Here is a 55677-nt window from a genome sequence, read left to right on the forward strand (position 1 = left end):
AACATCTTTGGGTTTTTAAGAAACCCTAAACTTGGCTCAGCAATCGTTGGTTACATCTTTGATTTCTCGCGGAGTAACTTGTGATGCTGATAATCTTGTTGACTATCAGTCTGACTCCACAAGCACCCACACGAATTGCTTGATTCAGTTGTTAAAGAGCGGTTGGTTAAGAGCTTTCGTCTCAACCGAGGCGCGCATTCTACAGCAGCCTCATTTGCTGTCAAGTGATTATTTTCAGAAGCTTTCGAAGATTTCTTCAACAACTTCAACCACTTGCGCTTGCGATCTCTCGTCAGCGGGAGGCGAATAATACAGCATTGAATTACATGGTCAACCCCCGCCCTGAAAAATCTTTTCCTTAGCAAGGAGCCCACACCGCGACGCAACGACGCCCTCCTTTAAAAGAAGCGCGTCGTTGCGTCTATATAGATAGAAGGTGTACTTGGCCAATAGGGGATGCGACTGCCAAGGATGACTCCGGTGTCCCCGTGAAGTCAGGCGACTCTTTAATACCGCAGGAGAGCCCGGTACGCATCGGGTCTTTGTTTTCACGCCCAGAACAGGGATCATCGCCCTCCCCCAACCCCAGAGGAACCGACACCATGGAATTGACGCTGGAAGCTGTTGCGCTCTTTGCACTCAAGCTCGTGCATGAGGAGGACGGCGGCAGCCCGGTGTTGAGGGACGACCTGGTGATGGATCGGTATGAGCGGGAGGTGTTCGGATTGCTGGTGCGACAGGGGGATCTGCCTGGAGTTCTGCTGAAGATAGACGAGTGTATGGCGCAGGCGCTGGTCGCTTTGGGTGGGGCCGATACGGTATTGGGACGTGAGCTGCAGCGGTTGTCTACCGACGTACAGCAAGCCTCCACGCTGGAGGAACTCAAGCCACTGCTCGCGACACTGAAGGACTACCTTAAAGCCATTCAATAACGGACTCACCACAAGGACCTTCACATGATCGACTTCAATAACAAAGGCTTCTTCAAACTCAAGCAAAACAACGAATACGCCGAACGCGTCGCGGCCCTGCTGCTGGACGGCGAAGAAGTCATCGACGCCTACAAAGCCATGCGCGACGGCGTGGTCTTCACCACCAAACGCATCATCGCAGTGAACGTACAAGGCATAACAGGCAGCAAGAAGGACTTCACCTCGCTGCCGTACAAAAACATCGTCGCGTACTCGGTGGAAACGTCCGGGACGTTTGACCTGGATTCGGAACTGGAGATTTACTTTTCGTCGTTGGGGAAAGTGAAATTTGAATTCACCGGCAAGACCTCGATTGTTGAAATCTCGCGCTTGATCTCCAAGCACTTGCTGAGCTGATCAGCAGGCATGCTTCAGAACATCACCGATGACGCCTATTGATCGTCACCCACGCTGTTGAACCGAGCCCGATCACCTAAAAGTAAACCGAGGCTGACGACACGCAACCTCATCAAATAAGTGGAGCCCCCAGTCAACAGCTGACGCTACCCACATTCACCAAGCCAGAACTCAGAAGCATGAGGCTACCGCCCCCCAATCTGCATTTCCTACACCGTCGCCCCTTATTTCACTAGCCCACGTTCACAAACCCTGTCGTTATTCCGTCCTGCTTGCTCCGGCCAGTGCCCCACACGCTTTGCAAAAAAAGCCTGTCGGGCCTGGCGCCGCAGTTGATCAGGGAATGATTATGGCGAGTGACAGGGATGCGAAGCCGCACGGTGTCGAGCACGGCTGTGCGCCGAATGAAATTTGGCTGTTCTTGATCCATCACGACGCAATCATTCGTCAGCGCTGTCGACGGTTGCTGCGCCGCCCCCAGGATGCAGAGGACGCCTTGAGCGAGGTGCGCCTGCATTTGTTCAACCTGTTGAGCAAGGCCCCCGAACGCTTGAATAGCGTGGAGAATGTGCCCGCCTGGCTCAAGCGGGTGGCGCACAACTTTTGTATCGACCGCCTGCGCAAAACGCCGGTCACCTGCAGCCTTGAATGGCTTGATCACGATCTGTATGAAAGCGTCACCTGGCAACCTCCGCATGATGACCCGGAACGCAATGCGTGCGGACAAGAAGCCTTGCAGGCCCTTAACCTGGCCATCGGCCGGTTGCCGGCGACACTTTCGCAGGCGTTGGCGCTGCGTTGCATCGATGGCCTGGAATACGAAGGTATGGCAGGCACGTTGCTGATCAGTGAGTCCAACGCCCGAAAGCGTGTGCAACTGGCACGGCAGCAATTACGGGGTTTACTCGGTCCGATTTGCGGCACTTGATTCATTGGCAAGCCCCGCAAGAACAAGCCTGCCCCAAATCATTGGGGCAGGCTTTTCCATACTCAGAAAGCCGCGATCGGGAAGGCTGAACTCACCCACCAAACCAAGGCAGCACCAGGCGCAGGGGGAATACCGTTGAGATAGCCGCCAACCGTAAATGCCAGCCCTTGCTCATCAACACAATAAGGATTGGGAACGACGGCGATCACCGTCGGCGCGGAAGGCCCGAAGAAAATCTGGCTGTTTCCCCCACCCATCACCAGGCCAGAGCTCAAGTGCATGAAGGCATAGCGAATCGACGCGACAACCTGCTGTTGCGTGCAACTGTCGGGGAAGAACGTGGAAGGCCCTGCCTTGGCCACCCACGTCCCCGTCGCCACGTTAAACACTTCTACGTTGGCGTTTGCATAGCGGTAATCGTTAGGTTGATTAAGCCCGTAAGGCACCATGTATGTACGAGGACCGATGGTACGCGCGGCAACCGGGTCAAGCGCCAGCGGCCCCACCAGCGGATCATGGTTACCGGGCCGAGAGTGAAACCCCACCGCATTGCCAGCGGCGTTGATCTCGCCACAGAAGATATGCCGTTGGTTTATCTGCGGGTTGCTCCGGCTGTTAGGGATAGCCACGTTGCTGACCTGCACCGGTAGCGGGATCACCGCGGCTGAAGCCGCAGCGCAGTCCATCTGCGCAGCAGCCGACAGGCTCAGTAGTGCGCTGGCCACACCCATGGCAACGACGGTAAGTGCGTGCATGACAAGACTCCTTTCTGACAATCGGGACGGAATGCCCCTTCGTCAGGACGCAACGCGACTACCAGTTGTGAAGCGTACATGACCGCGTCTGCACGGCTTTCTTGCACAGCGAGGAAGAAGTTGAAACAGATCTTCACAAGCGGTGACGCGGTACGTCAGGAGGGATAAGCCAAGGCATGTTGCTCCGGCTTGAACAGGGAACAAGGAGAAGGACAATGACCACATTCAATGTGAACTTCGCTGTCGATGATATGGAAGGCAAGACCGTTCTGGTATTTCTCAAACCCCAACAGCCTCAGCGCGATTATCGGATTCACGCCTGGCAGATCCTGACCGGCTCTGCCGGTGCCACTGAGTCGTTCGACTACGAGGCCATCATCGAAACCGATGTCACCACCCTTGGTGAAAAAGACAGCAATACCATCATCTCGGGCCGTCGCACGCTTAACCCTGGCACCTTGCTTCAGGCGGTCAGCCCTAACGGATTGTCACCGTACCTTGAGCCGGCGGCGCTTTCACTGGCCAAGGAGAAACTCACACCGCAGCAGTGCGGCATCATCAACAAAACCAACCCGTACCTGCAGTTCGACAGCAACTGGTACGTCAACGGTCGGCCTGTAGTGACCATGCCGAAAGTGGACTCGAGCATGACCGTAAGCTTTGAATACGAGCCCAATTTTTACTTCATGGTGGCAACGCCTCCGATGGTCGGGCAAACCTATATCGTGCAGAACTTCTCGGACATGACCCAGTTCATCGCGCCCATCACCGCCACTGAGGTGAACGTGACGGTAAGCCGTGCCAGCGGCCTGTGGTCGTTCGATTTCGCGCCGATGTAACGTTGAAACACGCGGCGAGCAAATCGCCGCGTGCCTTACCTGCCCCCCCGTCCCCCTCGTAGCCTCACTCCCTAGCACAAGGAAGTGAGCCATCCATGTCAGAACGCTTTTATCCCCCCACCGAAGAAGAGTTACTCAAACAGCGAATCCTGACCCCACAGCCGTCGCGGGCGCCGTATTCGCCATCTGTTGATTTTTACGAGCCATCCCCGCGTTCGCAGATGCGCTTGCATATCGAGCAACGCGAGGACGGCACGCTCAAGGGGTATGGGTTTACACCGGCAATAATCCTGATTGGCAAACGATTGATGTGGTGCAGTTCCAAAGCCGTGGCGATCAGTTTGTGGCGGATTTGGGTGAGGGTGTCGAGCTGATCTGGACACCCGCCGTTGATCCAAGTGGCACGCTGGGTATTCCGACCCTGGAGGCTGCGCCACAAGCACCGGTGATCTGGATTTACCCGCCGACGGATAAAGCGGCGCAGATTCTGGTGAACCCGATTTATCCGCCGTCGTATCGGGATTTTATTCTGGTGTTCCCGGTGGAGTCGGGGATTCGACCGCTGTATGTGGTGGTTAGTGTCAAGGCGGGGGATCACAAGTACCACAAGGCTCCAAATACTGAACAAATAACTGGCTTTGGAAACCTGATAAAAGCAAAACCCATGGCTCCCAGACAGGGCGGTGCCGGGCTGAGAGAGCGTTGGATTGAGGAAAAAGGCAGGAAAGTTTATGAATGGGATTCCCAACATGGAGAGTTGGAAGTTTATCTTGCAAGTGATGGGTCGATAGACGAGGACGTCAATAACGGTATGTTTGAACTGCGGCGTGAATGGCTATCACTGATACAGACACACTTCTCTCATGAAATTGCTCTCTCAGAAAGCGACTACTTCATCGCGTTTGATTACGAAGGTGCAAACGAATAACACAGACTTAGAGAATTCATCTTCATGCGCAGACTGTCGTTCAGGCAGGCCTCCACGAAGTTGGCTTTCACTTCATCCACGAGGACGAAAAAGGAAACGTTTTCGAATCAGAGCATTGGTACTTCGGCGAAGTCAGCACAACCGATGAAGACCCTGGCGGAGAGCGCTGGAAGTATCAAACCTTCAGGTCCTTCCAAGCGCATCATCCGCATTTGTTCGGCCGTCCACCTAACCCTCTTTCGCCTCACTCCCCTCCCCCCCAATCAGAACCCGCTTCCCCGGATCCGTAATATCAAACACCTGCTGCGCACACGCCGAAGGTTTGAACTGGAACTCCACCAGATACACCTTGCCCTTTTCAGGCTGGAAGCTACTTAACAGAGGCCCGCAAATGGCGTAGATGCCAGGGCGTGAGTCGGTGGACGAACTGGCAACGATCAGCTTCTTGCCAGGTTCTGCCTGGATCTCCAACTGCGGGAAGCGCTTGAACCCAGCGCTGGCCACCGTCTGGTTGAGCTTTGCAATCCAGTTGAAGACGCGGCCTTCACCTGTATCCATCACCGTGCCCAGGGTTTCCATGCGTTCATCGGGGTCGCCTTCGCGGCGTATCGAGAACTCGACGGGAGCGGTGCCGCCGTAGGCTTTCATGATGACTTTGGCATGCTCAGCATCGACGGCCATGGCTTTCTGGCGCAGCTGGATGCCGTCCTTGAACAGGCTGGGCGATGAGTCGCGTTGGTTGGATTGGCAGGCACATAGCGCCAGGGCCAGGGAGAGCAGTGCGATTCGCTTCACGGGAGGATGTCCTTATCTTATCAAGGTGAACGATGATGACTGGACCTGCGATTAAACAGAATGTTCCGCCATGATCGCCTCAGGTCTCGTTAAACACCAACCGCGCACACAACCCGCCCTGCTCCCGGTTATGCAACGCCAACCGGCTGCCGATCTTGCCCACGATCATCTCCACAATCGCCAGCCCCAGCCCAGCGCCATTGGCATTGCCACGGCTGTAGAACCGCTCGAACAAACGCCCCATTTCCGCCTCATCAATGCCCGGCCCCTGGTCCTCCACGCTCAGGCAATGGGCGCCAATCACCACTTTCACTTCGCTGCCCGGCGGGGAGAAGTTGAGGGCGTTGGTCACCAGGTTTTGCAGGGCGATGGCCAGTGCCACCGGTTCGGTTTCGATCCAGCAGTCTTCATCCCCTTCCAGCACCAACTCCACGCCTTTCTCCATGGCCAGCGGTGTCAGTTCGGCGAGTTCTTCGCGCACCAGCTCGGTGAGTTGTACGCGGCTGCGCTTGGGATTGTTCAACTGCGGTTCGATACGCGCCATGGTCAGCAGTTGGCTGCCAATACGGGTGGCGCGATCGACGCCGTTGACCAGGAAGTCCAACGCTTCTCGCCGCTGGGCCTCGGTGCCGGCGCTTTGGGCGTTTTGCGCATGGATGCGCAGGATCGCCAGGGGTGTGCGCAGTTCGTGGGCGGCGTCGGCGATAAAACGGCGTTCGCGTTCCAATAGATCATCCACCTGGACCAGTAGCCGGTTGAGCGCGGTTTGCATCGGCTCCAGGTCGGTAGGCAGCGGCTTGAGGTGCAGCGGTTGCAGGGTCTCGGCGGTTCGCCCGCGAATCTTGCGGGCCATGGCGCGCAAGGGCTTGAGGCCCCAGCCGATCACCAGCCAGATCAACACCGTGAGCAGCGGCACGCCGATCAAGGTGGGCCAGAGGGTGTGGCGCATGATGCGCTGGATCACGTCCTGACGAATGTCGTCGCGCTCGCCCACCCAGATCAGCAGGCCCTGTTGCGGATCGGCGAGGAGAAAGGCGCACCAGTCGTTGCCGTTGTCCATGATGTCGTGGGACCCGAGGGTAGCCGGCGGTGCGACCAACACCGGCGCTTCGGCGGAGCGTACGAGTAATTGGCCGTCGCTGCGCCACACCTGGAAGGTCAACCGGGTTTCATAAGGGTGAGCGACGCCGTCTTCGCCGACACGGCTCATGGCCTGGTCGAAGGCCTGGTACAGGCGGTCCCAATCAGCCTCGCCGGGGTCGCGTTGGCGTAGCACGCCTTGCAACAGGCGCGCGCTTTGGGCGAGTTGGGCGTCGTAGACTTCTTCGATTTCGTGGTGGCTGTCGCGCAGCACCAGCCAGCTGATCAGGGCGTCGCCCAACAGGATCAGCACCAGGACAGGGATGAGGATACGAGCACGCACGGAGGTCATGGTTTGAGCGCCAGTACATAGCCAACGCCGCGCACGGTGCGGATCAGCTCGGTGGATAACTTTTTACGCAGGTTGTGGATCAACACTTCCAAGGTGTTGCTCTCGACCCGGTCCTGCCAGCCATACAACGCGCGGGACAGGCGCTCGCGGGTCACCACTTTGCCGGGGCGCACCATCAGTTGGTGCAGCAGTTGGTACTCCATCGGCGTCACGATGATGTCCGCGTCCAGGTACCGCACCTGCTGGGTGGCCGGGTCGAGGCTGACGCCGGCATGTTCCAGCATCGGTTGCGCGCGCCCCTGGCTGCGGCGCAGCAGGGCACGCACGCGGGCCTTGAGTTCTTCCACATCGAACGGCTTGACCAGGTAATCATCGGCACCGGCATCCAGACCGGCGATGCGCTCGGCGGTGCCGTCGCGGGCGGTGAGGATCAGCACCGGCAGGTCGTGCTGCTCGGCACGCAGTTGCTGCAGCAGGTCCAGGCCATCAAGGCGCGGTAGACCTAAGTCGAGCAGCAACAGATCGAAGCTTTCCGTGCGCAGGGCATGCAGGGCCGCAACGCCATCCTGCAACCAATCCAGGGTGTAGCCCTCAACGCCCAATGCCACGCGAATCCCTTGGCCAAGGGCACGATCATCTTCGACAAGGAGTAGGCGCATAGCAAAGTCTCTGTAGGAATCGGCGGCATCATGCCGGGTTCTGGGCGGGGCTATTCCAGCAAAGATGTTACGGCGCGTTGCCAACTAAGGTTGCCCTAAGGTTGGTTTTGCACTGTTAAATCTCCCACATCTGCTGAGAGCTTTTCCATGCGCAAAATTCTCCTGCTGTCCCTGATTATCGCCAGCCCCCTGGCCGTTGCCGGTCCGCAATGCACCACCGCCGAACGCTCGCAATGGCAAGACGAAAAAGCCTTCCAGGACAAGCTCAAGGCCGAAGGCTACGAGATCAGCAAGTTCAAGGTCACCGATGGCAACTGCTACGAGATCTACGGCTTCGACAAGGACAAGCGCAAGGTGGAGATCTACCACGACCCGGTCACCGGCAAGGCCGTGAAGACTGAGATCAAAGGCTGATGCCAGGCGAATCCCTGCGTCTGTGGGACCCACTGGTGAGGCTGTTTCATCTGTCGATCGCCGGGGTCTTCGTCGCCAATTACTTCTTTAACGAAGCGGGCGACGACTGGCATGTCTGGCTGGGCTACTACGCCATGGCCTGGCTGCTGGTACGAACGGTGTGGGGGTTCATCGGGCCGCGCAGTGCGCGCTGGGCGGACTTCTGGCCGACCCCGAAACGCTTGAACACCCATCTGCGCTCGCTGCTCAACCGCCGCCCGCAGCATCGCCTGGGCCACTCGCCCATTGGTGCGCTGGTGATGCTGTTGATGTTGCTGGCATTGCTGACCCTCGGCATCAGCGGCTTTTTGATGCAGGAAGTGGATGCCCTGTGGGGCGCCGATTGGCCCCTGCAAATCCATGAGACCGCCGCCAATGTGCTGTTGGGCCTGGTGTGCATCCATGTGCTGGCCGCGGTGTTTGAAAGTATCCAGGTGCGGGACAACCTGCCGTTATCCATGCTCACCGGTCGCAGGAAGCGCCTGCCGGATGAGCGTGCGCAGTAATCCTTTTCTCGACAGGTCCTCTATGCGCTCCGCCTTACTGATCTGCAGCCTGCTCGCCGTCTTCGTGGCCGCGTGGCTAAGCCATCCGCCCCATGTGCTGGCCCCCTTTGCCCAAGTGACGCCAAACACCTCGAAGGTGGCGGCGCCGCCGCAATACACCAGCCGTTTTGTGTCCTCGCAGCTCACTGACTTTGTCCACGCTTCCTCGGTCACCGCCCTGCCCGGTGGCGACTTGATAGCCGTGTGGTTTGCCGGCTCCCGTGAAGGCGCCGCCGATGTACAGGTGCGCACCGCACGCTTCGATGCGCGCAGCGGCGAATGGGGTACCGAGCAGGTACTGGCCACGCGGGAAAGCACCCGCGACGGCACCCAGCGTTATATCCGCAAGCTCGGCAATCCGGTGATTGCCCTGGGGCCGGATAAACGCCTGTGGATGTTTTATGTCTCGGTGTCGGTCGGCGGCTGGGCCACCAGTGCGATCAACCTGATGGTCTCGGATGACCTCGGCGCCAGTTGGTCCGCGCCCCGACAGTTGGTGACCTCACCGTTTTTCAACATCAGTACCCTGGTACGCGCCGCGCCGGTGTTCCACGCCGACGGCTCCATCGGCCTGCCGGTGTACCACGAGTTCATGGGCAAGTTTGCCGAGTACCTGTACTTAAGTGCCGACGGCGCGGTAATCGACAAATTCCGCATCAGCCGCGGCAAGAATTCCCTGCAACCGACCATCGTGCCGCTGGATGGCAAGCGTGCCGTGGCGATGTTGCGCTACGCCGGCGACACCCACCACCGCGTCCTGGCCAGCCGCACCGAAGATGCGGGGCAAACCTGGAGCGAGCCATACCCGCTGGAACCGGCAAATCCCAATTCATCGTTGGCGGCGGTGGGTACCGAGGATGACGGGCTGCTCGTGGCCCTCAACGACCTGCAGGACGGCCGCTTCAAGCTCAGCCTCTACGGCACCGACGCCCAGCTCAGCCAATGGCGCACCGTGGTGCAACTGGATGAGTCACCCGACCCGCTCGGCCAACCGTTCTCCCCCGAGGCCTATAAAGCAATCATCGGCGAAGGCTTCCGCGCCTCCAGCGGCGCCAAACGCCTGCCGCTGGAACAGCGCTTTCTCAGCAACCTCGACTACCGCGTGTGCAAACCCCAAGGCTGCGATTTCGAATACGAGTACCCGTACTTCAGCCGCAGCCCGGACGGCATGTACCACGTGGTGTACTCGTGGAATAACACCTTTATCAAACATGTCAGCTTCAACGAAGCCTGGCTGGCGGAGCGTCTGTGATGGTTTCTGTGTGGCAGGCCCATTTGAGTTTTGTGCTGCTGGGGTTTGTGCTGTTGAGCGCGCTCAGGTTTACCGCTCCCTGGCGGCCATGGCTGCTGCCGGTGCTGGTGGCGGTCAGTTTTATCCCGGTCAACGCGCTGCCGCTGGCGGCGTATGTGCGCAGTTTTACCGATGACCTGGCGATCAGCACATTGGTGCTGTTGGCGTGGGTCGTGCTCAGCCGCCTGGGCTTAGTGCAACCGCTCGCTCGTCGGCATCAAGTGCAGACTTTGCTGCTGTTTGGCCTGCTGAGCCTGGTGCTGTACCCGGCCACGTTGGGCCTGACCTACTTCGACCCGTACCGCTGGGGCTTCAACCCGCGGCCGATGATCGTCCTGGTGGCGGCAGCCGCACTGTTGATGCTGTGGCTGCGTAATACGCTGGCGGCGTGGATGCTGGCGGTGGGCACGTTGGCCTTTGCGTTACGGCTCAAGGCGTCGGAAAACTATTGGGATTATCTGGTCGATCCGTTGCTGACCGGTTACTGCCTGATCGCCGGCGCGGGGCTGCTGATCAGCGCCGCCTGGCGCCCTCTTTTGAAATGGCACCGGGGTCAATGATGAGTGCGTTGCAATCACGCCGCCTGCGCTACGGCCTGGGCGCGATCGGGTTGGTATTTGTGTTGCTGGCTGCGTTGCGGCTGGTGTTTGTGCTGGGTTTTTCCGGCCTGGACTTGAACACCCCGGCGCTGCTGGAAACCCTGGGAATCGGCCTGCGTTTCGACCTGCGCCTGGCGGTGTTGATCCTGCTGCCGCTGGCCGTGCTGGCGTGGCTGCCGCGCTGGAACCTCACCACCCTGCCGGCCCTGCGCTGGCTGGCGCGCGCTTACCTGGTCATCGCACTGGCCGTGGTGGGGCTGGTGTACATCATCGACTTCGGCCACTACGCCTACCTCGGCGTGCGTATCAATGCGACGGTGCTGCGCTACCTGCAGGATGCGCAGATTTCCCAGCAGATGGTGTGGGAAACCTACCCGGTACTGTGGATAACCGCCTGCTGGCTCGCGGCGGTGGCGCTTTGGGTCTGGGCGTTGGTCTGCCTGGAGCGGTTGACCCTGGATCGAGCGCCCGCCCTTATCGGCAAACCGGCACTGGCAGTGGTGAGTGTGATGGGCGTCGTCGCGGTGCTGCTGGCCCTGCTCGGCCGTGTCGCCCATCTCAACCTGGAAAACCCGGTGCCCCTGCGCTGGAGCGATGCCTTCTTCGCCGGCAACAGCCAACTGGCCGCCGTGGGCCTGAACCCGGTGCTGTTTTTGTATGACACCCTCAAGGTCGGCCAATCGCAGTTCGATGAGGCCCAGGTCCGCCAGTATTACCTGCAAGTTGCCCAATACCTGGGCGTGACCCAGCCCGATGCCCAGTCCCTGGACTTCATCCGCGAACAAGGCGTGCAGCCCTATCGACTGGCCGGCGAGCGCCCGCCCAACGTGATTTTCGTGATGCTCGAATCCCTCGGCACCAGCGCCGTGGGCGCCTATGGCAACCCGCTCAACCCCACGCCGAACCTGGACAAACTGGCGACGCAAAGCTGGTTCTTCAAACACTTCTACGTGCCTGTGACCGGCACCGCGAAAACCGTGTGGGCCAGCATCACCGGCGTGCCCGACGTCACCCGCCAGGAGACCGCCACGCGCAACCCGCTGATCACCCGGCAACACACATTGATCAATGCATTCGAGGGCTACCAGAAGTTCTACATGATCGGCGGCAACGCCGGCTGGGCGAATATCAATGCACTGATCCGCCAGAGCATCGATGATGTGCAACTGTTCGAGGAGAGCGACTGGCAGTCGCCACGGGTAGACGTGTGGGGGATTTCCGACCTGGACCTGTTCAAGGAAGCTGACGATCTGCTGAGCACGCTTCCCAAGGACCAACCGTTCTTTGCCTACCTGCAAACCTCCGGCAACCATCGCCCCTTCACCATCCCCAAACACAACGATGGCTTCCAGCTCAGCCACGTGACGCTGGAACAGGCCCAGGCCGCGGGGTCCCGCAGTGTCGAGCAGTACAACGCCGTGCGTCTGCTGGACTACAACATCGGCCGGCTGATGGACATCGCCAAGGCCGGTGGCTACTACGACAACAGCATCTTTGTGTTCTTCGGCGACCACAACACCCGCATCAGCCAGATCCCGCACATGGCGCCGGCCTTCGAGCAGCTGGGCCTGGAAAGTAACAACGTGCCGCTGCTGATCCACGCTCCCGGCCTTGCACCGCGTGTGATCGAAGAAGCGGTGGGGCTGGCCGACCTGCTGCCCACCGTGGCCGGCATGGCAGGCGTACCGTTCCGCAACGGTGCGATGGGCCGTGACATCCAGCAACCGGCGCCCGAGGGCGAGCGCGTGGTGCCGCTGGTATTGCGCGAAGGCACCTTCCCGATCATCGGCGGCGTGACCCGGCACTTTTTGCTGCAGATGCAGCACGACGGCAGCTCACCCACCTTGCATGACCTGGCATCACTCACCCCGCGTGACGATGTGGCCGCGCAGCACCCCGAGGAATTCCAGCGCCTGCAGGCACTGACCCGTGGGCTGCACGAAAGTGCGCGGTTGATGCTGTTCAGGAATGTGCGTGAGTGATTACTTGGGCTGGAACGTCTCAAGGTACGCCAGGATATTGTCGATTTTTTCCGGGTCGCTGATGCCCCAGAAAATCATGCGCGTACCACTCACCACCTTTTTGGGCGCTTCGATGTAGGCCGCGAGCTTGTCGCGGGTCCAGACCACACCGGAGTTTTTCATCGCGTCCGAATATTGATAGTCGGTGGTGGTACCGGCAGGTCGGCCGATGATGCCGTTGAGCTCCGGGCCAAAGCCACCGCGAGCGCCTTCGCCGACGCTGTGGCAGCCGCCGCAGGTCTTGGTGAAGAGTTTGCCGCCGGCCTCGGCATCGCCGGCGGCATTGGCGGCGCCGGTGTTGAGGATCAGCGCGAGGGTCAGCAGGACGTACTTCATGGGTGACTCCACATCGGTGTTGGCGGCGATTATGCCTGTTTGTCAGGAGCGCATGCCCATCCAGATCACCGCTTCGGTCCACGCCGTAACCACCGGCGTCAGCGCACGAAACCAGGGATCCTGCACATCGATCTGCGCAGCCGAGTGGTCGTGGTGGTGTTGCTCTTCTTCAACGATGGAAGCAATGGCCGCCACTGCCAGTGGGTCGATTTCGCGTAACGCATGAAGCTGATGAGCCAGGTGCTTGAGCACCACGCTTTCCACCGCGACGGTGGTGGCAACAATAGCCTTGCGCCCGCACACCCCGGTGAGCAGGCCCAGCACCAGCCCGCCAAGGCCGCACAGCCAGTAGCTGCGGCAGCGTCGGTAACCCCGTCGTTGCAACTCGGCCTGGAACACCGCGCGATGGCGACGTTCGTGGGACAGGAATTCCTCGAGCTCACCCACCATGCCGGGTACAAACAATCGCGCCATAAACAGCTGGCCGCTGTAGATACAGATCGCGCCATGCTCGCCGGCGTGATCGACTTTGATCATGCGATTGCCCAGGTCCGGGTCGATCAAGGGGGCTGCGGAAGCGTTCACGGTTGACGACCTTGTGCGAGGGCCCACGGGATTCGGGCCGATCCTGATTGCAGAGCGCCGGTATCCTGCCGTACCTCCGCGCAAATGCGCAACCTAGACCCTCGAAACTGACCACCCATCGCCCCATACGCATCCAATCGAACCTAACCGGCCCCGTTCCACTCCACCTTACTGAACCCTGATGGTGGAGTAAGGATCATGGCTCAGCCATCGATTTTGGTATTGGAAGACGACGAGATCATTCGGTCGTTGATGGTGGATGTACTGGAGGATTTCGGCGCGTTTGTGACGTCTTTTCCTTCAGCCGATGAAGGAATGATTTACCTGGAGCGCGGCGATGATCCGGTGGACTTGATTGTCAGCGATGTGCAGATGCCGGGGTTGCTCAACGGCTATGACTTGAGCCGGGTAGTTGCGCACCGCTGGCCGTCGGTGCCGGTGCTGCTCACCTCCGGCAATGCCAAACTTGCACAGCAATTGGGCGGCTCCGTGCGGTTTCTGCCCAAGCCGTGGAGCACCGAACATTTGCTTGAGTGTGTGCAAACGGCGCTGACTCAGCAGGGCTCATCCATGCATTGATAGCTTCGCGATATCACTTTTGCCGAACTTCACAGCCTGCCTTGTGGTCACTTGCATCAGCAGGGAGCGACTTTTCTGATCCGCTGGTCAGCCTTTTCGTCTTGTGCGTTCAGCTGATGCTCACCTGTTGTGTAGAATTGTCGCCTTTTACAACGCGTCATTCATGGCCGGAAGGCCCACAGTTCGAGCTCATTGCATGCATTCACAGGCCCATGATGGTGGTGCGCCCTCATTGCTGGACGCGTTGCGCGCAGGCACCGGCCTATTGCACGTAGCCTTGGAAGAACGCCTGCCGTTTTTTTCCGAGGAGCTGGATGCCGACTGGTATCGGCGCCTGATCCAGGCGTATTACGGGTTTTACCGGCCGATTGAAGCAGCGCTGTACAGCTGTGAGTTTATCCCTGAAGGCTTCGACCCTGCGTTGCGTATGAAAACGCCGACGCTGATCGACGATCTTCACGCCCTTGGCCTGGACGCCTGCGCGATCAACGCCTTGCCGCATTGTGGGCAATTGCCCGCTTTCGACACCCCCGCCGCCTGCCTCGGCGCCTTGTATGTGCTTGAAGGCGCAACCCTGGGCGGCCAGGTACTGCGTCGGGAAATGGCTCGACGCCTGGCGCTGGACGCCGACAACGGAGGGGCGTTCCTCGATGTGTACGGTGCCGAAACCGGTCGGCTCTGGAAAGATTTTCTCGACTACCTGGGCCGCCTGCCGCTGGACACGCCAGCCAAACAGCGCGCGGTGCACGCGGCCCGCTCGACATTCAGCTGCTTTGAGCAATGGCTCGACAGCCAGGAGGTACTGCTATGAAACCCGAAGACTTTGAAGAGCTGCTTGCCAACTGTGCCGACGAGCCCATCCGCTTTCCAGGGGCGATCCAACCCCACGGTGTGCTGCTGACGTTGTCGGAGCCCGACCTGAACATCATTCAAGTCAGCACTAACGTCGCCAGCCTGTTCAACCGCGCCCCCGAGTCGTTGCTGGGCCAGCCACTGCACACGCTGATCGGTGCCGAGCACGCCCAGGCCGTGCAGGCCATGGCCGAACACAACAGCTTCTTTGATGCGCCGCCTTTGCACGTCACCCTCAACGGCGCCGAGTTCGAAGGCCTGTTGCACCGCCATCAGGACGTGCTGGTGCTGGAATTCGAACCGCGGCTCAAGGACTTCCGGCCGCGGGCCCTGAAAGGCCGCAGCAGTGACTTGGGCAAGATGCTGCAACGTTTGCAATCAGCGAAAACCCTGCAAGCGCTGTACGAAATCAGCGTGACTGAAATCCAGGCCATGACCGGTTACGACCGGGTGTTGATCTACCGTTTCGAAGAAGAAGGCCATGGCCAGGTGATCGCGGAAGCGTCGGCACCGTCCATGGAGCTGTTCAACGGGCTGTTCTTCCCCGCGTCCGATATCCCGGAACAGGCCCGCGAGCTGTATCGCACCAACTGGTTGCGCATCATCCCGAATGCGGCCTACGAGCCGGTGCCATTGCTGCCCAAGCTGCGCCCGGATACCGGCGAACCGCTGGATTTGAGCTTTGCCACCCTGCGCAGCGTGTCGCCGATTCACTGCCAGTACATGCAAAACATGGGCGTGCTGTCGTCCATGAGCATTTCGCTGATGAAGGGCGACAAGCTCTGGGGCCTGATCAGTTGCGGCAACCGCGAGCCGCTGCTGGTACCCAATGATTTGCGCATCACCTGCCAGACCATCGGCCAGGTACTGTCATTGCAGATCAGCGCCATGGAAGCCCTGGACCTGAGCCGTCAGCGGGAAGAAAAAGTCGAGGCCCTGGCGTTGCTGGATAAAGCCATGAAGGCCTCCGAAGAAAACGTGTTCGACGGCCTGGCCCAGCGCGGCCAGGTGCTGATGGACCTGACCTTGTCCGGCGGCGTGGCGATCATCGAAGACAAGCAATTGCACCGCTACGGCAACTGCCCGGAACCGGCGCAGATCCGGGCCTTGCACAAGTGGCTGCAGGACAGCGGCGAGCCGGTGTTCTCCAGCCATAATCTGGTGTCGATCTATCCGCCAGGCGCCGAGTTCCAACAGGTGGCCAGCGGTGTCCTGGCCATGAGCCTGCCAAAGCCTGTGGATAACGGCGTGCTGTGGTTCCGCCCGGAAGTGAAAGAAAACATCAACTGGAGTGGTGACCCGAAAAAGCCGCTCGACCTGGAAAACTCCGACGCCGGCCTGCGCCTTCGCCCGCGTACCTCGTTTGAAATCTGGAAAGTGGAGATGGCCGGTATTTCCACCAAGTGGAGCCATGGCGACCTGTTCGCCGCCAACGACCTGCGCCGCTCGGCCCTGGAAAACGACCTGGCTCGCCAGGTGCTGCGCGAGCAACAGGCCGTGCGCGCCCGCGATGACCTGGTGGCGGTGGTGTCCCACGACCTGCGCAACCCGATGACGGTGATCTCCATGCTCTGCGGCATGATGCAAAAGGCCTTCAGCTCCGACGGCCCGCATACCTCGCGACGCATTTCCTCGGCCATCGACACCATGCAACAGGCTGCCGGACGCATGAACGTCTTGCTGGAAGACTTGCTCGACACCTCGAAAATCGAGGCCGGGCGCTACGTGGTCAAACCCGTGGCCCTGGACGTCAGCCAAATGTTCGAAGAGGCCTACTCCCTGCTCGCGCCGTTGGCGATGGAAAAAGGCATCGACCTGTCGTTCAACGCAGAGCCTGGCCTGCAGATCAACGGCGACCCGGAGCGGCTGTTCCAGGTGCTGTCGAACCTGATCGGCAATGCCATCAAGTTCACTCCGCGCCAGGGCAATATCGGCATCAGTGCGATGACCAATGGTGAAGAGATCGTGTTTTCGGTGCGTGACTCAGGCGAAGGGATTGCGCCTGATCAACTGCCCCACGTGTTTGATCGCTACTGGACCCAGTCGGAAAACAATCCCACCGGCACCGGCCTGGGGCTGTATATCACCCAGGGGATTGTCCAGGCCCATGGCGGCAAGATCATGGCTGAAAGTGAAGTGGGCCGTGGCAGTGAGTTCCGGTTTACGGTGCCGAAGGTGATTGAGGACTCCCATACCTGACCGCCCCTGTGGCGAGCACCGGTTACACCGGCAACACCACCACCGCCTCCAACCCACCACCCTGGCGCTCCGACAGGGTGAGTGTGCCGCCGTGTTCCAGCACAATCGCCCGGGCGGTAGACAGCCCAAGTCCGACGCCGCCGGTGCTTTTGTTGCGTGAATTTTCGAGGCGGTAGAACGGCAGGAACACCTGTTCGCGATACTGCGCCGCAATCCCCGGGCCGCGATCCAGCACGCGGATCACCACTTCGGCCGGCCCTTGTTGCAGTTCGATTTCAGGCGCCCGGCCGTAGTGGATGGCATTGTCCATCAGGTTGGTCATCACCCGCTTGAGGCCCAAGGGCCGGCCAAAGTACACCAGGCGCGGCGGTCCGCTGAAAGCCAGTTCGATCGCCTGGTCGCGGTAGTCGTCGATCAGGGTTTGCAGCAGTTCCGCCAGATCCAGCTGGGTGGCCTGCTCCAGGCGTGCGTCGTCGCGGAAGAACGCCAGGGCCGTGTTGATCATGGCCTGCATTTCATCGACATCATTGAACAGCCGGCGTTGCTGGTCGGCATCTTCGATGAATTCACCGCGCAGGCGCAGGCGGGTCAGGGGCGCACGCAGGTCGTGGGAGATGGCCGCGAGCATTTGCGTGCGATCCTGGATAAAGTGCCGCAACTGCGCCTGCATGCCGTTGAACGCGAGGATCGCCTGGCGTATTTCGTGGGGCCCGACCGGCTCGATGGGCGGCGCGCGGAAGTCGGCGCCAAAGCGGCGCGCGCCCTGGGCGAAGTGTTGCAGGGGGCGAGCCAGGCGACGGGTCGCGACCAGGGTGACCAGCGCAGTCGAGATCAGCACCAGCAACACCACGATCACACTGCGTGCACCCTCGTCCAAACCCCAGCTGCGCGCACGTGCGCTGAACATCAGCCAGGATTGATCGGCCAGTTGCATCAGGAGCACATACTGCCCGTTGCCACCTGGCCAGTCGGACGGTTCGTAGGCTTCCATGGGCCGGGTCGGTCCCTGAAGCAGGTGCTTGAACGCTTGCTCCCCCGAATCAAAGTCCGGGTCGTTCAGCACGGGCAAATCAAAGGCCGCGCGCTGCGCTACCCACGTCACGCTGAAGGACTCATCGCCCATCACCTGAGCCAGGTGTGCTCGCTGGGCAGGCTGCGACGCCTCGACCGCGCGCACCACCACGGCGATCTTTTCCAGCAAGCCGATTTCGGTCAACGGTGGTCGTGCCCACACGCCCGCCAATTGTACGAACAGGGCGTTAAGCGCCAGCGCGGTAAACATCGCAACCAGGATGGTCAGGGCGATCCAGCGCGCTACGGTGTCACGCGGGCGGCGGCTCATGAACGGCTCACGCTGGCCGTGAATTGGTAACCGCCATTGCGCACCGTGCGGATCATGGCCGGGCGCTTGGTATCGAACTCCAGCTTGCGGCGCAGGCGGCTGACCTGCACGTCGATGCTGCGGTCGAACGCGTCATGGCTATGGCCCCGCGCCAGGTTCAGCAGTTGTTCGCGGGTCAGCACGCGCTGGGGGTGTTCGACGAAGACCAGCAGCAGGTCGAATTCGCCGGATGACAGCGGGATCATCACCTCGTCGGGGGAGCGCAGTTCACGGCGCGTAACGTCCAGTTGCCAGCCCGCAAAGCGAATCAAGGGACGGGCAGACCCGCCCAACACTGGCCGCCCCTCGCCTGCCCGACGCAATACCGCACGCACCCGCGCCAGCAGTTCACGGGCGTCGAAGGGTTTGCTCAGGTAATCGTCGGCGCCCATTTCCAGGCCTACCACGCGGTCGCTGAGTTCGCCCATGGCGGTGAGCATGATCACCGGTGTTGCGTACTGCTGGCGCAGGCGCTGGCACAGCAACAGGCCGTTCTCCCCCGGCAGCATCAGGTCAAGAATGATCAGGTCGGCAGGATGACGCTCCATGGCGGCCCACAGCTCGGTGCCACCGGCGACGGTCTCGACCGCATAGCCATGTTGCATAAAAAATTTCTTCAGCAGCGCGAGGACTTCAAGGTCATCGTCCACGATCAAAAGGTTGCTCACAGGCGGGCATCACTGGGTGTTGTCGATGCGCCATCTAAAACCATTCGACGCAGCCCGTCATATATTTCAATCGTGCAATAAAGCGTCAGCGCCGCAATAAACCAGACATCTTTGCGCAAGGGACGGCTGCCAGCATCGGCCTCCCTTTTGCGGAGACCGTGCTTATGCGCTCGCTGACCTATCCCCGGCACCTGGCTCGCCAGGTCGTGCTGTTGTTGACCGTGTCTTACCTCACGGGCTGCGCCAGCCCGGCCCCCTCGGGCACCACCACCCGCTGCGCACAGGTGAATTACCCGGTGTACGACCCGGCCGAACCGCTCAATCGCGGGGTGTTTGCCTTCAACCGGACGGTGGATAACTACGCCCTGGCGCCGGTAGCACGTGGCTACCGCTACCTGCCGGATTTTTTCCAGCAGGGTGTGCATAACTTTGCGAGCAACTTCAGCGAGCCGAAGGTGTTTATCAATGACCTGTTGCAAGGCAACCCAAGGCGCTCGGTCAATACCCTTGGCCGTTTTGCGCTGAATACCACAGTGGGCGTGGTGGGGCTGATCGATGTATCAGACCGCGTGGGCATCCCGCGCCATAGCGCCGACTTCGGCCAGACATTCGGCGTGTGGGGCATCGGCAACGGGCCGATTGTCGAACTGCCACTGCTGGGCACCGGCAACAGCCGCGATGCGGCAGGCAAGGTCTTGAGTTTCCTGGTCTCGCCGTTGGGAGACAGTGACACCGTGCAGACCCTGGGCACCCTCAGCCTGGTAGGTGGCACCGTGGATACCCGGGCATCACTGTTGCCGCTCACCGACAGCCTGCAAAAATTGCCGGACTATTACAGCGCAATACGTAATGTCGTGGCACAAAACCGTGCGGCCTTTGTGCTGGATGGCAAGGACGGCGCGACCACTCCCGCGACCGGGGGTTGCGCGGACGGCGCCGCTGATGACTTCTGAGCCGAGTAGCCAAAGGTCGTCATATCTTGCAGCAGGACGTTTATAGCTCGCCAGCGCCCTGCTCTATAAGTTTGGCGGCACTTCGCTCCAAGGGGTGAAGTAACACTCGACTAATAGATAAAAGGACACTGCCATGCTCAGCTCTATCAACGCCACACCGCTCCCCCCTCCTCCCCCCACTACGCCGCAGGACGACACAGCCCTGCAACGCAAGAAACGCAGCATTGAAGACCCTCAGCCGCAACTGGAGCCTCAGGAGGCTGACGGTTCATCGCGCAACCGCCCCAGAAGTGGCGGCCTGGATAGCCTGGGCAAGGGGAACTTGCTCTGAACCGCAGGAAGAAGGGCAGCGTATTGCCCTTCTTCTTTTTTACAGACCGCCCCGCTTTAACAAAACACTGACATCCGTTGCGCTAACCTTGCCGGTTCAACCCTGGCCGGAGCCTGTTACCGCATGCCACATCCCGACACCTTGCCCGCCGTACTCGCCGGCCCTCTGCTGCGGCGCCTGGAACCCCGGCGCCTGGTGCTGTGGCTGGTGGGGAGCCGGGCATTGCCCCTGAGCCTGAAACTGCACTGTGCCGGCCAGTGCCTGGACATACCGCTGGGCCAGGACCGGTGCCAGGTCGTGCCGGTGGGGCGCCAGGCGTACATCCATCTGATTGATGTACGGTTGGACGAGGCGCTGCCCCAGGACATAGTCATCCACTATGACCTGCTGGTCGACGACGCCTGCATTGCCGAATGGGCACCGCACCTGCTGTACGCCGACACACACTGCCCAAGTTTCGTACTGCACAGCCACATCCATCAACTGGTACACGGCTCCTGCCGCAAACCTCACCACAGCGCCGACGAAGGCCTGCTCTGCGTCGATCGGCTGCTGGCGGATGCGCCTACCCCGGCCGACCGCCCAGCCTTGCTGATGATGAGTGGCGACCAGGTGTACGCCGACGATGTGGCCGGGCCGATGTTGCGGGCGATCCATGGGCTGATTGCGCGCCTGGGCCTGTTCGATGAGTACCTGGAAGGCGCGGTGGTAGACGACAGCGCCAGCCTCTACGGGCATCACGCCAGCTACTACCACCGCGCTGACCTGCTACCCGCGCTGGACAGCAATGAGACCCTGCGCGAACGTTTTTTTGGCGGCGTGAAAAAGCCGATTTTCACCAGCAGCACCGCCGACAATCACCTGGTGACGTTCGCCGAAGTCATGGCGATGTACCTGCTGGTGTGGTCGCCCACCCCCTGGTCCCTGATCACCGTACAGCCACCGCAACTGAACGCCGATGAAGCTGCGCGCTATGCCCGCGAACAGGTGCAGGTGGATAAATTTCGCGACGGCTTGCCGGGCGTGGCGCGGGTATTCGCCCATCTGCCCACCTTGATGATCTTTGACGATCACGACATCACCGACGACTGGAACCTCAGCGCGCAATGGGAAGAAACCGCCTACGGCCATCCGTTCTCCAGACGCATCATCGGTAACGCCCTGCTGGCGTACCTGCTGTGCCAGGGCTGGGGCAATAACCCGGACGCCTTTGATGAGCTGGTGGGCCACACCCAGGCACTGGCCACCCAGGCGCAGGACAATCACTTGGACGCCCAGGCACAGGATGCTTTGCTCGCGGCGCTGCTGAAGTTCCAGCAGTGGCACTACGTACTGCCCACCACCCCGGCCCTGGTGGTGCTCGACACCCGCACCCGGCGCTGGCGCAGCGAATTCACCCTCAAGCAACCGTCCGGCCTGCTGGACTGGGAAGCCTTGAGCGAACTGCAACAGGAACTGCTCGACCATCCCTCGGCCATCATCGTCTCCCCCGCGCCGATCTTCGGCGTCAAGCTGATCGAGACCGTGCAGAAAATCTTCAGTTGGTGCGGCCACCCGTTGCTGGTGGACGCAGAAAACTGGATGGCCCATCGCGGTGCGGCCCAGGTGATCCTCAACATCTTTCGCCACTCGCGCACACCGGGTAACTACGTGATCCTCTCGGGGGATGTGCACTACTCGTTCGTCTATGAAGTGCTGATCCGCCATCGCAACGCCGGCCCCAGAATCTGGCAGATCACCAGCAGCGGCATCAAGAACGAATTCCCGCCGCGCTTGCTGGAATGGTTCGACCGCCTCAACCGCTGGCTGTACTCGCCGCGCTCGCCTCTCAACTGGTTCACTCGCCGCCGCACCATGCAGGTGGTGCCGCACATCCCGGAGCATGCCGAGGCCGGTGAACGGTTATGGAATTCGGCAGGCATCGGCCAAGTGTTTTTCAACGAGCGGGGGCAACCTGACACGATCTACCAGCACAACGCCGATGGGAAGGCGCATACGAGGATGATCGCGCCGAAGCAATAGCCCATGGCCACCCTCCTGTAGCCGTCCATCCGCCCTATTCAAAGCGCACAAGCTCCGTTGTACAGTAGCTCCAGCCACGGAGTATCGGCATCAATATGACTGGCCTTGGACGCCAGCCCATGCAAGGAGCGCACAGATGGACGATACCTCCGACAACGGTAATTTCTCCCACCTCAATGCCGACATGCTGCATACCGTGCTGGAGCTGGTCAGCGACGGGATCTGGGACTGGAACGCCAATACCGGGTTCGTCTACCGCAACCCAGGCTGGTACGAAATGCTGGGCTACCCCCGCCACTCCCTGGAAAACAGCGTGTTCACCTGGGAGACCGTCATCCACCCGGAAGACTACCCCCACGTGATGACGCTGTTCGATGACTACATCCACCGTCGCGCTCCCCATTATCAAATCGAATACCGTTGCCGCAAAAAAGATGGCAGCTACCTGTGGATCGAAGACCGGGGCTACGTGATTGCCCGTAACCCCGATGGCTCGGTGGCGCGGATGGTCGGCGCCCATCGCGATATTCATATACGCAAGTGCTCCGTCGAACAGCTGGAGCGGCGCAACCAATCCCTTGAGGCGCTGGTGGCCGAGCGCACGCGCGAATTGTCACGGGTCAACCAGCAGTTGCAATTGCAGCTGGACGAAAACCGCTCCCTGGCCGAACGGGATGCCCTGACCCTCGTCGCCAACCGCTATCGCCTGGAAAAAGTCCTGCTGGAAGAGTGCGACCGCGCCCAGCGTTTTCGCCTGCCGCTGGCATTGATCGCGATGGATATCGATGATTTCAAGCCGATCAATGACCAGCATGGTCACGGCGTGGGCGACCAAACCCTTTTGCAGGTAGTGGAATGCCTGGAAAGCTGCCTGCGCCCAGGCGACCTGCTCGCGCGCTGGGGTGGCGATGAGTTCATCGCGGTCCTGCCCAAAAGCGCACTGGAAACCGCCAGGGAGCTGGCCGAGAAAATCTGCCAAAAGATGCGCAAGATCCCGATGCGCGGCGGCCTCCACGTTACCCTGAGCGTGGGCGTGGCCGAGCGCCGTATGGATGAATCCCCCAGCGCGCTTATGGCGCGTGCCGATCAGGCGCTGTATCGCGCCAAGGCGGCGGGCAAGGATGGGGTGTCGGCGTAGCATCGACGGGGCTACGGCGTTGCCAAAAACGAGCTTTTGGCAACAGCTCTTCCGATTTGGAATGACCCGGCGACTTTATTTCGTTTGCGGCAGGGCCTGGCCCACGGCTTAGATAAAAGCACGCCCGCCACTGCCGAGTCCGAGATTCATGAGCCGCGAAACCATCAGCCAGTCGATTTCCATCGTTCATCCCATCAGCCTCAGCCATGGCAGCAACGCCGAGGTCTGGGACACCACGGGCAAACGCTATATCGATTTTGTCGGCGGGATCGGCGTGCTCAACCTTGGCCATTGCCACCCGGGCGTGGTGGCGGCGATTCGGGAACAGGCGACGAAGTTGACCCACTATGCGTTCAACGCGGCACCGCACACGCCCTACATCGAACTGATGGATCGCCTGACCGGGTTTATCCCGGTGGACTACCCCGTCAGCGGCATGCTTACCAACAGCGGTGCGGAAGCGGCAGAAAACGCCTTGAAGATCGTGCGCGGCGCCACCGGCCGCACGGCGGTGATCGCCTTTGACGGTGCTTTCCACGGCCGCACCCTGGCCACCCTCAACCTCAATGGCAAGGTGGCGCCCTACAAACAAAAGGTCGGCGTCCTGCCCGGCCCGGTGTATCACCTGCCCTACCCCAGCGCCGATAACGGCGTGAGCTGCGCTGAAGCGCTGAAAGCCATGGACCGCTTGTTCAGCGTGGAAATCGACGTCGCTGACGTCGCCTGTTTCATCATCGAGCCGGTGCAGGGCGAAGGCGGTTTCCTGGCGCTGGATATCGAGTTTGCCCACGCCCTGCGGCGCTTTTGCGATGAACACAATATCCTGTTGATTGCCGATGAGATCCAATCGGGCTTCGGGCGCACCGGCCGGCGTTTCGCCTTCTCACGCCTGGGCATCGAACCGGATCTGATCCTGCTGGGCAAAAGCATCGCCGGCGGCGTGCCGCTGGGTGCGGTGGTCGGGCGCAAGGCCTTGATGGATAACCTGCCCAAAGGCGGCCTCGGTGGTACTTACTCGGGTAACCCCATCGCTTGCGCGGCAGCATTGGCTACCCTCGATGCGATGACGGACGAACACTTGCAGGCCTGGGGCTCGCAACAGGAAGCAGCGATCGTCGGCCGCTATGCCGCCTGGCGTTCGCAGCACCTGTCGCCGTACCTGGGCCGCCTGACCGGCGTCGGTGCCATGCGCGGCATCGAACTGGCCAACGCCGACGGCACGCCCGCGCCCCGGCAACTGACCCAATTGCTGAGCCTGGCGCGAGACGCCGGGCTGTTGTTGATGCCCAGCGGCAAGTCGCGGCACATCGTGCGCTTGCTGGCACCGCTGACCATCGAGCCTGCGGTGCTGGAAGAAGGACTGGATATTCTCCAGGCGTGCCTGAAGCAGTTGGTTTGACGCCCTGCATTCGCCGGTCGGCAGCCTTGACCTGATCCCCCTCCCCGCTGAAAATGCGCGACGCTTTTTTGTCTTCCGTTTACTGAAGTAGTGAAATTTCAATGTCCGATTCTTACACCGAACACTCCGCCGAAGAATCCGTAGTCGCCTTGCACGCCAAGGCTGAATACGAAAACGCCATCAATCTTTCACAGCATGTGCCAGCCGCCAAGATCATCAGCGAGATGGTGCTGGACGCCTTTCACACCTCCAAGGAAAGCGACCAGATCCGCGAACTGCGCGTGGCCATCCGCCAGGCCCACGACGCCTTCGACGACGACAAGGCCTACGACCTGATGGGCCAGCTCAAGCAGCTCAAGGACGCCGAAGCCGCTGACAACCTCGCCCTTGAAGACCTGAGCGGCAAGTTCTCCATCAGCCGCATCCTGTCGAGCTTCAAGGATGATCCTGAGTTTCAGGAGCTGGTCTACGGGCTGGCCCTCAAAGTGCTGAACCAGTCTCACCAGGCCATCAGCAACCCAAGCGCCGGCAAAGGCAAGGCCGCTCGCCCCAAGAAAGAAGCCGAAGTGTTTGTGATCAGCAAGGACGGCACCAGCGTCACCCTGCCGCTGCGCACGCCACGCTCGCGGTTGAACGTCGACCGTGAGGCGTTTGAGTTCCTGGGCTTCAGCTTTGTAGGCGAAGGCGACGAAGCCGAGCTGGAGGTTGAAAGCTTTGTGGATAACGCCGGCGTCGAGCAGCCGCTGAGCCGCAAGAGCGTGATTACTGCGCTGCAACAGCAGACGGCGTTTGAGGGCTACAGCATCGCGCAGCAGTGACACCGAATGTGGGAGGGAGAAAGCCCCCTCCCACATCGGCGCTAGACCGTCGCCGCAAACACCTCGCGAAACCGCTCCATCTCCCGCTTGTTCCCCACCGTCACGCGCACCCACTGCGGCCAGTTTTTCCACACCCGCCCGATGAACACGCCCTGTGCGGCAAGCTTGTCGATGACCTGCTCGGCCGGTTGCTTCACGTCGATCATGAAGCAGTTGGCCTGGGAGGCCGTGCAGGTGAAGCCACGGCCCTTGAGCCAGGTGATTGTTTCATCGCGCAGCTGGGCATTGAGTGCCTTGCGTTGTGGCAGCAGCTTTACGTCTTCCAGGCTGGCGAGGCCGCCGAGCAGGGAAGAACCCGCCGGGACATTGTCACCGCCGAATACCGCCAGCCGTTCCAGCAGCGCCGGGTGGCCGATCGCCAGGCCCAGGCGGGCGCCGGCCATGCCGTAGATTTTCGAGAAGGTGCGCAACACCAACAGGTCGTCATGGTCCTTGACCCAGCTCACCACGCTTGGGGTGTCGGCGAAGTCGATGTAGGCCTCGTCCACCACCAATACGCTGCCTTTGGGCTTGTTCGCCAACGCCTGGCGAATAGCCTCGGTAGAGGTGAGGGTGCCCGTCGGATTATTGGGATTGCAGACATAGAGCATCCCCGCCTGGGGATCGGCGGCGAGCATGGCGGGAACGTCGTGGGCGTGGTCGGCGTCAAGGTCCACTTCGCGCACCGGCGCCTTACGGGACTCGGCGGCCTGGCGCGGTACTTCGTAGGAAGGCGTGGCCATCACCAGGCCGCGGGTTTCGCTGGTGAACGCCAGCACCGCGTAGCGCAGCGCGGCCATGGAGCCGGCGAACACCGCCACCTGCTCTTCGGCAATCCCGTGCTGCTGGGCAAACAGGCCGGCCAAGGCGTACATATGTTTGTACGGATACCGGCCGGCTGTCGCGATGCCGCGCTGCATCGCTTCGCGGGCCGCCGTCGAAGGCCCGTAGGGGCTTTCGTTGTAGTTGAGCAGTACCTTGTCAGTCTTGGTCGGCGCAGGTGCGGCGAGCGCCCAATCCAGGCGCCCGAGCAAAGGCAGGGCGGCGCCAAGAGCGAGAAGGGATCGACGACTAACGCTGACCATGGTGACTACTCCTTGTAGACGGGTGAGGAATTCGCACAGCTCGTATAGAAGGGTATGACGAGACAAGGAACGAAGGATTTAACCGAGCCACCATGAAAAAGCCCCGTACAACGTGCGAAGACGGGGCTTTTTTCGAGCAGGGCGCTTCAGCGTTCCCAGTAGCCGGCGATGGGATATTTCGCACACAAGGCTTCGAGTTCTGCACGCAGTTGTTGCTGCAGAATCGGTTCGAGGCGGTACGCGTGCTCCCCCAGCGGGGTGACATTGTCCAATACCCGGCACACCAGATCGATGATGTGTCGACAGCCCTCGGCATCAACACCGCGTTGCGCCATGGAGCCCGTGCCGATACACAAGCCACTGGCAACGGCAGACGAACGCGTCTCACCCGGTATGCGGTTTTTATCCACCACGACACCGCAGCTTTCCAGCGCAGACTCGGCGATAGCGCCGGTAACGCCGCCGCGCAAGCGAATCAGCACGGTATGGTTTTCACTGCGCCCGCCGACCACTTCATAGTCATGGGCCTGAAACGCGCTGGCCACTTCATCGGCCAGGGCGCGAATCCGCCCCATGCACGCGTCGAACTCCGGTGTCATCGCGTAGCCCAGCGCAGCGGCTTTGGCGGCGATCATATTGACCGCCGGCGCGCCCTGCATGCGTGGGAACACGGCTTGATCAAGTACACGGCTGAAGGTCGCCCTCAAGCCGGGCACCTTGGTATGGGCATCGCGGCCGGACAGGATCAAGCCTCCGCGCGGCCCACCCAGCTGCTTGTGGGTACAGGTGGTGGTGACATGCGCGGCGTTGATCGGACTCGGGTGCCGCCCCGTCACGACCAGCCCGGCAATATGAGAAATGTCGGCGAGCAGGATCGCACCCGCTTCATCGGCTATGGCGCGAAACCGCTCGAAATCCACAACCCGCGAATAAGCCGATGCACCGCAGATGATGATGCGTGGGCGATGGGCAAGCGCCAGACTACGCACCTGCGCGTAATCGATCAGTCCGTCGGCGGTGGTGCCGTAGCGAATGGCCTTGTAGTAGGCACCGGTAAATACGGCGGGGCTGCCATGGGTAAGGTGCCCACCGTGATCGTGGGCCATGCCCAGCAGGGTATCCCCCGGTTCAAGCAGGGCGGACAGCACTTGGGCGTTGGCGTTGGAAGCCGAGTGCGACTGCACGCCGGCGTAGTGGGCATCGAACAATTCACGCGCCCTGCGGATAGCCAGGGACTCGACCAGATCGACATTCTCGCAGCCCGCCCGATGGCGTCGGCCAGGCGCGCCCTCGGCGGTGATGTTCACCAATGCAGACGCGGAGGCCACCAGGGTGCGGGGTTCGACCGCACAGGAGGACGCGACCAGTGACAGTGTGCGGTGCTGGCGCGCCACTTCCGCGTCCAGCAGCATCGCCAACTCCATGTCCTCGGCGTGCAGATCCGCCATGCCTCGGCGCAACAGGTCAGCCTGATCCTGCAGGTGTACGGTATTGACTGCCATGGGGAGTGTCCCTTCCTTGGTTGCTGCGTAGCGGTTCGTCCTGAACCGTGGCGTCCAATTAAACAGGAAATTAAACATTTTCCAAATTAAATGTTCGCTTTTGTCCCCCTTTGCCGAGTAACTGGCCATTTGCCTTTCCGCCTGACAGGGTCGAGCATCTTGGGCTTTATTGTTAAGCCACGCGCGTGCAACACTTGCGCCCGCCGCAAAGCCTGAACGCCCTGGATGGGTACTTCAGTGCTGAAACAGCCTGCGTGGCGTCTTCAAGGATCAACGGTTTTTACTAAAGGGAAGTGGTGAGCACGTGATGCACAGACGAGAAAAAACCGAGCACTTGAAGAGCAACATCAAGTACTTGATCAAGAGCCGCGGCGAGACCCAACTGTCGTTGTGCAGCGCGGCCGGCCTGACCCGCACCACGATCTACAACATCCTCGAAGGCAAGGTCGTCAACGTTCAACAGTCGACCCTGCGCAAGATTTCCGATTTTTTCGGCGTGTCTTACGAAGAAATCGAGACCATCGATTTTGAAGCCAAGGAAATCATCGAGAGCAGTGTGTCGCCCCAGGGCAATATGAACCCGGCAGCCGTGCCTGTGCTCAAGCAAAGCCAGGTCATGCAGCACCTGGACAAGCGCATCGGCGAACTGGCCACCCTCTTCCCGCTCACGTACTACTTCGGCGCGTCCCATAACCTGATCGGCGTGCAGTTGGAGCATCCCATCGCGGGTGTGAACGAGCCAGGTGACCTGCTGATCATCCAGAAGGGCTCATCGAGCGATGCCAAGGAAAAGCTGGTGTTCGACAAGGTCACTCAGGCGCTGTTGATCAGCCGTGAGGCCTGCGCCAACTCAGAACGCCTGTGTGTACTGGGCGATATCATTGAGGAGCGCTTCAATGACCACGCATGAAAGCGAGATAGAAAACAGCAAGTACAAACTGCTTGGCTTCGAAAATGACAAGAGCCTGGCCGTGATCATGATCATCGCCACGGGCAAGATCATCCGGGTCAAGTTGAGCGAAGTCATCAACAGCGAAATCATGGACAACTTAAATAAAATGGAAGTTAAAAACCTATACAAGAAGTTCTATTCCCAAGGCGGCTCGGTGACCGCGTACGACCTCAATGACCGTAATGAAAACTCATGGATGATCTACATCATCCTGAACCTGCTGCTCTTCACTTTTTATATTTTCACCAGCATCGCCGCGACCAAACCGATCTACATCGAGTCACTCGACATCATCGTCACACCCGGCACTTTCCTGTATCCGTTGACCTTTTTGATCGTGGACCTGCTCAACGAAAACTTCGGCCTGAGACTCGCCAGAAAGGCCATTCTGTTTGCCTTTGCCAGCAACGCGATGATCATCATCCTGCTCTACGGCTCGACCTTCCTGCCCGGCCTGCCAGGTTGGAAGCTCGACGGTCCTTACAACGATGTGATCGTCCAGGTATCGTCGGTATTGATCGCCTCTTCGGTGTCGTTCCTGGTGTCGGAAAATATCAACTCGTATTTACTGTGCAAGATCAAAGAGCTGACCAACTCCAAATACCTGTACCTGCGCATTTTCCTCAGTACGTTCTTTGCAGTGATTATCGACAGCTTCCTGTTCTGCTTCATCGCGTTCTACGGTGCCATGCAGACCAGCGACATCCTGAGCATGATCTATGTACAGATCGCGATCAAAGTCGGTTTTGCGTTCTTCAATATCCTGCCGGCCTACGGTGCGCGCTCGTTGTTCAAGCGCTACCTGACCGCCGCCACTGCCTGATGCGTAGCAGCTGTCGAGCCTTGTCGAGGCTCGACAGCTGCGTGTTGGAGGTCAGTTCAGCTGCAATTTCTGCTTAAGGCTCTGCATGACCGCTGCCTTGTTCTGCAGGTAGTCATTCAAGCCACGTGCACGCAGGTTGCACGCATCGCACTCGCCGCAGCCGGTGCCGATAATGCCGTTGTAGCAGGTCAGGGTCTGCTCGCGGACCAGGTCCAGTTGCTGGTGGTAATCCGCCAATGCCCAGGTCTCGGCCTTGTTCAGCCACATCAACGGGGTTTCCAGGCGTACGTCGTACTCCATGCCCAGCTTGAGCGCCTGGTTCAAGGCTTTGACGAACTCATCGCGGCAATCGGGGTAGCCGGAGAAGTCGGTTTCACACACGCCGGTGATCACCGTCTCGGCCTTGACCTGATACGCGTAGATGGCCGCCAGGGTTAAAAACAGAATATTGCGGCCCGGCACAAAGGTGCTCGGCAAGCTTTCGCCGGAGCTGTTCACGGTCGGCACCGGGATGTTGTCGCGGGTCAGGCTGCTGATCGCCAGTTCGTTGAGCAGCGACACGTCCATCACTTTGTGAACGGTGGCCCCCAGTTGCTTGGCCAACTGCCGGGCGACTTCGATTTCCGCGACATGGCGCTGACCGTAATCGAAGGTGATGCAGTGCACTTCGTCATACAGCGGCAGCGCCTGGATCAGGCAGGTGGTCGAATCCTGACCGCCACTGAACACCATAACGGCTTTTTTACTCATCACTTTGCTTCCTGCAGGGGTAGGGTTTGGTCGTAGTTTAAAGGTCACTCAATAAAAAACCCCGCGCTTCTTTCGAAGGCGGGGCCTTTTTATTACTCAGACACTCAGTGGGCGTAGGTCAGCAACAGCTCTTTCGGCACTTGGAAATCCAGGGACATCATCACGCTGAGCGCGGTGATGGTGAAGATCGAGAACACGAACAGCTTGCGCGCCCAGACGGTGTCGTCCACCGCCTTGTAGCCGGTCCAGGCCATGTACAACCAGTACATGCCCATGGCGGCGGCGACGGCAAGGTAGCTCATGCCGGCGTAGCCACTGAAGGTCAACATCAAGGTCGCCACGAGGAAGGCCAGGATGTAGAGCAGGATGTGCTTCTTGGCGACCTGGATGCCACGCTTGACCGGCAGGACCGGAATCGAAGCAGCCAGGTAGTCGTTGAAGCGGAAGATCGCGATGGCGTAGGAATGCGGCATCTGCCACAGGCTGAACATCACCAGCAGCACCAGCGCAGCCATGTCGAAGCTATTGGTCACAGCCACATAACCAATCACCGGCGGCATCGCCCCCGACAGACTGCCCACCAGCGTGCCGTGCACCGACTTGCGCTTGAGGTACAGGCTGTAGAGACCGACGTAGATGACAAAACCGATCACGGCAAACAACGCCGCCAGCGGGTTGGCCACCTGGTACAACAGGGCCACACCGGCAACACCCAGGACGGTCGCGAAGATCAGTGCCAGTTTCAGGGAAATCAGGCCCTGGACCAGCACGCGATTCTTGGTGCGCTCCATCTTGATGTCGATGTCACGGTCGATGCAGTTGTTGAACACACAGCCGGAAGCCACCACCAGGGACGTACCGATCATCGCAGCCAGGAAGATGGCCAGATCGACATGTCCCTTGGAGGCCAGGAAGAAACCGCCCGCCACAGAAAGCACGTTACCGAAAATGATCCCCGGTTTGGTGATTTGGATAAAGTGCTTAAGCGACATCGGGTCTTACCTCACTTCGCCATCATGAACGTATGGATGCTGAACATGATCCATATCGACAGGCCAACCAGCAGCAGGATTACTAAGCCTGCGAACACGAACGCAATCACGTTATCGCGCTGCTCTTTAGAGCGATCCAGGTGCAGGAAGTACACCAGGTGAACCAGAACCTGAATCACCGCGAACGCCAGTACGATCATCAAAGTGATCGACTTCGGCAGGGTCGGGTACATCACCAGACCGAACGGGATGAGCGTCAGGATTACCGACAGGATGAAGCCGATGGCGTACGACTTAACGCTGCCGTGGCTCGCATCATGGCTGTCATGGTCATGGGAGTGTGCATTAGCCATTACAGAGTCCCCATCAGGTAAACAACGGTGAAGACGCAGATCCAGACCACGTCCAGGAAGTGCCAGAACAGGCTCAGGCAGCTCAGGCGAGTCTTGTTGGTGTTGGTCAGGCCGTGTTTATTGACCTGATACATCATCACCGCCATCCACAGCAGGCCGGCCGTCACGTGCAGACCGTGGGTACCAACCAGCGTGAAGAAAGCCGACAGGAAGCCGGAACGGTGCGGGCCGTAGCCTTCGGAGATCAGCAGGTGGAACTCGTTGATCTCCATGCCGATGAAGCCCAGGCCGAACAGGAAGGTCAGTGCCAACCAGCTCAGGACGCCTTTCTTGTTGCCCTTGTAGAAGGCCAACATGGCGAAGCCGTAGGTGATCGAACTGAACAACAGCAAGGCGGTTTCGCCGAGCACGTAAGGCAGTTCGAAGATGTCGTGGCCCGACGGGCCACCCGCAACGTTGTTTACCAGTACCGCGTACACCGCGAAGATCGACGCAAACAAGATGCAGTCGGTCATCAGGTAGAGCCAGAAACCGAAAACGGTCATCGGCCCCGAGTCGTGGTGATGGTCATCGTGCCCATGGTCATCGACATGGGCGTGTCCAGCATTGGTCACTAAGTTCGACATGGTTTAAGCCTGTTCCAACGAGGTTTCTACACGGTTGGCCGGGATTTTCTTCTCGGCGACCAGGCGAGCGTGCTGCTCGGCTTCGATGCGCTCGATCGTTTCGACCGGCACCATGTAGCCTTGATCATCACGTGCTGCGTGGACAATGAAGTAGCCGATGGTGCCCACCAGGCTCACGATTGCCAGCCACCAGATGTGCCAGATCATCGCGAAACCGAACACGGTCAACAGCGCACCCATCACCACGCCAGTAGCGGTGTTGCTTGGCATGTGGATCGGTTCGTAGTGCTTAGGTTGCTGGTACGCAGTACCGTCTTCCTTGGCTTCGGTGAACGCATCAATGGTGTTCGCAGTCGGGATCACGGCGAAGTTGTAGAACGGAGGTGGCGACGAGGTCGACCATTCCAGGGTGTGGCCATTCCATGGGTCGCCGGATTCGCAAGCGTTCTGCTTACGGTCACGGATGCTCACGTACAGTTGGATCAACTGGCAGGCGATACCCACAGCGATCATGAGTGCACCAAACATGGCGACGTACAGGTACGGCACCCACTCAGGGTTGGTAGTGGCGTTCAGACGACGGGTCATGCCCATGAAGCCCAGTGCATAGAGCGGCATGAACGCAACGAAGAAGCCCGAGATCCAGAACCAGAACGCAGCCTTGCCCCAGCCTTCGTGCAGCTTGAAGCCGAACGCTTTCGGGAAGTAGAAGCTGAAACCAGCGATGTAGCCGAATACCGCACCACCGATGATCACGTTGTGGAAGTGCGCGATCACGAACAGGCTGTTGTGCAGCACGAAGTCAGCACCCGGGATGGCCAGCAGTACGCCGGTCATGCCGCCGATGGCGAAGGTCACCATGAAGCCCAGGGTCCACAGGACCTGGCTGGTGATGCGCAGACGGCCGTGGTAGATGGTGAACAGCCAGTTGAATAGCTTCACCCCCGTCGGGATGGAAATCAGCATCGTCGCCAGGCCGAAGAAGGCGTTGACGCTGGCCCCCGAACCCATGGTGAAGAAGTGGTGCAGCCACACCATGAAGCCCAGTACGGAGATTGCGCCCGATGCGTAGACCATCGAGTGGTGACCGAACAGGCGCTTGCCGGTAAAGGTCGAGATCACTTCGGAGAAGATACCGAACGCTGGCAGGATCAGGATGTACACCTCAGGGTGACCCCATGCCCAGAACAGGTTCACGTACATCATTGGATTGCCACCAAGTTCATTGGTGAAAATGTGGAAATCCAGGTAACGGTCAAGCGACAGCAGCGCCATGGTAGCGGCCAGGATCGGGAACGACGCCACGATCAGGACGTTGGCCCAGGTGCAGGTCCAGGTGAAGATCGGCATGTCCATCAGTTTCATGCCAGGGGCGCGCATTTTCAGGACGGTGGCCAGGAAGTTGACCCCCGTCAGCGTCGTCCCGAGTCCTGATAACTGTAGCGCCCAGATGTAGTAGTCCACACCCACGCCAGGGCTGTACTGGATGCCCGACAATGGCGGATACGCAACCCAACCGGTCTTGGCGAATTCGCCGACCCCCAGGGAAACGTTGATCAGCACCACGCCGGAAACCAGCAGCCAGAAGCTCAGGGAGTTCAGGAACGGGTAGGCAACGTCACGCGCACCGATCTGCAGCGGCACTGCAAGGTTCATCAGGCCGGTGAAGAAAGGCATCGCCATGAAGATGATCATGATCACACCGTGGGCGGTGAAGATCTGGTCATAGTGTTCAGGCGGCAGGTAGCCAGGCGAACCTTCGGTGGCCATGGCCAACTGGGTACGCATCATGATGGCGTCGGCAAAACCACGCAGCAGCATGACCATGGCAACGATGATGTACATCACGCCGATTTTCTTGTGGTCGACCGACGTCAGCCACTCGGTCCACAGGTAGGTCCACTTCTTGAAATAAGTGATTGCTGCAAACAGTGCCAGACCACCCAGCGCGATCATGGCGATGGTAATCATCACAATCGGCTCGTGGAACGGGACCGCATCCCAACTTAATTTACCAAACATCGTTTACTCCTCTGCCCCAGCAGTTGAATGCGAGCCCGTGTCAGAACCTTCAACCGCGGCCACTTCTTTCTTCTCGTGCTTGACCGGCTTGCCTGGCTTCATACCTTCGTACTTGTCGACGATTTTCTGAAACAGGTTCGGCTCATACGCGGAGTACAGGGCGACTGGGTTGTTCTGGCTTGGTTTGGTCAGGGCGTCGTATTCAGCTTGATCAAGCTGTTTAGGTGCGGCCTTGACTTCGGCTACCCAGGCGTTGAAATCTTCCTGGCTCGTCGAGATCGCTTTGAATTTCATGCCGGTGAAGCCAGCGCCGCTGTAGTTCGCGGAGATGCCTTCCATTTCAGCTTTTTCGTTGGCGATCAGGTGCAGTCGGGTCTGCATGCCTGCCATCGCGTAGATCTGACCGCCCAGGGCAGGGATGAAGAACGAGTTCATCACGGCGTCGGAGGTGATCCGGAAGTTAAGCGGGGTGTTCTCAGGGAAGCGAATCTGGTTAACCGTGGCGATACCCAGGTCCGGGTAGATGAACAGCCACTTCCAGTCCAGCGCGACCACTTCGATGTTGATCGGCTTGACGTCGGACTCCAGCGGACGGTACGGGTCCAGCTCGTGGGTCGACTTATAGGTGATGTAACCCAGGGCGATGATGATGAGGATCGGGACCAGCCACACCGCGATTTCGATCTTGGTGGAGTGCGACCACTTAGGCGCGTAGGTCGCGCTGGTGTTCGACGCGCGGTATTTCCAGGCGAAGGCAAAGGTCATGATGATCACAGGCACCACGACCAACAGCATCAGCAGGGTGGCAGTGATGATCAGGTTTCGTTGATCCAGACCGATCTGTCCTTTTGGGTCCATCAAGGTCCACTTGCAGCCTCCCAGCATTAACATCATGCCAAGCAGCGGCAAAAAGCCTAGTAATCGGGGGTACCTGTTTTTACTCATCTCACGACCTCTAAAGCAGCTTGCGCAATGCAGTTGGGTTTTGATCGCCAACACTTCACCCTGCCAAGGGTTGGCATTTCTCTTCGATTGAATAAGAGCCTGCCCGGCACGCCATATAACGGAGCGTTTCACGGACCTGCGGTGAGTTCTTATTCGATTTCGTGGTTAAAGGCCTTGTTACAGACCAATTCCCTTTGGTGCGGATAGTTGAAAGGCTGCCGGAACCTTGGGGTCGCACAGAGCCGTCCATCTGCCCCTCGACCGCTCCAGTGCTCAAAGATTGAGCAGCACCGGACATTCAGTGCGGGCGATTGTAGTTAGCTAGCGATGTATAAACCATGTCTTATAAAGAAATAATTTTTATCGATTACAGCAATAATCCTTCACCAATATTGCAATGGTTCGCGATCTTATCGCGTTCGATTCTCAACAAAAACCACAAAAATTGCCGTGTTATAGGGCAAACCGTCACAGCCCTTACCCCCCGTAAGGGCCTACGAAACCTATGCAACCCCCCATAAAACAAGGCATTCGGACATCACTCAAAGCCTTGTACGACGTGAGGTACGTGGCGGCGTCCAAACCACGAACTGACAGCACATCCTGGAGGCTTTTTGCAAATTTAAGCGCTGGTTTGGCGGGTCAGGAACGTCCTGCGGCGGCTTCCGTGTGACAACATGTCGCACACTGCGCGCAGCCAAAATTGTCCGGCGTCACGCTCTGTTCACAAAAGCCTACATGCAAAAACGCCCCGGCCTTCCTTGAAGAAAGACCGGGGCGTTTCACTGATGGGTTCAGCCTTTGTGGCGGCGATTGCGATAGATGCCCAGGGGCACCAGGATGACCGTCAGCACGAACGCCACCAGCGCCCATTGCGCCAGGGACAGGCCCAGCACCGGCGGGTATGGGGTGCTGCAGAAGCCGTCGACCTGGAAGCCCAGCGGGAAGACCTTGGCCAGGGGCAGGTCGTCGACGATAGGTTGCAGTACATCGACGCCGCAGCTCACCTGCGGGAAGAACTGGGTGTACACATGGTGACCGGCCGCAGCCACCCCACCGAGAGCGCTGAGTACCACCAGGCCTTCGAACAGCGTGAGGGCGCCCTTGGTGCGCATGGCGGCACCGATGAACGCGAAGATCGCAATCAACAGCAAGGCATAGCGTTGCAGGATGCACAACGGGCACGGCGCCTCGCCCAACACCACCTGCATGTACAACGCCCCACCGATCAGCGCCAGGCAGATGATGCCCAGCAACACCAGAAAGCGCCGCTCCCTGCCTAAACGCAATTCGTCACTCATCCCCGTATCCCTTTGTTTGGTTGTGCCAATGGCCGCAAGTTTACACACAGAGAGTGGTTTAAACAGAGAGGGGTTAACAGGGGATTAATCGAGAGGAACAGAGATCCAAATGTGGGAGAGGCGAGCCCCCGCCCACATTATTTTGAACAGTGTGAACCTTCAGGTCCTATTCCAAGGCAGCCGCCGGGCCGAAGAATTCGTAGCGGCTTTGTTTCTCGGGTACGCCCAGGGCCTTGAGGTGGCGCTTGATCGCCGCCATGAAGCCTTTAGGTCCCAGGAAGTACGCGTCCAGGTCACGCTGCTCCGGCAACCATGCGGCCAGTTGCTCCTGGCTCAACAGACCGACTTTATCCGCCGCCGGGCTCACGCCATCGTCCTCGGCATAGCAATAAAAGCGCTTGAGCTGCGGGTGCTTGGCTGCCAGGCCGTCGACCCAGTCACGGAACGCATGCACCCCGCCATTGCGCGCGCAGTGGATAAAGTGCACCGGACGCTGGGTGGCCAGTGCGGCCTCCAGCATTGGCAAGGTTGGGGTGATCCCTACCCCGCCGCTGATCAGCACCAGCGGCTTATCGCTGGCCGCCAGGGTGAACTCGCCCGACGGCGGAAACAGGTCAATCGTCGCACCGACCTGCAACTGGTCATGCAGGTGATTGGAAACCCGCCCGCCGGCCTCGCGCTTGACGCTGATGCGGTATTCACCCCCATCACTCAACGCCGACAGTGAGTAGTTGCGGCGCACTTCCTCACCGTCGAGCACCAGCCTCATGCCGATGTATTGGCCCGGCGCGGCCGCGAGGATCGCCCCGTTGTCCGCCGGCGCGAAATAGAAGGAAGTGATCTCGGCGCTCTCCTCTACGCGCTTGACCACAGTGAACGCCCGCGCACCGCGCCAGCCGCCGGGGGCCTGGGCTTTCTCTGCGTAAATAGCGGCTTCGGCACCGATCAGGATGTCCGCCAGTTGGCCGTACGCGGCGCCCCAGGCATTCATCACCTCAGGGGTGGCGATCTCACTGCCCAGCACCTCGGAAATCGCCCGCAGCAAGCAAGCGCCCACGATCGGGTAATGCTCCGGCAGGATCTGCAAGGCGACGTGCTTGTTGATGATCTTCGCCACCAGGTCGCCCAGTTGGTCGAGCTGGTCGATATGCCGCGCGTACATCAATACGCCATTGGCCAGGGCGCGGGGCTGGTCACCGCTGGCCTGGTGAGCCTGGTTGAACAGCGGGCGAACCTCAGGGTACTCGGAGAGCATCATGCGGTAGAAATGGGTGATCAGCGCTTCGCCGCCGCTTTCCAGCAGGGGCACGGAGGATTTGACGATGGCACGGTCTTGGGCACTAAGCATGGGAGCCTCCTGGGCTTCTTTACTGATTGCCCTTAGCTACTCAGTATTCATGCCAACTTATAAATCCTTTAATTTCAATAAGTTGAACATTATGTAGTCAGTATGACCTCCTACACCTTATAGTCTTATGGACTACAAGGAGTCATTATGACTGCACACTCGCTGCTCACCACCCTGCTGCCGCTGGTCGCCGACCTGTCGCGGGAACTGCCCGAAGGCGAACGCTATCGACGCCTGCTGCAAGCCATGCGCGCCCTGTTGCCGTGTGATGCGGCCGCCCTGCTGCGCCTGGACGGCGAGTCGCTGGTGCCGCTGGCGGTGGATGGCTTGAGCGCGGACACCCTGGGCCGCCGCTTCAAGGTCAGCGAACATCCGCGCTTCGCCGTGTTGCTCAGCAGCCCTGGGCCCACACGCTTTGACAGTGACAGCGAATTGCCCGATCCCTACGACGGCCTGGTCGATGGCGTGCACGGCCACCTGGAAGTCCACGACTGCATGGGCTGCCCGCTGTTTGTCGACGATCTGCCCTGGGGCCTGTTGACCCTGGACGCGCTGGACACCGAACGCTTCGAACGGGTGGAACTGGACGCCCTGCAAGCCTTCGCCAGCCTCGCCGCCGCCACGGTCAACGTGGCCGAACGTATCGAACGCCTGGCGTTGCGCGCCGAAGACGAACACCAGCGCGCCGAAATCTACCGCCAGGCCAGCAGCCAGCAGCACAAGGAAATGATCGGCCAGAGCAAAACCCACAAGCGCCTGGTGGAGGAAATCAAGCTGGTGGGTGGCAGCGACCTCACGGTGCTGATCACCGGCGAAACCGGGGTGGGCAAGGAACTGGTGGCCCAGGCCATTCACGCGGCGTCGTCCCGGGCGGACAAACCGCTGATCAGCCTCAACTGCGCGGCCCTGCCGGAAACCCTGGTGGAAAGCGAGTTGTTCGGCCATGTGCGTGGCGCCTTTACGGGCGCGCTGAATGAACGGCGCGGCAAGTTCGAGCTGGCCAATGGCGGCACGCTGTTTCTGGACGAAGTGGGCGAACTGTCCCTGAGCGTGCAGGCCAAGCTGCTTCGGGTGCTGCAAAGCGGCCAGTTGCAGCGCCTGGGCTCGGACAAGGAACACCAGGTGGACGTGCGCCTGATCGCCGCCACCAACCGCGACCTCGCCGATGAAGTGCGCAACGGCCGCTACCGCGCCGACTTCTACCATCGCCTGAGCGTGTACCCGCTGCAAGTGCCGGCCCTGCGCGAGCGCGGGCGTGATGTGTTGCTGCTGGCCGGCTTCTTCCTCGAGCAGAACCGCTCACGCATGGGCCTGGGCAGCCTGCGCCTGACCAGCGATGCCCAGGCGGCGCTGCTGGCCTATAACTGGCCGGGCAATGTGCGGGAGCTGGAACATTTGATCGGCCGCAGCGCGCTGAAAGCCCTGGGTAACTGTCGCGAACGCCCGAAGATTCTGAGCCTGAGTGCCCAGGACCTGGATTTGCCCGACGTCAGCACGCCAATGATCGAAGCACCGGCAGAAGCAGCCCTGGCCGTCACCGGTGACCTGCGCCAGGCCACCGAGGACTACCAGCGCCAAGTCATCAACGCCTGCTTGGAACGCCACCAGCACAACTGGGCCAGCGCCGCCCGCGAACTGGGCCTGGACCGCGCCAACCTCGGCCGGATGGCCAAGCGTTTAGGGCTCAAATAAACCAGACAACTCGGTCAAATGTGAGAAATGCAGGAAATGTGGGAGGGAGCTTGCCCCCTCCCACACTAGACCTGCTTTGCCTGAAGGATCGGATTCACCGGCTGAGCCACCTTGGGCTTACGAAACACCAACACATTCCCCAGCATCACCAGTACCAACCCCGCCAACGCCGGCGCGGTCCACTGGTAGCCTTCGGCAAACGCCGACACATTCAGCGCCACCACCGGGAACAGCACCGTGCAATACGCCGCACGCTCCGGCCCCATGCGCCCGACCAACGTCAGGTAAGCGGTAAAACCGATCACCGACCCCGGAATCACCAGGTACCACAACGCACCGATGTACCGTGCGCTCCAGTCCATCTCAAACGGAATACCGCGCACCACGCAGTAGGTCGCCAGCATCAACGAACCATACAACATGCCCCAGGCATTCGTGGTCAGCGGCCTCAGACCGGCCTTCTGCTGCAGGCTCGAGAGCATATTGCCCGCCGAGAAACACATCGTCCCCAGCAACGCCAACCCCAACCCCAGCAAGGTCTGCGGGCTGGCGGTATGCCCCACCAGTTCCGGCCAGAACAGCAGGCCCAAGCCGGCCAAGCCCAGGCTACCGCCCATCAACACATTGCGTGCCACCCGCTGGCCGAAAAACACCCGGGCGTTCAGCGCATTCCACAGCGTGGCCGTGGAAAACACCACCGCCACCAGGCCGCTGGGGATCCATTGGCTGGCCGTGAGAAAGCACATGAAGTTGACACAAAACAGGCACAACCCCTGGGCCAGGCAGATGAGGTGCCCGCGCCGGTTCATCACCTGCAACTTGCGACTGACCAGCAGCAACGCAAACAACACCAGGGCCGCCAGGCCGAAGCGGTAGACGATGGACACGGGAATCGCCACCACGCCAAGCTGCCATTTGAGGGCGATCCAGGTGGTGCCCCAGATCAGCACGGTAAGTAGATACAGGGAAAGGTTCATAGCGGGCTCCATCGATTGAGCCACAGTGTCGCCTTCAACCCGGGCAAGGCTCTTGCACAATCTTGCGCTTTTGTCGGGCGATGGGATCACAGCGCCAGCCTCGCGGAGTAGGATGCAAGGCGTCGGAGAACACACACCATGCCAGACCTGGAATCCCTGCAAGTCTTCCAAGCCCTTAACCGCTCGCCCAACGCACGCCTGGAAGCCTGCGCCGAGCTCGGTGACGGCTTGTCCGCGGCCTTGTGGAGCAACCATCACGATTCCCAGGACTACCAGGCGCCCAGCCATCACACCTTGTCCTGCTATGTCGGTGGCGGCACCGGCACGTTTCGGCGCGACCGGCCGGGCACCAAGGGCGGCCCCGACAAGCTGTGCATCCTGCCTGCCGAGCACCAATCGGCCTGGGTGATCAACGGTGAAATCCGCCTGGCCCACGTGTATTTCAGCCCGGAACAATTTGCCCTGGGCTGCGTTACCCTGCTTGATCGCGAACCGCGCGCGCTGGAACTGCGGGAAAGTACCTTCCTGGAAGACCAGCGCCTGGCCCGACGCTTCCACCAGTTGATCGCCCTCAACTGGGACGAACCCGCCGAACGCCTGCTCACCAGCAGCCTCGCCCATGAAATGCTCAGCCACACCCTGCTCAGCCAGGTGGGCGCCCGCGAAGGCCTGCGGTTGAAAGGCGGGCTGGCCGCCTACCAACGACGGTTGCTGGTGGACTACATCGACCAGCACCTGGAAGACCCCATCAGCCTTGGGCAACTGGCTGGGTTGTGCGCGCTGTCGGAGTACCATTTCGCCCGGATGTTTCGCCAAAGCTTCGGCCTGCCGCCCCATCAGTACCTGCTGGCGCGCCGGCTGACCCGCGCGCAAAACCTGCTGCGTGGCGGCGCCCTGCCGTTGGGCGAGATTGCCTTGCTGTGCGGTTTTTCCAGCGCCAGCCACTTTACCCATCGCTTCCGCCAGGCCATGGGCGCGACGCCCGGCGAATACCGTCAGGCGTTCATCTAAACCATCAGGCCCAAGGTCTTGGCCTTGGCCACCGCCTGGGTGCGCCGCTCTACACCGAGCTTGCTGTGAATGCGCCGTGCGTGGGTCTTGACGGTGTGCAGGGAGATAAACAGGCGGTCGGCAATCTCCAGGTTGGAACTGCCGAGGGCGATCAGTTGCAGCACTTCCAGTTCGCGCTGGCTCAAGGGGCTTTCCACCGTGCCCGGGGTTGATGCCTGAGGCTCCAGGCCCAGCTCACTCAGCAGTCCCGGCGCGCGCAGACGCAATTCGCGAATCGCTTGCTGCACCTGGCAACGCGCCGCCAGCTCCAGGCCGGCTTGCAGCGAGCGGCGCGCCAGGGCCGGATCACCCAACTGCCAGGCGACTTCGCCCAGCACCAGGTGCAGTTCGATTTCCAGGCACAGCATGCCGCGCTGATGGGTGGCTTGCAGCAACGCGTGGAGCCGTTCCAGCGGTTGCTCGGCGCAGCCCAGCTTCACCTCCGCCAGCACCAACAGGTATTCAAGACGCGGGATCAGTTCCAGGGTGGCCGGCGGTGCTTGTTTGGCCTGGGGCCCACGGAAGTGACGCAGCACGCGGCGCACCGCTTCCACGGTCAATTCGGCGCGCCCCTGCTGCAACCAGAAGTGCCCGCTGACCAACAGCAGCACCGCGCGGTACACCGTGTCCGGCACCTGGCGTTGCTGCATCAGCCGCTCAGCCTCACGCAACTGGACAAAAGCCTGGGCGTAATCGCCACGGTTGGCAGCCAACAGCGCCAGGCCGAGAAAGCCGTAGAGCACGCGCTTGTCCTGGCTGTGCAGGCACATCTTCAAGCCCGTGTCGAAACACTCGGCGGCCAGGCTGTCCTGGCCCTGGCGCAAGGCCAAGTGCCCGCGTCGCAAGGCGATACGCCCCACCAAGGGGCCGGCCTTGAGCCGCTGTTCAAGCAACATGGCCTGTACATTTTCCAGCAGGCTCTGGGCCCGGTACGGTGCCCCGCGCTGTTCCAGCAGTTGAGCGTGATCCAGTTCAAGCAGCGCCTCCAGCAGCAACGAACCCTGGGCGCGCGCCAGGCACAGCGCTTCGCGGTTCAGGCGTTGGGCCACGTCCAGTTCGCCGCGCAACAAGGCTTGCTGGGTCAGGCCCGACAGGCACATCAGCCGCGAGGTCCACGCGCTGTCGGGCAAGGCCTGCAGCGCCTCCAGAAAATGCAGGCGCGAGCCCTCGGCATCGCCGCTAAGATGCAGCAGCCAGCCCCATTGCGCCTGCCAGCGCGCCAACAAATACCGCTGCTGCGCCGCCGTCGGTTGCGGGGCAAACCGGGCCAGTTGATCGATGCACACCGCCGCCTGTTCGAAGCGCCCGGCAAACAGCAACGCCGCCGTCACCAGCCCCACCAGTTGTGCCGAGCCGAGCATCAACTCATCGCCATGTTGCTCATGCAGGTGCAACAGCAAGACGGCGTTCTGCTGGCGGAACAGGTCCTCGAAACTGAAATGCTGCAACAGGCTCACCGCCATTTCATATTCTTCGGCCAGCATCGCCTGTTCGAAGGCGGCCTGCCAGTCCTGTTCGGCGCAGAACCATTGGCAGGCGCGGCGATGCCAGGAGCGTTTGGCCGGCCAGGGCTCGTTTTGCATCAACTGCGCCAGGGGCGGAAAAACCTGCAGCCAGTCGGTGTCTTCCCACGGCTGGATAAAGGCGCCGAGCACCTGCAGATCCCTCAGGTACTGGTCACCGTCACCCGCGCCGAACAAGTGCTCGCACAGGCCGGCGTTGAAGCGCGGCAGATGGGCCAGCACGCGCCAGGCCTCCGCCAGCTCCGGCGGCAATGTGCTGAACAGTTCGTGTTGCAGGTAGTCGAGCAAGGTCTTGTCGGGGTGCCCATCCCCCAGCAGGGCGATGCGCACGCCCGCGCACCAACCGGCGCTGAACTGCTGCACGCTGTCGACCGAATGCCCGGGGGCATGGCTGAGCAGTTGCTGGATTTCCCCAGGGCTGAAGGCCAGTTCGGCGCCACATTCGAGCAACTCATCGTCGAGCAGCAGGCGCGGCCAGTTGCACGCCGGTCGCCGCCGTGCGCCCAGCCACCAGGTCAGGGCCGGGCTGCTGGCGGTGAGCAGGCGGTCGAGCAAGGCGTCGGTGTCGGGCGTGGGCAAGCGGCAAAAATCATCGAGGAACAGCCACGCCGAGGCCTGCCAGCGGCTGAGGTCGAGCAGCAAGGTGGTTTCATCGGTAAACGTCAGGCCCAGGTTTTGCGCCAGCCGCAGGCACAGATCGAGGGGGCTGAGCACCGCGCCATTGAGGGGCAACCAGTACACCTGGCAACCCGCAGGCGCCTGCAACGCACATTCGGCGAGCAGCGCGCTCTTGCCACTGCCGCCGGGGGCGCAGAGTAATTTGACCCTGGCCTGGTCCGTCAGCAACGGCTCGGCCAGGCGTGGGCGCAGCAAATGGTGAGCGGACAGCCGGGGCATGAATCCAGGACGGTCCAGGCAGCGTGTCATGGCAGTCATTGCTGCATCCTGCTTTTTTATTGTTATGCAACCTGATGCTTACCCTAGTCCTGTGGCGGGTGGTTGTTGAAGAAGTATTCAGCGGGGTGATTGAAGGCCATGCACAGAACCCCATGTGTACAAAACCCACTGTGGGAGGGGGCTTGCCCCCGATGAGGGACTGTCAGTCACTGGATTGGTTGACTGATACACCGCCATCGGGGGCAAGCCCCCTCCCACATTTGATTGCATTTCATATTGGGATCAGCGCACGCCTTCAGCCCTCAACGCCGCCGGGGTGTAGTCCGCTGCCTTGGCCGCAAAGCCGAACACGAAGCTGCTCTTCTCCTCGTTCTTCATGCCCAGTGCGATGTAGCGTCCGGCAATGATGTCGTACAGAGTCTCGACGGTGTAGGCCGGCACCTGGTGGTCGTAGTAGAACTGCGCATGGCCTTCGGCGACGCGCCACAGTTGGCCACGACCGTCGTAGTGATCCACCAGCGCGACTTGCCAGCTGTCTTCGTCGATGTACATGTGGCGCTTGGCGTAGATGTGCCGCTCGCTCGGCTTGACCGTGCCGACCACTTCCCACACGCGGTGCAGTTCGTAACGGGTCAGGTCCTGGTTGATATGACCGGCCTTGATGATGTCGTCGTACTTGAGCGACGGCGAATCGAGCTTGTAGCTGTTGTAGGGGATGTACATCTCTTTCTTGCCCACCAGCTTCCAGTCATAGCGGTCGGGGGCGCCGGAGAACATGTCGAAGTTGTCGGTGGTGCGCAGGCCGTCGGATGCGGTGCCCGGGCCGTCATAGGACACTTGCGGCGCGCGGCGCACGCGGCGCTGGCCGGCGTTGTAGATCCAGGCCAGGCGCGGCTCCTTCACCTGGTCGAGGGTCTCGTGCACCAGCAGCACGTTGCCCGCCAGGCGCGCCGGGGCGGTCACCGATTGCTTGAAATAGCTCAGCACGTTGGCCGCCTTGGCCTGGTCGATATCGGGAATCGCCTGGGGCACCGCCACTTCCTCCTCGAAGCGGATCGGCGTGTAGCTGCCATTGGTCTGCGGGGTGGCCTGGGTGATGATGCGGCGCAGGTTGCCACCGTGGTAGCGGGTGATGTGGTTCCACAGCACTTCCACGCCATTCTTGGGAATCGGGAACGCGTAGTAACGGTTACCGGTGAAGTTTTCCAGGCCGTTGCCGTCGTTGATCGTCTTGACGTTCAGCGCGCTGCGCTTGATCGACTCGTAGATGTCCGGTGGCAGGTTGACCGTACGGTGGCTCGGGTACACCGGGATCTTGTAGGTCTCGGGGTAGCGCTTGAACATCGCCACCTGGCCGTCGGAGAGTTTGTCCTTGTACTTGTCCACCGTGGCGGCGGTGATCACGAACAGCGGTTTTTCATTGGCGAACGGGTCGGCGAGGAAGCCCTTGCTGTCCACCGCGCCGGCGTTTTTCGGGATACCGCCGGTCCAAGCCGGGATCGAGCCATCGGCGTTGCCGGCTTTTTCGGCGCCGACCGGTGTCAGGGTGGTGCCCAGCTTGGCCGCCTCTTCCGGCGACACCGCCGCCATCACGTGGGAGGCCAACAGGCTGAGGGCCAATACTGCAATTGTCTTACGCATGGATTCTTGTCCTTCTTTAAGCCAAATCAGAAGTTCACGCCGAAGCTGAGGGCGAGGAAGTCGCGGTCGGTCAGAGTGTTGTAGTCGCCGCCAAAGAAGTCGGTGTAGCTGAGGCTGGCGGTGTAGGTGCTGCGATAGTCCGCATCCACGCCGACGCTGATGGCCTTGGCGCCTTTATTGAAGATCCCGTTGGGCCCGTAGCCGGCCACGTCATGGGACCAGGACAGGTTGGGCTTGAGGTTCACCCCGGCAATCGCATTGTTGTAGTCGAGGATCGCCCGCGCGCGGTAGCCCCAGGAGGTGGAGGTGACGAAACCGTCGGTGTCACCCTGGAAACCATAGGCGCCGTACACCGAGTCGCGGCCGTAACGCAGCTTGGATTTATCCTCCAGGCCGGCCACATGCACCACGGCCGCTTCGCCCACCAGGGTCAGGCGTTCAGCGCCCAGTACCTGGTCGAAGAACTGGGTCATGGTACTTTGGATCTGGGTGATTTCCTTGCGGCGGTAGCCCTTGTTGTCGGCGCCGAAGGAGGAACGGATCGGCGATGCCGCATTGCCGGCAATCGGGTTGATCAGGGCCAGGGTCAAGTCAGTGGTGTTGAGCTGCACCGGTGCATTCGGGCGGTAGCTGATCTCGCCGGTCCACGCCGTGCCGGTGGGCAAGGTGGTGGAGAAGCTGGCGCCGAACAGGCGGATGTCTTCCGGATAGTCGAGGTAGTACTGGCCACGGCCAAGCATGGTGCTCTGGGCCAGGGCCGAACCGAAGCCCGCCGGAGCGGCCGCCGCGATACCACCGATGGTCGCCAGATTGGTGTTGGCGGTAATCGTGCCCACAGTCGGGGTGCGGCTGTGGTAGTTCATGAAGTACAGGCCGTACTCCGTGTCATCGCCCAGCCAGCGCAAGGCTGCGCCGAATTGGCCGGAGTCCCGTGCATCGCGGTCACCGGCACGCTGCACCACCACACCTTCGCGGGTCACCACAAAGCCTTGGCCGCGAGCCGCTGCGATCGGTTGGAGCGGTGCAATCGCCGGACTACCCACCGTGTAGTTGCCGGTGCAGCCATCCGCCGCCACGTCATTGCCAAAGAAGGTGCCGCAGTTATCCAGCACCGTCTGGTCCCACTCCAGCTGGTAGAAGCCTTCCACGGTCAGTTGGTTGGTCAGGCTCTGGGACGCAAACAACATGTTGACCGGGATCAGCCCTTCCTTGATCTCGGCACCGGGCCGACGGAACGCCGACACGTCAATCGGGTTGATGCTGTTGATGGAGTTGCCGATGAAGGTACTTTCGCCCCAACTGACCACCTGCTTGCCGGCACGCACGGTGCCCGGCAGGTCGCCCAGGGAGTAGTTGTGGTAGACGAACGCATCGAGGATCTGCGCACCGCTGGACTTGGCGCCTTCCTTGCGGTTGTGGTCGCTGATCTGCTTGAACTCGCGGTCTTCGTCCTTGAGTTCGAAGTCGTACCAGTACTTGCCGCGCACGAACACACCGGTGTCGCCGTACTTCAGCTCCAGGTCATGCAGGCCTTTGAAGATCTTGGAGAAGGTCTCACCCTTCTTGAAGTTGAGACGCCCGTCATCCCCCGTGGAAGCCTGGCCCGTGCCACCATTGACGGTGCCCACGAGCTTTTTATCGGCATCGCGCATGCCCCAGCTCGAGCCGACCGACAGCGAGGAGTCGAATTGCCCTTCGATCTCGCCGATGTTGAAGGAAACAGCCTGTGCCTGGGCACAGCAACCCAACGCAACCGCAGCGGCCAGCGCCTGTGGCGTGAAGATGGCGCGCATTGTTGTTTTTGTCATGCGTCTTCCCCGGTGAGTGACAGAAGGCCTCACCCTACTGCCGCGCATCAGGAGCGATAAGCGCACCAAGGAGGGATTCGCTCTATCGCTCGAAAGGATGACAAGCCGCTCTGGCCGGGGTGCGGGCAGCCCCATGGATTGGGTGGATGGCGGGCTATCAGGGGAATGGATGGCTTGCCCTGAAACTGTTGCGCTTTCAGTAACAGTCCTTGTCATGAATCGGGATTACTCATTTTGTAACAACCGACTATTCTTGCCTGGCTTTCAGGGCAAACAGCCCGCTTCCCCCTCGGGAAGAACAGCCAGACTTGAATGGATTGATGCCTGTTTTCAATCTGTTACCTGTGTTCACTGACGTTGATTTGTCGCTCCTTGATCCAACGTCTGACTTCAGCCGCTGCGTTTGCAGCGGCTTTTTTTTGCCTGAAATAAAACGGGGCGCCATCAGCGCCCCGTGGGATTCAAGCTTTTTCAAGCAACGATCACAGGCTGTACTTCTGCAAGTTCGCCATCATCTCCTTCAGCGCTTCGATGTTGTCGTTGGGGTGGGCTGCGCCTTCAAAGTCGCAGATCTGCGCCCAATGCGCCGCCACGTCATCGGGGGAGAACCCGGCTTCAGGGTCGAAGCCTACGCCCAGGCTGCGTTCCCAGCGGGTCTTGCCGATCCAGCCGCCACCCACCTCGAACAGCCCGGACGTTTCCTGGCACGCTTCGCTGCCCAGGTACACCACCAGCGGGCTGACCAGTTCCGGCTTGAGGCGCTCGAACACTTGCGGCGGGATCAGGCCTTCGGTCATGCGCGTACCGCCGGTAGGGGCAATCGCATTGACCAGGATGTTGTTCTTGCGCCCTTCCAGGGCCAGGGTGCGGGTCAGGCCGTACAGCCCGAGCTTGGCCATGCCGTAGTTGGACTGGCCGAAATTGCCGTAGATGCCCGAGGTGGACGCGGTGAAGATCACCCGGCCGTAGCCTTGCTCACGCAGGTGGGGCCAGGCGGCGCGGGTGACTTTGTAGGCGCCTTCGACATGCACGCGGTAAACCAGGTCCCAGTCGGCGTCGTCCATTTTGTGGAAGGTTTTGTCACGCAGGATGCCGGCGTTGTTGACCACTACGTCGACGCGACCGAAAACGTCGAGGGCGTTCTGGACGATTTTGTCACCGTCGGTGACAGAGTCATGGTTGGCCTCGGCGACACCGCCCGCAGCACGAATCTCGGCGACCACCCGGTCGGCGGCGGAGGCATTGGCGCCCTCGCCCTGGGTAGAACCGCCGAGGTCGTTGACCAGGACCTTGGCCCCGTGCCTGGCGAACAGCAGCGCATGGGCCCGGCCCAATCCGCCGCCGGCACCGGTGACGATCACGACCTTATCCTGGAACTGCACTGACTCACTCATACCAAACTCCGCTGGCGACAATGGGAATGGTTCGAGTGTCCGGCAACGCGCCTGCGGTCACAATAAATACGGCGGAGTCTGAATGGTGCTCGATAAGGCTGGGGGATGATGACTCGTCTCTCTGTAGGAGCGAGCTTGCTCGCGAAAAATCCCAGAGCGCCGCGTGGTGTCAGGATTCCCACGTTATCGTTGACGATTTTCGCGAGCAAGCTCGCTCCTACAGAAAAGGATTCGGGATCAGGAATAGGCCACTTGCGAGGCCGGCTGCCCGAGCCGATCACGAAAGGCCTGGTAGTGCCTGAGCACCTGCACCGGCGCCTCGATCTGCGGGTAGTGGCCGATATTGGCCAGCAACACCGTGTCGGCGTCGGGCACCAGTTGCTGGTAACGCTCGACCATATGCGCGCCGGAGATCGGGTCCACTTCGCCGTCGATCACCCGCAACGGCACTTCGCCGCGCTGCATCGCGCCGACCCAGCGATCACGCAGGCGACGGCGCTGGGGGACGTAGGCGATCAGTTTGTGCAGGATGCGCGTGCCGCCGTTGGCATTGATCAGGCTCCAGAAATCATCCAGCGCACTTTCACTGGGGCGGGTGTCGGGGCCGAATATCTGGCCGAAGCTGTCAGACAGGGCACTTCGCCCGAAGGCGCGGCCGATCATCCAGCCCAGGGGGCTGAGCAAGAGTTTTTGCACCAGCGCCAGGCGATGGGTTTCGGGGAACAACCCGCCATTGAGGAACACACAGCTGGCCATCTCAAACCGGCCTTCGTAGTGCCGGGCCAAAAGTTCCTGGGCGACGCTATCACCGTAGTCGTGGGCCAACACATGCACCGGCTGTTCCACCCGCAAGTGTTCGAGCAGGGCCTGTTGCAAGTCAGCCTGTTCCAGCAGGCAGTAATCGTGGTCCAGCGGCTTGGCCGAGTCACCGAAGCCGAGCATGTCGCAGGCGATCACCAGGTGCCGCTGGGCCAGGGGTTGCCATAGGTAATGCCAGTCCCAACTGGCCGTGGGGAAGCCATGGATCAGCAGCAGCGGTTCGCCCTGCCCGGCCACCCAATAGCGAAGGGTACGGCCGCGAAAGACGAAATCCTGGCCACGCTTGCGCCAGACTCTGAGCGGGATTTCGGCGAGTGGCATCAGCGGTTATACCCTGGGTCTTGCAGGTCCAATTTGCGCAGCAAGGCCGGCCAGGCCAGCGCGCCGCCCATGCCTTGGGCGCTCTTTGTGACAGCCGCCACCATCGCCTTGGCACCGGCAAGAATCTGCGGCCCGATGGCGATCAATTCGGCGCCGCCGCTCTGCGCCAGCACCTGAATATCGCAGGCGCGCTGGAAGGTGAACATCATCAGAAAGGTGTCGGCAATGGTACTGCCGCAGGTCAGCAGGCCATGGTTGTGCAGCATCAGGAAATTGCTATCCCCGAGGTCGGCCTGCAGGCGGGCTTTTTCTTCGTGGTTCAAGGCCACGCCTTCGTAGGCGTGGTAGGCCAGGCTCGACAGCACGAAGAGCGATTGCTGGCTGATGGGCAACACGCCCTGCTTCTGCGCAGCGACGGCCACACCCGCGGCCGTGTGGGTGTGCAGCACGCACGTCACATCATGGCGAACTTCATGGATGGCACTGTGGATGGTGTAGCCCGCCGGATTGATGTCGTAGGGGCTGTCCATCAGTTTGTTGCCGGCCAGGTCGACCTTGACCAGGCTCGACGCGGTGATCTCGTGGAACATCAGCCCGTAGGGGTTGATCAGGAAATCATCGGTGCCCGGCACCTTGGCCGAGATATGGGTAAAGATCAGGTCATCCCAGCCATGCAGCGCCACCAGGCGATAGCAGGCCGCCAGGTCGACGCGGGTCTGCCATTCGGCAGCGCTGACCTGGTCTTTGACATTCTGCGGCGATAGAACGGGGGCTAGGCTCACGGCGATGACCTCCTTGGCGCACTGTCTTATTGTTGTTTTTTTGTGTGATGGGCCAGTCTAGTCAGACCTCATGGCCGCCGGAGTTGCCTTGGCAGCCAGCTTGATGACCGAGCGGGTCAGTTCAGAGAATAGTTGAAGTTTGTTTAAAGCGCGTCAGAGAAGCGCCGCCAGAAAAGGCACGGCAAACAGGTTGAGCAACCCCGTCAACACCATCACCAGGCCGGCGACCGAGCCCTCTTCGCCACCCACTTCATGGGCGCGGCTGACACCCGCACCGTGGGCGCCCACGCCAAACAATGCGCCACGTGCCAGGGGTGTCCGCAGCGGCAGCCATTTGAGCAAGACACCACCGAGCATGGCGCCGAACACACCGGTGAACATCACGAACACCGCCGTCAGCTCCGGCACGCCACCCAGGTCGGAAGACACCGGCATGGCGAACGGTGTGGTGATCGAGCGCGGCACCAGCGACATCGTCACGGCGCTGTCCAACGCCAGGGCTTTTGCCAGGCCGAACGAGGTCGCGATCGACGCCACGCTGCCCGCCATCATGCCCAGCAACAACGCTGGCCAGTGCCGCGCCAGCAAGCGGCGCTGCTGCCAGATCGGCACGGCAAACGCCACAGTCACCGGGCCCAGCACCAGCATCAGCCAGTGGGTGTCGGTGGCGTATTCGGCATAGGCGGTGTGCATCGGCACGGCCACCGCCAGCAACAGTGCCGGCACCAGGATCAGCGGCGACAGCAGGTAGCGCCCGGTACGTCGGTAGAGCCAGCGGCTGAATACGTAGGCGCCCAGGGTCAAGGCGAGCCAGAACACCGGCATCAGCTCAAGCTTCATGGCGCAACCTCCAGCGGCACACCGCTTCTACCGTAAACGCCGTGACCAGCATCACCGCCAGCGTGCTCAAGCCGATCACCAACAGGATGCGCCAGCCATCGTTGCGCAGCAGGCCACCGTAATCGAGCAGGCTCATCAGGGCCGGGATGAAGAACAGCAGCATCTCGGCCATCAACACCCCGGCGCCCAATTGCAGTGCCGCCGGTTTGACCAGGCCGCTGGCGAACGTTGCCAGCAACAGGCCCAGGCCCACCACGCCACCGGGAATGGGCCAAGCTAGCCAGCTCGCCAACTGGGTGCCCAGCAGATAAATCGCGAGCAGCACGACCAGTTCAGTCAGCAAACGGCCAAGGTGTTTGAAGGGAAAACGTTTCATGGGCTTTGGGTCCTCGCAGGCCCCCATTTTAGAGCGAGGCCTTTCATCCCCACAGCGAATTGTTAGACTGCCAGCCATTCCAAACTGGAATCAGGCCGATGGAATTCAAACAGCTGCGCAGCTTTGTCGAAGTGATCCACCGAGGGGGCTTTACCCAGGCGGGGAAAACCCTGCATATCAGCCAGTCCGCCGTCAGCAAACAGGTGGCGCAACTGGAGCAAAGCCTTGGCACACCGCTGCTTGACCGCATCGGCTCGCAGATCCGCCTGACCGCCGCCGGCCAGGTCGTACTGCAACGCGCCGAAGCCATGTTGCGCCTGCAAGCCGAACTGCTGAGCGAGCTGGACGATATGCAGCAGCTCACCCGCGGCGAGTTGCGCCTGGGCCTGCCGCTGCTGGCGGGTGACACGCTGTTCGCCGGGTTGTTTGCCGAGTACCGCCGGCGCTACCCGAACGTCACCATCCAACTGCTGGAAGGCGGTAGCCGCAATATCGAACAGGCCATCCTGAGCGGTGAGCTGGAAGTGGGCGGCAGCTTGAAACCCAATGACCCGGCGTTTGCCTGGCAAGCCTTTTGCGATGAACCCCTGGACGCACTGCTGCCGATTGACCATCCCCTGGCGGACAACGCCCAGGTGCGCCTCGAGGAATTGGCGGACACACCGTTCCTGATGTACCAGCGCAGCTTTGTGCTTAACGACCGCCTGATGCAGGCGTGTCAGCAGTTGGGTTTTACCCCGAAGGAAATCGGCCGCAGCGGCCAAGCGGATTTCCTCGCCGCCTTGGTGGCCGCCGGCCAAGGCGTGGTGCTGCTGCCCAGCGTGGTCGCCCGTGGGCTGGTGCGACCTGGGGTGGTGCGCCTGACGTTGAAGGCGCCCGACTACCTGCGCTGGGACATTGCCTTTATCTGGCGTGAGGGCGCCTACCTGTCGAGAGCCGCCCAGGCCTGGCTGGCGTTGTTACGCGAGTTTCCGGTCAAGCGCGCAGTGCAGTGACCAGCTCGGCCAGCCATGGCTCGGCGTCGGCTTCCGGGGTGACGCTTTCGCTGGCGTCCAGGCGCAGCATCGGCAGCACTTCACGCACACCCAACTCGCCGAACAGCTCGCGCATTTGCTCGCCGCCGCCACAGAAGGTATCGCCGTAGCTGGCATCGCCCAGGCCGATCACTGCGCCGGGCAGGCCGCGCCAAGCGGCGGGCAGTTGGTCGCGAATGGTTGAATACAGGGGTTGCAGGTTGTCGGGCAATTCGCCCATGCCGGTGGTGGAGGTCACCGCCAGAAAGGCTTGCGGACTGAAGGCTATTACATCCGCCAAGGTCGCACGGGGATTGTGCCAGGCCTCAAAGCCGGCCTTGTTGAGGAGGTCGGCGGCGTGGCGCGCGACTTCTTCAGCCGTGCCGTACACCGAGCCGGAAAGGATGGCGACTTTCATCAATCTGATCCTGTAGTTGAGCGAAAGCCTGGGATATTAGCAGCTGGCGCAAATATTTCGGCGCCCGCCGTGCAAGATTCAAGGCATGTCTTAAACTGCCCACTCCAACCACAAGCCATGGACCGCTCAATGATTAACGCCAAGCTGATGCAAATGGTGATCAACGCTTCCAACGACGGCATCGTCGTCGCTGAAAGAGAAGGCAAGGACAAGCCGCTGATCTACGTGAACCCTGCATTCGAACGGCTGACCGGCTACACCCTCGACGAAATCCTCTATCAGGATTGCCGCTTCCTGCAATCCGGCGACCGTGACCAGCCGGCCCTGATGGCCATCCGTGAAGCGCTGGAGAACGGCGGTGCCTGCCGGGAAACCCTGCGCAATTACCGCAAGGACGGCAGCCATTTCTGGAACGAACTGTCCCTTTCAACGGTTTACAACGCCGCGGACAAGCAGACGTATTTCGTCGGTGTACAAAAGGACGTCACGCTCCAGGTCAAGGCCCAGCAGCGTGTCGCGCAGCTGGAAAGTGAACTGGCCGAGGTCAAGGCCGAGCTGGCAGCGCTCAAAGCGACAAGCGGATTAAACAAAATTTAGAAACTGCGGCCATAACAGCGGATAATGGCACTTTAATACCTCTCCATTGAGCAAGCACGATGCAACGCAATGCGCTTCTGACCCAGGATGAGCTGGATTTCATTCAGAGCATGCAGCACAACCCGCAACTCAACCTGCGGGATGCTTCGTCGAGCCTGACCGTCAACGGCGGTGCACAGATTCGCGACTTGCTTACCCGCCTGGCCGCCCATGACCACCTCACCATCCAGGCGCAGTTCGACAACCAGCAACTGACCTTCCCCCTGCATCTGGTGGAGGATGAGTTCAATGCAGTGCATCTGCGTTTGGGCGTGCCGAGTATTTTCGAAGACGGGCCGATGATACGCCCGTGGCGACTGGCGCTTGAAACACCGGTGGCCCTGGAAAACATCCGTGGCGCTGCTGCCGCCCTGCGGGTGCATGAAGTGTCATTCAAGGGTGTGCTGGTGGAGATTCGCGGCCGGATCAAGCCGCCAAAAACCTTTTCCCTGTGGTTCAGCCCGTCGGGCTACGAACGCATCGCGCTGCGCGGCGTATTCCAGCGGGAAACGGCGCGGGGCTTGTTTGCCTACCGCTTGAGCCAAAGCGACGTGGATGAAACCGAGCGCCTGCGTCAGTTCATCCTGCACCAGCACCGCCTGGTCCACCCGCACATGCATGCCTGAAATCAGGTATCCAGCGCGCCGCTGAGAAACTGTTGCAAGCGCCGCCGCATCAAGCGACCTTCATTGCCCAGGCAGCCGATGGACGTGCCGGCCAGGCCGCCCTCGGCAAGATCCGACGCCGCACCTGCAAGCAGCAGCGGGCAATCCAGGGTCAACGCCAAGCGGTTCAAACGCCCGGCAAGATCATGGTTATGCGAGTAATTGGAGAAGAGGATCAGCGCCTGTGGGTGAGTCTTCTCGCAGACCAGCGTCAACTCGTCAAACGGCTGTCCCATGCCCAGCACTTTCACGG

Annotated in this window: 55 protein-coding genes and 2 pseudogenes (1 of these 57 only partly in view); 27 read left to right on the forward strand and 30 right to left on the reverse strand. The window is 60.7% G+C overall.

The window, feature by feature from the left end; genetic code table 11:
- Positions 1-602: 602 nt before the first annotated feature.
- The 3 genes from BLQ09_RS27480 to BLQ09_RS27490 all read left to right on the forward strand — a co-directional run bounded on the left by BLQ09_RS27480 (position 603) and on the right by BLQ09_RS27490 (position 2256).
- Positions 603-932, forward strand: a complete 330-nt coding sequence (locus BLQ09_RS27480) for a hypothetical protein (protein ID WP_027607589.1) — start codon at positions 603-605, stop codon at positions 930-932.
- A 24-nt stretch (positions 933-956) separates the two neighbouring features.
- Positions 957-1328: a PH domain-containing protein gene (locus BLQ09_RS27485; RefSeq protein ID WP_027607590.1), complete on the forward strand. Its 372-nt coding sequence runs from the start codon at positions 957-959 to the stop codon at positions 1326-1328.
- A gap of 349 nt (positions 1329-1677) precedes the next feature.
- A complete protein-coding gene (locus BLQ09_RS27490) occupies positions 1678-2256 on the forward strand; it encodes an RNA polymerase sigma factor (protein ID WP_065926019.1) in 579 nt (192 codons plus the stop codon).
- A 62-nt stretch (positions 2257-2318) separates the two neighbouring features.
- Here the strand turns inward: BLQ09_RS27490 and BLQ09_RS27495 are convergent, their stop codons facing one another.
- Positions 2319-3011, reverse strand: a complete 693-nt coding sequence (locus tag BLQ09_RS27495) for an EndoU domain-containing protein (protein WP_027607592.1) — start codon at positions 3009-3011, stop codon at positions 2319-2321.
- Between the two features lie 215 nt (positions 3012-3226).
- Here BLQ09_RS27495 and BLQ09_RS27500 point away from each other — a divergent pair, with 215 nt between their 5' ends.
- The 3 genes and pseudogenes from BLQ09_RS27500 to BLQ09_RS31365 all read left to right on the forward strand — a co-directional run bounded on the left by BLQ09_RS27500 (position 3227) and on the right by BLQ09_RS31365 (position 4778).
- Positions 3227-3850, forward strand: a complete 624-nt coding sequence (locus BLQ09_RS27500; RefSeq protein ID WP_027607593.1) for a hypothetical protein — start codon at positions 3227-3229, stop codon at positions 3848-3850.
- A 95-nt stretch (positions 3851-3945) separates the two neighbouring features.
- Positions 3946-4637, forward strand: a pseudogene (locus BLQ09_RS27505) (S-type pyocin domain-containing protein); the annotation flags it as partial.
- Between the two features lie 24 nt (positions 4638-4661).
- Positions 4662-4778, forward strand: coding sequence for a colicin E3-like toxin immunity protein (locus tag BLQ09_RS31365; RefSeq protein WP_175472335.1), 117 nt, complete (start codon positions 4662-4664; stop codon positions 4776-4778).
- Between the two features lie 228 nt (positions 4779-5006).
- Here the strand turns inward: BLQ09_RS31365 and BLQ09_RS27515 are convergent, their stop codons facing one another.
- From BLQ09_RS27515 to BLQ09_RS27525, 3 genes are all read right to left on the reverse strand, one after another.
- Positions 5007-5573 carry a hypothetical protein gene (locus tag BLQ09_RS27515; RefSeq protein WP_092359265.1) on the reverse strand — a complete coding sequence of 189 codons (567 nt, stop codon included), beginning with the start codon at positions 5571-5573 and terminating at the stop codon, positions 5007-5009.
- Between the two features lie 79 nt (positions 5574-5652).
- Complete coding sequence (locus BLQ09_RS27520) at positions 5653-7005, reverse strand: sensor histidine kinase (RefSeq protein WP_027607595.1); 1353 nt, start codon at positions 7003-7005, stop codon at positions 5653-5655.
- Positions 7002-7664, reverse strand: coding sequence for a response regulator (locus BLQ09_RS27525; protein ID WP_027607596.1), 663 nt, complete (start codon positions 7662-7664; stop codon positions 7002-7004). The genes BLQ09_RS27520 and BLQ09_RS27525 overlap by 4 nt, the downstream gene beginning before the upstream one ends.
- Before the next feature lie 147 nt (positions 7665-7811).
- On the opposite strand from BLQ09_RS27525, the gene BLQ09_RS27530 reads away from it, so the two are divergent.
- Genes BLQ09_RS27530 through BLQ09_RS27550 form a run of 5 tightly spaced genes read left to right on the forward strand, consistent with a single transcriptional unit; the run spans position 7812 to position 12534 of the window.
- A complete protein-coding gene (locus BLQ09_RS27530) occupies positions 7812-8078 on the forward strand; it encodes a PepSY domain-containing protein (RefSeq protein ID WP_048722823.1) in 267 nt (88 codons plus the stop codon).
- Positions 8078-8623 (forward strand): cytochrome b/b6 domain-containing protein, encoded by a 546-nt coding sequence (locus tag BLQ09_RS27535; protein WP_092359267.1) that lies wholly within the window; start codon positions 8078-8080, stop codon positions 8621-8623. The genes BLQ09_RS27530 and BLQ09_RS27535 overlap by 1 nt, the downstream gene beginning before the upstream one ends.
- Positions 8624-8645: 22 nt before the next feature.
- On the forward strand, positions 8646-9914 hold the full coding sequence (locus BLQ09_RS27540; protein ID WP_092359268.1) for a sialidase family protein: 1269 nt from the start codon (positions 8646-8648) through the stop codon (positions 9912-9914).
- The gene (locus tag BLQ09_RS27545; RefSeq protein ID WP_027607600.1) at positions 9914-10513 is read left to right on the forward strand and encodes a hypothetical protein; all 600 of its coding nucleotides are present in this window, start codon (positions 9914-9916) and stop codon (positions 10511-10513) included. Before BLQ09_RS27540 ends, BLQ09_RS27545 begins: the two co-directional genes overlap by 1 nt.
- On the forward strand, positions 10513-12534 hold the full coding sequence (locus BLQ09_RS27550; RefSeq protein WP_092359354.1) for an LTA synthase family protein: 2022 nt from the start codon (positions 10513-10515) through the stop codon (positions 12532-12534). Before BLQ09_RS27545 ends, BLQ09_RS27550 begins: the two co-directional genes overlap by 1 nt.
- Here the strand turns inward: BLQ09_RS27550 and BLQ09_RS27555 are convergent, their stop codons facing one another.
- Positions 12535-12909, reverse strand: a complete 375-nt coding sequence (locus BLQ09_RS27555; protein WP_027607602.1) for a c-type cytochrome — start codon at positions 12907-12909, stop codon at positions 12535-12537. It lies immediately after the preceding gene.
- A 42-nt stretch (positions 12910-12951) separates the two neighbouring features.
- Positions 12952-13494 (reverse strand): demethoxyubiquinone hydroxylase family protein, encoded by a 543-nt coding sequence (locus BLQ09_RS27560; protein ID WP_223841625.1) that lies wholly within the window; start codon positions 13492-13494, stop codon positions 12952-12954.
- Positions 13495-13692: 198 nt separating this feature from the next.
- Here BLQ09_RS27560 and BLQ09_RS27565 point away from each other — a divergent pair, with 198 nt between their 5' ends.
- The 3 genes from BLQ09_RS27565 (at position 13693) to BLQ09_RS27575 (ending at position 17124) form a co-directional block, all read left to right on the forward strand.
- Positions 13693-14073 carry a response regulator gene (locus BLQ09_RS27565; RefSeq protein ID WP_092359270.1) on the forward strand — a complete coding sequence of 127 codons (381 nt, stop codon included), beginning with the start codon at positions 13693-13695 and terminating at the stop codon, positions 14071-14073.
- 196 nt (positions 14074-14269) lie between these two features.
- Positions 14270-14884 carry a biliverdin-producing heme oxygenase gene (locus tag BLQ09_RS27570; RefSeq protein ID WP_027607605.1) on the forward strand — a complete coding sequence of 205 codons (615 nt, stop codon included), beginning with the start codon at positions 14270-14272 and terminating at the stop codon, positions 14882-14884.
- Positions 14881-17124: an ATP-binding protein gene (locus BLQ09_RS27575; protein WP_092359272.1), complete on the forward strand. Its 2244-nt coding sequence runs from the start codon at positions 14881-14883 to the stop codon at positions 17122-17124. The genes BLQ09_RS27570 and BLQ09_RS27575 overlap by 4 nt, the downstream gene beginning before the upstream one ends.
- A gap of 22 nt (positions 17125-17146) precedes the next feature.
- On the opposite strand, the gene BLQ09_RS27580 is transcribed toward BLQ09_RS27575, so the two are convergent.
- Together BLQ09_RS27580 and BLQ09_RS27585 are read right to left on the reverse strand one after the other, a co-directional pair.
- The gene (locus BLQ09_RS27580) at positions 17147-18466 is read right to left on the reverse strand and encodes an ATP-binding protein (protein ID WP_092359274.1); all 1320 of its coding nucleotides are present in this window, start codon (positions 18464-18466) and stop codon (positions 17147-17149) included.
- Positions 18463-19173, reverse strand: coding sequence for a response regulator (locus BLQ09_RS27585; protein WP_092359276.1), 711 nt, complete (start codon positions 19171-19173; stop codon positions 18463-18465). Before BLQ09_RS27585 ends, BLQ09_RS27580 begins: the two co-directional genes overlap by 4 nt.
- A gap of 164 nt (positions 19174-19337) precedes the next feature.
- Here BLQ09_RS27585 and BLQ09_RS27590 point away from each other — a divergent pair, with 164 nt between their 5' ends.
- The 6 genes from BLQ09_RS27590 (at position 19338) to BLQ09_RS27615 (ending at position 25834) form a co-directional block, all read left to right on the forward strand.
- Positions 19338-20126 carry an MlaA family lipoprotein gene (locus BLQ09_RS27590; RefSeq protein ID WP_092359278.1) on the forward strand — a complete coding sequence of 263 codons (789 nt, stop codon included), beginning with the start codon at positions 19338-19340 and terminating at the stop codon, positions 20124-20126.
- Between the two features lie 133 nt (positions 20127-20259).
- Positions 20260-20457 carry a hypothetical protein gene (locus BLQ09_RS27595; RefSeq protein WP_027607610.1) on the forward strand — a complete coding sequence of 66 codons (198 nt, stop codon included), beginning with the start codon at positions 20260-20262 and terminating at the stop codon, positions 20455-20457.
- Between the two features lie 123 nt (positions 20458-20580).
- A complete protein-coding gene (locus BLQ09_RS27600; protein ID WP_092359280.1) occupies positions 20581-22479 on the forward strand; it encodes an alkaline phosphatase D family protein in 1899 nt (632 codons plus the stop codon).
- A gap of 136 nt (positions 22480-22615) precedes the next feature.
- Positions 22616-23617: a diguanylate cyclase domain-containing protein gene (locus BLQ09_RS27605; protein WP_027607612.1), complete on the forward strand. Its 1002-nt coding sequence runs from the start codon at positions 22616-22618 to the stop codon at positions 23615-23617.
- 148 nt (positions 23618-23765) lie between these two features.
- Entirely contained in the window at positions 23766-25016 is a 1251-nt protein-coding gene (locus tag BLQ09_RS27610) for a 2-aminoadipate transaminase (RefSeq protein WP_092359282.1), read from the forward strand.
- 101 nt (positions 25017-25117) lie between these two features.
- Positions 25118-25834, forward strand: a complete 717-nt coding sequence (locus BLQ09_RS27615; RefSeq protein ID WP_092359284.1) for a hypothetical protein — start codon at positions 25118-25120, stop codon at positions 25832-25834.
- A 41-nt stretch (positions 25835-25875) separates the two neighbouring features.
- On the opposite strand, the gene BLQ09_RS27620 is transcribed toward BLQ09_RS27615, so the two are convergent.
- Together BLQ09_RS27620 and glyA are read right to left on the reverse strand one after the other, a co-directional pair.
- Entirely contained in the window at positions 25876-26958 is a 1083-nt protein-coding gene (locus tag BLQ09_RS27620) for a pyoverdine biosynthesis transaminase PtaA (protein WP_092359286.1), read from the reverse strand.
- A gap of 146 nt (positions 26959-27104) precedes the next feature.
- The gene (gene glyA, locus BLQ09_RS27625) at positions 27105-28460 is read right to left on the reverse strand and encodes a serine hydroxymethyltransferase (RefSeq protein WP_092359288.1); all 1356 of its coding nucleotides are present in this window, start codon (positions 28458-28460) and stop codon (positions 27105-27107) included.
- Positions 28461-28764: 304 nt separating this feature from the next.
- Between glyA and BLQ09_RS27630 the strand changes: the two genes are divergently transcribed.
- Together BLQ09_RS27630 and BLQ09_RS27635 are read left to right on the forward strand one after the other, a co-directional pair.
- Positions 28765-29370, forward strand: a complete 606-nt coding sequence (locus BLQ09_RS27630; protein WP_092359290.1) for a helix-turn-helix transcriptional regulator — start codon at positions 28765-28767, stop codon at positions 29368-29370.
- Positions 29357-30235, forward strand: a complete 879-nt coding sequence (locus BLQ09_RS27635; RefSeq protein ID WP_027607618.1) for a queuosine precursor transporter — start codon at positions 29357-29359, stop codon at positions 30233-30235. The genes BLQ09_RS27630 and BLQ09_RS27635 overlap by 14 nt, the downstream gene beginning before the upstream one ends.
- Before the next feature lie 51 nt (positions 30236-30286).
- On the opposite strand, the gene queC is transcribed toward BLQ09_RS27635, so the two are convergent.
- From queC to hmpA, 8 genes are all read right to left on the reverse strand, one after another.
- The gene (gene queC / locus BLQ09_RS27640; protein WP_027607619.1) at positions 30287-30985 is read right to left on the reverse strand and encodes a 7-cyano-7-deazaguanine synthase QueC; all 699 of its coding nucleotides are present in this window, start codon (positions 30983-30985) and stop codon (positions 30287-30289) included.
- Positions 30986-31089: 104 nt separating this feature from the next.
- Positions 31090-31977, reverse strand: a complete 888-nt coding sequence (gene cyoE / locus BLQ09_RS27645) for a heme o synthase (RefSeq protein WP_027607620.1) — start codon at positions 31975-31977, stop codon at positions 31090-31092.
- Between the two features lie 11 nt (positions 31978-31988).
- Positions 31989-32330, reverse strand: coding sequence for a cytochrome o ubiquinol oxidase subunit IV (gene cyoD / locus BLQ09_RS27650; RefSeq protein WP_010206434.1), 342 nt, complete (start codon positions 32328-32330; stop codon positions 31989-31991).
- The gene (locus tag BLQ09_RS27655) at positions 32330-32956 is read right to left on the reverse strand and encodes a cytochrome o ubiquinol oxidase subunit III (RefSeq protein ID WP_010206435.1); all 627 of its coding nucleotides are present in this window, start codon (positions 32954-32956) and stop codon (positions 32330-32332) included. Before BLQ09_RS27655 ends, cyoD begins: the two co-directional genes overlap by 1 nt.
- A gap of 3 nt (positions 32957-32959) precedes the next feature.
- On the reverse strand, positions 32960-34978 hold the full coding sequence (gene cyoB / locus BLQ09_RS27660; protein ID WP_027607621.1) for a cytochrome o ubiquinol oxidase subunit I: 2019 nt from the start codon (positions 34976-34978) through the stop codon (positions 32960-32962).
- A gap of 3 nt (positions 34979-34981) precedes the next feature.
- A complete protein-coding gene (gene cyoA, locus BLQ09_RS27665; RefSeq protein ID WP_027607622.1) occupies positions 34982-35923 on the reverse strand; it encodes a ubiquinol oxidase subunit II in 942 nt (313 codons plus the stop codon).
- A gap of 794 nt (positions 35924-36717) precedes the next feature.
- Complete coding sequence (locus BLQ09_RS27675; RefSeq protein WP_027607623.1) at positions 36718-37224, reverse strand: disulfide bond formation protein B; 507 nt, start codon at positions 37222-37224, stop codon at positions 36718-36720.
- 166 nt (positions 37225-37390) lie between these two features.
- Positions 37391-38572: an NO-inducible flavohemoprotein gene (hmpA, locus tag BLQ09_RS27680; RefSeq protein WP_092359292.1), complete on the reverse strand. Its 1182-nt coding sequence runs from the start codon at positions 38570-38572 to the stop codon at positions 37391-37393.
- Between the two features lie 147 nt (positions 38573-38719).
- Here hmpA and norR point away from each other — a divergent pair, with 147 nt between their 5' ends.
- Entirely contained in the window at positions 38720-40264 is a 1545-nt protein-coding gene (gene norR / locus BLQ09_RS27685) for a nitric oxide reductase transcriptional regulator NorR (RefSeq protein WP_092359294.1), read from the forward strand.
- A gap of 65 nt (positions 40265-40329) precedes the next feature.
- On the opposite strand, the gene BLQ09_RS27690 is transcribed toward norR, so the two are convergent.
- Positions 40330-41241, reverse strand: coding sequence for a DMT family transporter (locus BLQ09_RS27690; RefSeq protein WP_027607626.1), 912 nt, complete (start codon positions 41239-41241; stop codon positions 40330-40332).
- Between the two features lie 138 nt (positions 41242-41379).
- On the opposite strand from BLQ09_RS27690, the gene BLQ09_RS27695 reads away from it, so the two are divergent.
- Complete coding sequence (locus BLQ09_RS27695) at positions 41380-42252, forward strand: helix-turn-helix domain-containing protein (RefSeq protein ID WP_027607627.1); 873 nt, start codon at positions 41380-41382, stop codon at positions 42250-42252.
- On the opposite strand, the gene BLQ09_RS27700 is transcribed toward BLQ09_RS27695, so the two are convergent.
- From BLQ09_RS27700 to BLQ09_RS27740, 9 genes and pseudogenes are all read right to left on the reverse strand, one after another.
- Positions 42249-44750 carry a LuxR C-terminal-related transcriptional regulator gene (locus tag BLQ09_RS27700; RefSeq protein WP_092359296.1) on the reverse strand — a complete coding sequence of 834 codons (2502 nt, stop codon included), beginning with the start codon at positions 44748-44750 and terminating at the stop codon, positions 42249-42251. The genes BLQ09_RS27695 and BLQ09_RS27700 overlap by 4 nt on opposite strands.
- A 243-nt stretch (positions 44751-44993) precedes the next feature.
- Positions 44994-46352 (reverse strand): DUF1329 domain-containing protein, encoded by a 1359-nt coding sequence (locus BLQ09_RS27705; protein ID WP_027607629.1) that lies wholly within the window; start codon positions 46350-46352, stop codon positions 44994-44996.
- A 26-nt stretch (positions 46353-46378) separates the two neighbouring features.
- Complete coding sequence (locus BLQ09_RS27710) at positions 46379-48160, reverse strand: DUF1302 domain-containing protein (protein ID WP_081744486.1); 1782 nt, start codon at positions 48158-48160, stop codon at positions 46379-46381.
- Positions 48161-48642: 482 nt separating this feature from the next.
- On the reverse strand, positions 48643-49554 hold the full coding sequence (locus BLQ09_RS27715) for an SDR family oxidoreductase (protein WP_092359299.1): 912 nt from the start codon (positions 49552-49554) through the stop codon (positions 48643-48645).
- Between the two features lie 95 nt (positions 49555-49649).
- Positions 49650-49763 (reverse strand): annotated as a pseudogene (locus tag BLQ09_RS32060) (outer membrane lipoprotein carrier protein LolA); the annotation flags it as partial.
- Between the two features lie 28 nt (positions 49764-49791).
- Positions 49792-50694, reverse strand: a complete 903-nt coding sequence (locus tag BLQ09_RS27725) for an alpha/beta fold hydrolase (RefSeq protein ID WP_027607632.1) — start codon at positions 50692-50694, stop codon at positions 49792-49794.
- Entirely contained in the window at positions 50694-51476 is a 783-nt protein-coding gene (locus tag BLQ09_RS27730) for a class II aldolase/adducin family protein (protein WP_027607633.1), read from the reverse strand. The genes BLQ09_RS27725 and BLQ09_RS27730 overlap by 1 nt, the downstream gene beginning before the upstream one ends.
- A gap of 153 nt (positions 51477-51629) precedes the next feature.
- Positions 51630-52316, reverse strand: coding sequence for an LrgB family protein (locus BLQ09_RS27735; protein ID WP_065939017.1), 687 nt, complete (start codon positions 52314-52316; stop codon positions 51630-51632).
- Entirely contained in the window at positions 52306-52692 is a 387-nt protein-coding gene (locus BLQ09_RS27740) for a CidA/LrgA family protein (protein WP_027607635.1), read from the reverse strand. Before BLQ09_RS27740 ends, BLQ09_RS27735 begins: the two co-directional genes overlap by 11 nt.
- 98 nt (positions 52693-52790) lie before the next feature.
- Here BLQ09_RS27740 and BLQ09_RS27745 point away from each other — a divergent pair, with 98 nt between their 5' ends.
- On the forward strand, positions 52791-53687 hold the full coding sequence (locus BLQ09_RS27745; protein WP_092359303.1) for a LysR family transcriptional regulator: 897 nt from the start codon (positions 52791-52793) through the stop codon (positions 53685-53687).
- Here BLQ09_RS27745 and BLQ09_RS27750 read toward each other — a convergent pair.
- The gene (locus BLQ09_RS27750) at positions 53668-54123 is read right to left on the reverse strand and encodes a flavodoxin (RefSeq protein ID WP_065925982.1); all 456 of its coding nucleotides are present in this window, start codon (positions 54121-54123) and stop codon (positions 53668-53670) included. The genes BLQ09_RS27745 and BLQ09_RS27750 overlap by 20 nt on opposite strands.
- A gap of 129 nt (positions 54124-54252) precedes the next feature.
- Here BLQ09_RS27750 and BLQ09_RS27755 point away from each other — a divergent pair, with 129 nt between their 5' ends.
- Both BLQ09_RS27755 and BLQ09_RS27760 read left to right on the forward strand, forming a co-directional pair.
- The gene (locus tag BLQ09_RS27755; RefSeq protein WP_027607638.1) at positions 54253-54720 is read left to right on the forward strand and encodes a PAS domain-containing protein; all 468 of its coding nucleotides are present in this window, start codon (positions 54253-54255) and stop codon (positions 54718-54720) included.
- A 59-nt stretch (positions 54721-54779) separates the two neighbouring features.
- Entirely contained in the window at positions 54780-55385 is a 606-nt protein-coding gene (locus tag BLQ09_RS27760) for a hypothetical protein (RefSeq protein ID WP_092359305.1), read from the forward strand.
- A gap of 2 nt (positions 55386-55387) precedes the next feature.
- Here the strand turns inward: BLQ09_RS27760 and BLQ09_RS27765 are convergent, their stop codons facing one another.
- Positions 55388-55677: the 3' portion of a MerR family transcriptional regulator gene (locus tag BLQ09_RS27765; RefSeq protein WP_092359307.1), read on the reverse strand. Its footprint extends 670 nt past the window's final position; the window shows 290 of its 960 coding nt (coding positions 671-960); its start codon lies beyond the right edge, outside the window; it ends in the stop codon at positions 55388-55390.

The organism is Pseudomonas sp. NFACC25, assembly GCF_900100935.1.
Classification (GTDB): Bacteria; Pseudomonadota; Gammaproteobacteria; order Pseudomonadales; family Pseudomonadaceae; genus Aquipseudomonas; species Aquipseudomonas marginalis.

Bases quoted from the DNA above. Each gene is read 5' to 3' on its own strand.
- BLQ09_RS27480 (WP_027607589.1), top strand. From the start codon at position 603: ATGGAATTGACGCTGGAAGCTGTTGCGCTCTTTGCACTCAAGCTCGTG.
- BLQ09_RS27485 (WP_027607590.1), top strand. From the start codon at position 957: ATGATCGACTTCAATAACAAAGGCTTCTTCAAACTCAAGCAAAACAAC.
- BLQ09_RS27490 (WP_065926019.1), top strand. From the start codon at position 1,678: ATGGCGAGTGACAGGGATGCGAAGCCGCACGGTGTCGAGCACGGCTGT.
- BLQ09_RS27495 (WP_027607592.1), bottom strand. From the start codon at position 3,011: ATGCACGCACTTACCGTCGTTGCCATGGGTGTGGCCAGCGCACTACTG.
- BLQ09_RS27500 (WP_027607593.1), top strand. From the start codon at position 3,227: ATGACCACATTCAATGTGAACTTCGCTGTCGATGATATGGAAGGCAAG.
- BLQ09_RS31365 (WP_175472335.1), top strand. From the start codon at position 4,662: ATGTTTGAACTGCGGCGTGAATGGCTATCACTGATACAGACACACTTC.
- BLQ09_RS27520 (WP_027607595.1), bottom strand. From the start codon at position 7,005: ATGACCTCCGTGCGTGCTCGTATCCTCATCCCTGTCCTGGTGCTGATC.
- BLQ09_RS27525 (WP_027607596.1), bottom strand. From the start codon at position 7,664: ATGCGCCTACTCCTTGTCGAAGATGATCGTGCCCTTGGCCAAGGGATT.
- BLQ09_RS27530 (WP_048722823.1), top strand. From the start codon at position 7,812: ATGCGCAAAATTCTCCTGCTGTCCCTGATTATCGCCAGCCCCCTGGCC.
- BLQ09_RS27535 (WP_092359267.1), top strand. From the start codon at position 8,078: ATGCCAGGCGAATCCCTGCGTCTGTGGGACCCACTGGTGAGGCTGTTT.
- BLQ09_RS27540 (WP_092359268.1), top strand. From the start codon at position 8,646: ATGCGCTCCGCCTTACTGATCTGCAGCCTGCTCGCCGTCTTCGTGGCC.
- BLQ09_RS27545 (WP_027607600.1), top strand. From the start codon at position 9,914: ATGGTTTCTGTGTGGCAGGCCCATTTGAGTTTTGTGCTGCTGGGGTTT.
- BLQ09_RS27550 (WP_092359354.1), top strand. From the start codon at position 10,513: ATGAGTGCGTTGCAATCACGCCGCCTGCGCTACGGCCTGGGCGCGATC.
- BLQ09_RS27555 (WP_027607602.1), bottom strand. From the start codon at position 12,909: ATGAAGTACGTCCTGCTGACCCTCGCGCTGATCCTCAACACCGGCGCC.
- BLQ09_RS27565 (WP_092359270.1), top strand. From the start codon at position 13,693: ATGGCTCAGCCATCGATTTTGGTATTGGAAGACGACGAGATCATTCGG.
- BLQ09_RS27570 (WP_027607605.1), top strand. From the start codon at position 14,270: ATGCATTCACAGGCCCATGATGGTGGTGCGCCCTCATTGCTGGACGCG.
- BLQ09_RS27575 (WP_092359272.1), top strand. From the start codon at position 14,881: ATGAAACCCGAAGACTTTGAAGAGCTGCTTGCCAACTGTGCCGACGAG.
- BLQ09_RS27580 (WP_092359274.1), bottom strand. From the start codon at position 18,466: ATGAGCCGCCGCCCGCGTGACACCGTAGCGCGCTGGATCGCCCTGACC.
- BLQ09_RS27590 (WP_092359278.1), top strand. From the start codon at position 19,338: ATGCGCTCGCTGACCTATCCCCGGCACCTGGCTCGCCAGGTCGTGCTG.
- BLQ09_RS27595 (WP_027607610.1), top strand. From the start codon at position 20,260: ATGCTCAGCTCTATCAACGCCACACCGCTCCCCCCTCCTCCCCCCACT.
- BLQ09_RS27600 (WP_092359280.1), top strand. From the start codon at position 20,581: ATGCCACATCCCGACACCTTGCCCGCCGTACTCGCCGGCCCTCTGCTG.
- BLQ09_RS27605 (WP_027607612.1), top strand. From the start codon at position 22,616: ATGGACGATACCTCCGACAACGGTAATTTCTCCCACCTCAATGCCGAC.
- BLQ09_RS27610 (WP_092359282.1), top strand. From the start codon at position 23,766: ATGAGCCGCGAAACCATCAGCCAGTCGATTTCCATCGTTCATCCCATC.
- BLQ09_RS27615 (WP_092359284.1), top strand. From the start codon at position 25,118: ATGTCCGATTCTTACACCGAACACTCCGCCGAAGAATCCGTAGTCGCC.
- BLQ09_RS27620 (WP_092359286.1), bottom strand. From the start codon at position 26,958: ATGGTCAGCGTTAGTCGTCGATCCCTTCTCGCTCTTGGCGCCGCCCTG.
- glyA (WP_092359288.1), bottom strand. From the start codon at position 28,460: ATGGCAGTCAATACCGTACACCTGCAGGATCAGGCTGACCTGTTGCGC.
- BLQ09_RS27635 (WP_027607618.1), top strand. From the start codon at position 29,357: ATGACCACGCATGAAAGCGAGATAGAAAACAGCAAGTACAAACTGCTT.
- queC (WP_027607619.1), bottom strand. From the start codon at position 30,985: ATGAGTAAAAAAGCCGTTATGGTGTTCAGTGGCGGTCAGGATTCGACC.
- cyoE (WP_027607620.1), bottom strand. From the start codon at position 31,977: ATGTCGCTTAAGCACTTTATCCAAATCACCAAACCGGGGATCATTTTC.
- cyoD (WP_010206434.1), bottom strand. From the start codon at position 32,330: ATGGCTAATGCACACTCCCATGACCATGACAGCCATGATGCGAGCCAC.
- BLQ09_RS27655 (WP_010206435.1), bottom strand. From the start codon at position 32,956: ATGTCGAACTTAGTGACCAATGCTGGACACGCCCATGTCGATGACCAT.
- cyoB (WP_027607621.1), bottom strand. From the start codon at position 34,978: ATGTTTGGTAAATTAAGTTGGGATGCGGTCCCGTTCCACGAGCCGATT.
- cyoA (WP_027607622.1), bottom strand. From the start codon at position 35,923: ATGAGTAAAAACAGGTACCCCCGATTACTAGGCTTTTTGCCGCTGCTT.
- BLQ09_RS27675 (WP_027607623.1), bottom strand. From the start codon at position 37,224: ATGAGTGACGAATTGCGTTTAGGCAGGGAGCGGCGCTTTCTGGTGTTG.
- hmpA (WP_092359292.1), bottom strand. From the start codon at position 38,572: ATGCTTAGTGCCCAAGACCGTGCCATCGTCAAATCCTCCGTGCCCCTG.
- norR (WP_092359294.1), top strand. From the start codon at position 38,720: ATGACTGCACACTCGCTGCTCACCACCCTGCTGCCGCTGGTCGCCGAC.
- BLQ09_RS27690 (WP_027607626.1), bottom strand. From the start codon at position 41,241: ATGAACCTTTCCCTGTATCTACTTACCGTGCTGATCTGGGGCACCACC.
- BLQ09_RS27695 (WP_027607627.1), top strand. From the start codon at position 41,380: ATGCCAGACCTGGAATCCCTGCAAGTCTTCCAAGCCCTTAACCGCTCG.
- BLQ09_RS27700 (WP_092359296.1), bottom strand. From the start codon at position 44,750: ATGACTGCCATGACACGCTGCCTGGACCGTCCTGGATTCATGCCCCGG.
- BLQ09_RS27705 (WP_027607629.1), bottom strand. From the start codon at position 46,352: ATGCGTAAGACAATTGCAGTATTGGCCCTCAGCCTGTTGGCCTCCCAC.
- BLQ09_RS27710 (WP_081744486.1), bottom strand. From the start codon at position 48,160: ATGACAAAAACAACAATGCGCGCCATCTTCACGCCACAGGCGCTGGCC.
- BLQ09_RS27715 (WP_092359299.1), bottom strand. From the start codon at position 49,554: ATGAGTGAGTCAGTGCAGTTCCAGGATAAGGTCGTGATCGTCACCGGT.
- BLQ09_RS27725 (WP_027607632.1), bottom strand. From the start codon at position 50,694: ATGCCACTCGCCGAAATCCCGCTCAGAGTCTGGCGCAAGCGTGGCCAG.
- BLQ09_RS27735 (WP_065939017.1), bottom strand. From the start codon at position 52,316: ATGAAGCTTGAGCTGATGCCGGTGTTCTGGCTCGCCTTGACCCTGGGC.
- BLQ09_RS27740 (WP_027607635.1), bottom strand. From the start codon at position 52,692: ATGAAACGTTTTCCCTTCAAACACCTTGGCCGTTTGCTGACTGAACTG.
- BLQ09_RS27745 (WP_092359303.1), top strand. From the start codon at position 52,791: ATGGAATTCAAACAGCTGCGCAGCTTTGTCGAAGTGATCCACCGAGGG.
- BLQ09_RS27750 (WP_065925982.1), bottom strand. From the start codon at position 54,123: ATGAAAGTCGCCATCCTTTCCGGCTCGGTGTACGGCACGGCTGAAGAA.
- BLQ09_RS27755 (WP_027607638.1), top strand. From the start codon at position 54,253: ATGATTAACGCCAAGCTGATGCAAATGGTGATCAACGCTTCCAACGAC.
- BLQ09_RS27760 (WP_092359305.1), top strand. From the start codon at position 54,780: ATGCAACGCAATGCGCTTCTGACCCAGGATGAGCTGGATTTCATTCAG.